This window comes from Mesorhizobium sp. B2-9-1, from assembly GCF_006439455.1.
GTDB lineage: Bacteria > Pseudomonadota > Alphaproteobacteria > Rhizobiales > Rhizobiaceae > Mesorhizobium.
On the sequence record NZ_VFTP01000002.1, the window covers coordinates 170538 to 226759 of the forward strand.

General features: G+C 64.2%; 52 protein-coding genes, 1 tRNA gene and 2 pseudogenes (2 of these 55 cut by a window edge). 30 read left to right on the top strand and 25 right to left on the bottom strand.

All coding sequences use genetic code 11. The features are described 5' to 3' along the window. Together FJW05_RS05025 and FJW05_RS05030 are read right to left on the bottom strand one after the other, a co-directional pair. On the bottom strand, window positions 1–615 hold the 5' portion of the coding sequence (locus FJW05_RS05025) for a WD40 repeat domain-containing protein (protein WP_140628718.1). The gene continues 360 nt to the left of window position 1, outside the view; the window shows 615 of its 975 coding nt (coding positions 1–615); its start codon is at window positions 613–615; the stop codon falls past the left edge of the window. A 274-nt stretch (window positions 616–889) separates the two neighbouring features. Further along, on the bottom strand, window positions 890–1921 hold the full coding sequence (locus tag FJW05_RS05030) for a GTP-binding protein (protein WP_140628721.1): 1032 nt from the start codon (window positions 1919–1921) through the stop codon (window positions 890–892). Between the two features lie 372 nt (window positions 1922–2293). Between FJW05_RS05030 and FJW05_RS05035 the strand changes: the two genes are divergently transcribed. Beyond that, window positions 2294–2767, top strand: a complete 474-nt coding sequence (locus tag FJW05_RS05035; protein ID WP_140629717.1) for a MarR family transcriptional regulator — start codon at window positions 2294–2296, stop codon at window positions 2765–2767. Window positions 2768–2987: 220 nt separating this feature from the next. Here the strand turns inward: FJW05_RS05035 and FJW05_RS05040 are convergent, their stop codons facing one another. Next, window positions 2988–3848: an AraC family transcriptional regulator gene (locus FJW05_RS05040; protein WP_140628724.1), complete on the bottom strand. Its 861-nt coding sequence runs from the start codon at window positions 3846–3848 to the stop codon at window positions 2988–2990. 44 nt (window positions 3849–3892) lie between these two features. On the opposite strand from FJW05_RS05040, the gene FJW05_RS05045 reads away from it, so the two are divergent. The 5 genes from FJW05_RS05045 (at window position 3893) to FJW05_RS05065 (ending at window position 8324) form a co-directional block, all read left to right on the top strand. Further along, window positions 3893–4300 (top strand): DUF2000 family protein, encoded by a 408-nt coding sequence (locus tag FJW05_RS05045; protein ID WP_140628727.1) that lies wholly within the window; start codon window positions 3893–3895, stop codon window positions 4298–4300. Between the two features lie 492 nt (window positions 4301–4792). Continuing rightward, window positions 4793–5677, top strand: coding sequence for a DMT family transporter (locus FJW05_RS05050; protein WP_181164869.1), 885 nt, complete (start codon window positions 4793–4795; stop codon window positions 5675–5677). A gap of 66 nt (window positions 5678–5743) precedes the next feature. Beyond that, window positions 5744–6766, top strand: a complete 1023-nt coding sequence (locus FJW05_RS05055) for a LacI family DNA-binding transcriptional regulator (protein ID WP_095769389.1) — start codon at window positions 5744–5746, stop codon at window positions 6764–6766. Further along, the gene (locus FJW05_RS05060; RefSeq protein ID WP_140628733.1) at window positions 6763–7746 is read left to right on the top strand and encodes a 2-hydroxyacid dehydrogenase; all 984 of its coding nucleotides are present in this window, start codon (window positions 6763–6765) and stop codon (window positions 7744–7746) included. Before FJW05_RS05055 ends, FJW05_RS05060 begins: the two co-directional genes overlap by 4 nt. 191 nt (window positions 7747–7937) lie before the next feature. After that, the gene (locus FJW05_RS05065; RefSeq protein WP_140628736.1) at window positions 7938–8324 is read left to right on the top strand and encodes a hypothetical protein; all 387 of its coding nucleotides are present in this window, start codon (window positions 7938–7940) and stop codon (window positions 8322–8324) included. An 18-nt stretch (window positions 8325–8342) separates the two neighbouring features. Here FJW05_RS05065 and FJW05_RS05070 read toward each other — a convergent pair whose 3' ends face one another. Next, the gene (locus tag FJW05_RS05070; protein WP_140628739.1) at window positions 8343–9116 is read right to left on the bottom strand and encodes a gamma-glutamyl-gamma-aminobutyrate hydrolase family protein; all 774 of its coding nucleotides are present in this window, start codon (window positions 9114–9116) and stop codon (window positions 8343–8345) included. Between the two features lie 267 nt (window positions 9117–9383). Between FJW05_RS05070 and FJW05_RS05075 the strand changes: the two genes are divergently transcribed. Both FJW05_RS05075 and FJW05_RS05080 read left to right on the top strand, forming a co-directional pair. After that, window positions 9384–10493: a TRAP transporter substrate-binding protein gene (locus tag FJW05_RS05075; protein WP_095769385.1), complete on the top strand. Its 1110-nt coding sequence runs from the start codon at window positions 9384–9386 to the stop codon at window positions 10491–10493. A gap of 109 nt (window positions 10494–10602) precedes the next feature. Further along, the gene (locus FJW05_RS05080; protein WP_140545860.1) at window positions 10603–10857 is read left to right on the top strand and encodes a hypothetical protein; all 255 of its coding nucleotides are present in this window, start codon (window positions 10603–10605) and stop codon (window positions 10855–10857) included. Window positions 10858–10874: 17 nt separating this feature from the next. Here the strand turns inward: FJW05_RS05080 and FJW05_RS05085 are convergent. The 4 genes and pseudogenes from FJW05_RS05085 to FJW05_RS05100 form a co-directional block, all read right to left on the bottom strand. Beyond that, a pseudogene (locus FJW05_RS05085) lies at window positions 10875–11902 on the bottom strand (zinc-dependent alcohol dehydrogenase family protein). A 13-nt stretch (window positions 11903–11915) separates the two neighbouring features. Beyond that, complete coding sequence (locus FJW05_RS05090) at window positions 11916–13646, bottom strand: TRAP transporter large permease subunit (RefSeq protein ID WP_140629719.1); 1731 nt, start codon at window positions 13644–13646, stop codon at window positions 11916–11918. Then, on the bottom strand, window positions 13646–14251 hold the full coding sequence (locus FJW05_RS05095; RefSeq protein WP_140628742.1) for a TRAP transporter small permease subunit: 606 nt from the start codon (window positions 14249–14251) through the stop codon (window positions 13646–13648). The genes FJW05_RS05090 and FJW05_RS05095 overlap by 1 nt, the downstream gene beginning before the upstream one ends. A 186-nt stretch (window positions 14252–14437) precedes the next feature. Next, window positions 14438–15343 (bottom strand): branched-chain amino acid ABC transporter permease, encoded by a 906-nt coding sequence (locus tag FJW05_RS05100; protein WP_140628745.1) that lies wholly within the window; start codon window positions 15341–15343, stop codon window positions 14438–14440. Window positions 15344–15436: 93 nt separating this feature from the next. On the opposite strand from FJW05_RS05100, the gene FJW05_RS05105 reads away from it, so the two are divergent. The 10 genes from FJW05_RS05105 to FJW05_RS05150 all read left to right on the top strand — a co-directional run bounded on the left by FJW05_RS05105 (window position 15437) and on the right by FJW05_RS05150 (window position 27713). Beyond that, the gene (locus FJW05_RS05105) at window positions 15437–16045 is read left to right on the top strand and encodes a CGNR zinc finger domain-containing protein (protein ID WP_140545865.1); all 609 of its coding nucleotides are present in this window, start codon (window positions 15437–15439) and stop codon (window positions 16043–16045) included. Beyond that, window positions 16038–16568 (top strand): hypothetical protein, encoded by a 531-nt coding sequence (locus tag FJW05_RS05110; RefSeq protein WP_140545866.1) that lies wholly within the window; start codon window positions 16038–16040, stop codon window positions 16566–16568. Before FJW05_RS05105 ends, FJW05_RS05110 begins: the two co-directional genes overlap by 8 nt. Window positions 16569–16775: 207 nt before the next feature. Next, a complete protein-coding gene (locus tag FJW05_RS05115) occupies window positions 16776–20249 on the top strand; it encodes an indolepyruvate ferredoxin oxidoreductase family protein (protein WP_140628748.1) in 3474 nt (1157 codons plus the stop codon). Window positions 20250–20398: 149 nt separating this feature from the next. Beyond that, a complete protein-coding gene (locus FJW05_RS05120) occupies window positions 20399–22714 on the top strand; it encodes an EAL domain-containing protein (protein WP_140545868.1) in 2316 nt (771 codons plus the stop codon). A gap of 249 nt (window positions 22715–22963) precedes the next feature. Then, entirely contained in the window at window positions 22964–23911 is a 948-nt protein-coding gene (locus FJW05_RS05125; protein ID WP_246673218.1) for a hypothetical protein, read from the top strand. Window positions 23912–24005: 94 nt separating this feature from the next. Next, complete coding sequence (locus FJW05_RS05130; protein WP_023729728.1) at window positions 24006–24155, top strand: DUF3096 domain-containing protein; 150 nt, start codon at window positions 24006–24008, stop codon at window positions 24153–24155. A gap of 149 nt (window positions 24156–24304) precedes the next feature. Beyond that, window positions 24305–24529, top strand: a complete 225-nt coding sequence (locus tag FJW05_RS05135) for an aa3-type cytochrome c oxidase subunit IV (RefSeq protein ID WP_140628751.1) — start codon at window positions 24305–24307, stop codon at window positions 24527–24529. 85 nt (window positions 24530–24614) lie between these two features. After that, complete coding sequence (locus tag FJW05_RS05140) at window positions 24615–25895, top strand: Re/Si-specific NAD(P)(+) transhydrogenase subunit alpha (protein WP_140628754.1); 1281 nt, start codon at window positions 24615–24617, stop codon at window positions 25893–25895. Continuing rightward, complete coding sequence (locus FJW05_RS05145; protein WP_140545871.1) at window positions 25895–26314, top strand: NAD(P) transhydrogenase subunit alpha; 420 nt, start codon at window positions 25895–25897, stop codon at window positions 26312–26314. The genes FJW05_RS05140 and FJW05_RS05145 overlap by 1 nt, the downstream gene beginning before the upstream one ends. A gap of 1 nt (window position 26315) precedes the next feature. Beyond that, window positions 26316–27713: an NAD(P)(+) transhydrogenase (Re/Si-specific) subunit beta gene (locus FJW05_RS05150; protein WP_140628757.1), complete on the top strand. Its 1398-nt coding sequence runs from the start codon at window positions 26316–26318 to the stop codon at window positions 27711–27713. Window positions 27714–27786: 73 nt separating this feature from the next. On the opposite strand, the gene gyrB is transcribed toward FJW05_RS05150, so the two are convergent. After that, window positions 27787–30258 (bottom strand): DNA topoisomerase (ATP-hydrolyzing) subunit B, encoded by a 2472-nt coding sequence (gene gyrB, locus FJW05_RS05155; RefSeq protein WP_140628760.1) that lies wholly within the window; start codon window positions 30256–30258, stop codon window positions 27787–27789. Between the two features lie 273 nt (window positions 30259–30531). Here gyrB and FJW05_RS05160 point away from each other — a divergent pair. Continuing rightward, window positions 30532–31902 (top strand): annotated as a pseudogene (locus tag FJW05_RS05160) (cytochrome P450). A 7-nt stretch (window positions 31903–31909) separates the two neighbouring features. Here the strand turns inward: FJW05_RS05160 and FJW05_RS05165 are convergent. From FJW05_RS05165 to FJW05_RS05190, 6 genes are all read right to left on the bottom strand, one after another. Next, on the bottom strand, window positions 31910–32893 hold the full coding sequence (locus tag FJW05_RS05165) for a complex I NDUFA9 subunit family protein (protein WP_140628763.1): 984 nt from the start codon (window positions 32891–32893) through the stop codon (window positions 31910–31912). Window positions 32894–33270: 377 nt separating this feature from the next. Further along, complete coding sequence (locus tag FJW05_RS05170; protein ID WP_140628766.1) at window positions 33271–34272, bottom strand: Ldh family oxidoreductase; 1002 nt, start codon at window positions 34270–34272, stop codon at window positions 33271–33273. A 133-nt stretch (window positions 34273–34405) separates the two neighbouring features. Then, window positions 34406–35215 carry an ABC transporter permease gene (locus FJW05_RS05175; RefSeq protein ID WP_140546718.1) on the bottom strand — a complete coding sequence of 270 codons (810 nt, stop codon included), beginning with the start codon at window positions 35213–35215 and terminating at the stop codon, window positions 34406–34408. Next, the gene (locus FJW05_RS05180) at window positions 35215–35925 is read right to left on the bottom strand and encodes an ABC transporter permease subunit (RefSeq protein ID WP_181164852.1); all 711 of its coding nucleotides are present in this window, start codon (window positions 35923–35925) and stop codon (window positions 35215–35217) included. The genes FJW05_RS05175 and FJW05_RS05180 overlap by 1 nt, the downstream gene beginning before the upstream one ends. Window positions 35926–36074: 149 nt before the next feature. Continuing rightward, window positions 36075–36872 (bottom strand): transporter substrate-binding domain-containing protein, encoded by a 798-nt coding sequence (locus tag FJW05_RS05185; protein ID WP_140546720.1) that lies wholly within the window; start codon window positions 36870–36872, stop codon window positions 36075–36077. A gap of 57 nt (window positions 36873–36929) precedes the next feature. After that, window positions 36930–37745: an ABC transporter ATP-binding protein gene (locus FJW05_RS05190; protein ID WP_140546721.1), complete on the bottom strand. Its 816-nt coding sequence runs from the start codon at window positions 37743–37745 to the stop codon at window positions 36930–36932. A gap of 211 nt (window positions 37746–37956) precedes the next feature. Here FJW05_RS05190 and FJW05_RS05195 point away from each other — a divergent pair, with 211 nt between their 5' ends. The 4 genes from FJW05_RS05195 (at window position 37957) to FJW05_RS05210 (ending at window position 41950) form a co-directional block, all read left to right on the top strand. Further along, a complete protein-coding gene (locus FJW05_RS05195; protein WP_140628772.1) occupies window positions 37957–38829 on the top strand; it encodes a dimethylarginine dimethylaminohydrolase family protein in 873 nt (290 codons plus the stop codon). Next, a complete protein-coding gene (locus FJW05_RS05200) occupies window positions 38799–39467 on the top strand; it encodes a TetR family transcriptional regulator C-terminal domain-containing protein (protein WP_140628775.1) in 669 nt (222 codons plus the stop codon). Before FJW05_RS05195 ends, FJW05_RS05200 begins: the two co-directional genes overlap by 31 nt. Next, the gene (locus tag FJW05_RS05205) at window positions 39464–41044 is read left to right on the top strand and encodes a 5-guanidino-2-oxopentanoate decarboxylase (RefSeq protein ID WP_140628778.1); all 1581 of its coding nucleotides are present in this window, start codon (window positions 39464–39466) and stop codon (window positions 41042–41044) included. Before FJW05_RS05200 ends, FJW05_RS05205 begins: the two co-directional genes overlap by 4 nt. Window positions 41045–41242: 198 nt before the next feature. Continuing rightward, window positions 41243–41950, top strand: coding sequence for an SDR family NAD(P)-dependent oxidoreductase (locus FJW05_RS05210; protein WP_140628781.1), 708 nt, complete (start codon window positions 41243–41245; stop codon window positions 41948–41950). A 39-nt stretch (window positions 41951–41989) separates the two neighbouring features. Here FJW05_RS05210 and FJW05_RS05215 read toward each other — a convergent pair whose 3' ends face one another. From FJW05_RS05215 to aroA, 5 genes are all read right to left on the bottom strand, one after another. Next, window positions 41990–42268: a hypothetical protein gene (locus FJW05_RS05215; protein WP_140628785.1), complete on the bottom strand. Its 279-nt coding sequence runs from the start codon at window positions 42266–42268 to the stop codon at window positions 41990–41992. Between the two features lie 97 nt (window positions 42269–42365). After that, window positions 42366–43193, bottom strand: coding sequence for an MOSC N-terminal beta barrel domain-containing protein (locus tag FJW05_RS05220; protein ID WP_140628789.1), 828 nt, complete (start codon window positions 43191–43193; stop codon window positions 42366–42368). A 157-nt stretch (window positions 43194–43350) separates the two neighbouring features. Further along, window positions 43351–45048, bottom strand: a complete 1698-nt coding sequence (gene rpsA, locus FJW05_RS05225) for a 30S ribosomal protein S1 (protein ID WP_095769359.1) — start codon at window positions 45046–45048, stop codon at window positions 43351–43353. A gap of 194 nt (window positions 45049–45242) precedes the next feature. Beyond that, on the bottom strand, window positions 45243–45893 hold the full coding sequence (cmk, locus tag FJW05_RS05230; protein WP_140628793.1) for a (d)CMP kinase: 651 nt from the start codon (window positions 45891–45893) through the stop codon (window positions 45243–45245). Between the two features lie 127 nt (window positions 45894–46020). Next, complete coding sequence (gene aroA, locus FJW05_RS05235) at window positions 46021–47379, bottom strand: 3-phosphoshikimate 1-carboxyvinyltransferase (RefSeq protein ID WP_140628796.1); 1359 nt, start codon at window positions 47377–47379, stop codon at window positions 46021–46023. A gap of 196 nt (window positions 47380–47575) precedes the next feature. Between aroA and FJW05_RS05240 the strand changes: the two genes are divergently transcribed. Next, complete coding sequence (locus FJW05_RS05240; protein ID WP_140545272.1) at window positions 47576–47971, top strand: TIGR02300 family protein; 396 nt, start codon at window positions 47576–47578, stop codon at window positions 47969–47971. 164 nt (window positions 47972–48135) lie between these two features. Then, window positions 48136–48211, top strand: a tRNA-Ala gene (locus FJW05_RS05245). Window positions 48212–48267: 56 nt separating this feature from the next. Here the strand turns inward: FJW05_RS05245 and FJW05_RS05250 are convergent. Then, on the bottom strand, window positions 48268–48768 hold the full coding sequence (locus FJW05_RS05250) for a DUF6496 domain-containing protein (protein WP_140628799.1): 501 nt from the start codon (window positions 48766–48768) through the stop codon (window positions 48268–48270). Between the two features lie 63 nt (window positions 48769–48831). Then, window positions 48832–49290: a YbhB/YbcL family Raf kinase inhibitor-like protein gene (locus tag FJW05_RS05255; RefSeq protein ID WP_140628802.1), complete on the bottom strand. Its 459-nt coding sequence runs from the start codon at window positions 49288–49290 to the stop codon at window positions 48832–48834. Window positions 49291–49884: 594 nt separating this feature from the next. On the opposite strand from FJW05_RS05255, the gene FJW05_RS05260 reads away from it, so the two are divergent. Then, window positions 49885–50145, top strand: a complete 261-nt coding sequence (locus tag FJW05_RS05260) for a hypothetical protein (RefSeq protein ID WP_140628804.1) — start codon at window positions 49885–49887, stop codon at window positions 50143–50145. Between the two features lie 19 nt (window positions 50146–50164). Here the strand turns inward: FJW05_RS05260 and FJW05_RS05265 are convergent, their stop codons facing one another. Beyond that, window positions 50165–50608: a hypothetical protein gene (locus FJW05_RS05265; protein ID WP_140628807.1), complete on the bottom strand. Its 444-nt coding sequence runs from the start codon at window positions 50606–50608 to the stop codon at window positions 50165–50167. A 69-nt stretch (window positions 50609–50677) separates the two neighbouring features. Here FJW05_RS05265 and FJW05_RS05270 point away from each other — a divergent pair, with 69 nt between their 5' ends. From FJW05_RS05270 to FJW05_RS05280, 3 genes are read left to right on the top strand one after another with little or no spacing between them, the layout of a single operon-like run. After that, window positions 50678–51229 carry a MaoC family dehydratase gene (locus FJW05_RS05270; RefSeq protein ID WP_140628810.1) on the top strand — a complete coding sequence of 184 codons (552 nt, stop codon included), beginning with the start codon at window positions 50678–50680 and terminating at the stop codon, window positions 51227–51229. Between the two features lie 3 nt (window positions 51230–51232). Then, entirely contained in the window at window positions 51233–52393 is a 1161-nt protein-coding gene (locus FJW05_RS05275) for a CaiB/BaiF CoA-transferase family protein (protein WP_140628813.1), read from the top strand. A gap of 20 nt (window positions 52394–52413) precedes the next feature. After that, window positions 52414–53541, top strand: a complete 1128-nt coding sequence (locus FJW05_RS05280) for an extracellular solute-binding protein (RefSeq protein ID WP_181164871.1) — start codon at window positions 52414–52416, stop codon at window positions 53539–53541. A gap of 40 nt (window positions 53542–53581) precedes the next feature. On the opposite strand, the gene FJW05_RS05285 is transcribed toward FJW05_RS05280, so the two are convergent. Both FJW05_RS05285 and FJW05_RS05290 read right to left on the bottom strand, forming a co-directional pair. Further along, the gene (locus tag FJW05_RS05285; protein ID WP_140628819.1) at window positions 53582–54418 is read right to left on the bottom strand and encodes an amidohydrolase; all 837 of its coding nucleotides are present in this window, start codon (window positions 54416–54418) and stop codon (window positions 53582–53584) included. A 167-nt stretch (window positions 54419–54585) separates the two neighbouring features. Beyond that, on the bottom strand, window positions 54586–55374 hold the full coding sequence (locus FJW05_RS05290; protein WP_095769349.1) for an IclR family transcriptional regulator: 789 nt from the start codon (window positions 55372–55374) through the stop codon (window positions 54586–54588). 165 nt (window positions 55375–55539) lie between these two features. On the opposite strand from FJW05_RS05290, the gene FJW05_RS05295 reads away from it, so the two are divergent. Next, window positions 55540–56222, top strand: the 5' portion of a protein-coding gene (locus FJW05_RS05295; RefSeq protein ID WP_140628822.1) for a sugar ABC transporter substrate-binding protein. 634 nt of this gene lie beyond the right edge of the window; 683 of the gene's 1317 nt are visible here — the first part of the coding sequence; the start codon lies at window positions 55540–55542; its stop codon lies beyond the right edge, outside the window.

Below are 56222 nucleotides of genomic sequence, written 5' to 3' on the forward strand. Positions count from 1 at the left end.
GCCGGGATAGCCGCTCATGCGCATGTGCTTGCCGTCGGCGAGCTTCCAGCCATGCAGCGCGTTCTCCTGCATGGTGGTGACCAGAAAGGCGCCGTCCGGTGAAAAGGTGATGCCGGTATGGGCGCCTGCCCATTCGAGCTCCACCGGCTTGCCCTCGGCGGCCGGGAAATGCAGCGTCGCGCCATTGTAGCGGGCGATGCCGAAACGCATGCCCTTGGGCGAGAAGGCCAGCCCCTCCACCGAACGCGGATGGGCAAATTCTTTGATCTTGCCGTCGGCGAAACGCACGAAGGCGGTCTTGCCCGAGGCATAGGCGATCGCACCCTGCGGTCCGGCGCTGACGCTGGTGATCCACTTTTTGCCGGCGCTGGCCAGCTCGTTCACCTCGCCGTCGGCCTTCACGGCAAACACCTTGCCGTCCTCGCCGCCGGTGATCAGCCGGTCGTTGGCCGCGTCATGGAAGGCGGCAAGCAGGCCGTCATTGGCCCGCACGGTCTTGTGCCCGTTATCCAACCGGTGGATTGAACCGTCAGCGAGTGCGAAATGCGGCACGTCGTTCAGGAAGACGGCGGCGACGCAATGGCCTTCGAGATCAAGCGGGGCGACTGTGGGCATGAGGACTTAATCCATTTGAGATTCCTGCCCTTCCCATAAGCGGTTGGGCTAAGGGCCTCAACCCGCTTCGAATTGCGATAAAGGAAGGGCGCCGGCATTGCGACTTTCCCTTCTCCCCTTGTGGGAGAAGGTGGCCGAGCGAAGCTCGGTCGGATGAGGGGTGTTCCAGGGAAAGCCAGCGTCTCGCTCCGCTGGAACACCCCTCATCCGTCTCGGCGCTGCGCGCCGATCCACCTTCTCCCACAAGGGTGGAGGAAGGAAGAAGGCGCGGAAATCAAGCCGCTTGGCAGGCTTCAAAACTCTTCCTGAGCCGATCGGCGTCGAGATCGCGGCCGATGAAGACCAGCCGGCTTTCGTGTTTTTCGCCATCCTTCCAGGCGCGCTGGTGGTCGCCTTCGAGGATCATGTGCACGCCCTGCAGCACATAGCGATCCTCGTCGCCCTTCAGCGCGATGATGCCCTTCAGCCGCAGGATGTTCGGTCCTTCCATCTGGGTCACCTTCTCGATCCAGGGGAAGAATTTCTTGGGATCCATCTCGCCGCCGCGCAGCGACACCGACTTCACCGTCACGTCATGGATGTCGGAAGCATGGTCGTGATGGTGATGATCGTGACCGTCGTGATCATGATCATGATCACGATCATGGTCGTGCGCGTCGAGGAAATGCGGATCGTTCTCCAACGCCCGCGACAGGTCGAAGGCGCCGCGGTCGAGCACTTCGTCAAGCGCCACGCCGGAACGCTGCGTGCGATGGATCCTGGCCGCCGGATTGATGGCGCGGATCGTCGCCTCGACCTTTTCAAGCTCATCAGGCGTGACGAGGTCGGTCTTGTTCAGCACTACCACGTCGGCGAAGGCGATCTGGTCCTCGGCTTCCTTGGAATCTTTCAGGCGCAGCGGCAGGTGCTTGGCGTCGACCAGCGCCACCACCGCATCGAGCTTGGTCTTGGTGCGCACGTCGTCGTCCATGAAGAAGGTCTGCGCCACCGGCACCGGGTCGGCGAGGCCGGTGGTCTCGACGACGATGGCGTCGAAGCGGCCCGGGCGTTTCATCAGGCCTTCGACGACGCGGATCAGGTCGCCGCGCACCGTGCAGCAGACACAGCCATTGTTCATCTCGTAGATTTCCTCGTCGGATTCGACGATCAGGTCGTTGTCGATGCCTATCTCGCCGAATTCGTTGACGATGACGGCGTAACGCTTGCCGTGGCTCTCCGACAGGATGCGGTTGAGCAGTGTCGTCTTGCCCGCGCCGAGATAGCCGGTGAGAACGGTTACGGGGATTTGCGTCTGTGCATCGCTCATGGATTGCCTCGAAAATCTGGGATTGTCGGCCTGATATAGGATGGGTGTCGCGCTTTTGCACGCGCCAAACCGATGGGCCAGGCCGGTCCTCCAAGCGAAACGGCGCCAAGCACGGGTCGGCGGCGGCCGAGGCAGGCCCGACGGAGAAGCCGCAGGAGCGCCCAAGGGCCTTCGCCAGCGTCCGCTGTGAATCTCGCCGGTGCAAAAGTCGTTTGTCATCTAACTGAAATAAACATCTGGCATCACCTGCGCGGGCACCGCAATGCTTGCCGGCAAAGCGTTCTGCAAGCCGGACTCTTTAAATCGTCATTTGCCAGCCGTCGGACAGCCTATATGCTTGTCCGCGCCGGTTCGGCCGAAGAGGGAACGACCATGGCCAAGGCGGACAAGACAGCGACAATGAGCCGGCTCCATTCGGCGGCAAGGCTGGCGCGCACAGCGCTCGCCGCGCGGCTTCTGGCGCACGGCTTCTATGCCGGCCAGGACCAGATCATGCTGGCGCTCGACCGCGAGGACGGCCAGACCCCCGGCAATCTTGCCGGCCGGCTCGGCGTGCGCCCGCCGACCATCACCAAGACCATCAACCGTCTGCAGGCGCAGGGTTTCCTGGAAAAGCGCGCCTCCAACGCCGATGCCCGCCAGGCCCATATCTTCCTCACCGAATCCGGCCGCGAAACCATCCGCGCCATCGAGAAGTCGGTCAAGAAGACCGAGAAGCAGGCGCTGAAGGGCCTCGACAAGAAGGACCAGAAGGCGCTGTTCAAGTTGCTGGCCCGCATCGAGGCGAATCTGTCGAACGAAGATCTGGTGGTGATGGATGACGACGCGGAGTTGGATGAAGCGTGACGCGTGAGCGTCATCGCTCAACCGCGAGACGTTCCCATTAACGAGCGACGCGAAGCGTCGTCTCGAGCTAAGCGCGACGCGTAGCGTCGTCGCTCCACGCACCGGCTTAGCATTGCAAGCGCGACGCGTAAGCGTCGTCGCTTCACGCAAGCATCGGCGGCTTAGCGGAAAGGCGACGACGCTGCGCATCGCGCCCGGGCGACGACGCTGCGCGTCGCGCTTACGCGTCGCGCACCAGCGCCGCCCAGCGCCCCGGCGTCATGCCGAACGCCTTCTTGAAATGGCGGTTGAAATGGCTCTGGTCGCTGAAGCCGGCGCCGGCGGCGATTTCCGCCAGCGACTCGCCCTCGGCGATCATGCGCCGCGCCTTTTGCAGCCGGCGCATCAACAGGAAGCGATGCGGGCTGGTCGAATAGGTCGCGCGAAAATGGCGCGACAGCGCGTAGCGGTCGAGGCCGGTGACGGCTTCCAGCTCATCGGAGCGCACCGCCCGATCGGCATTCTCCTCGAGATAGTCGCGGGCAAGCGCGGCGGCGCGCCATGCGGTCTTGCCGGTTGACTTTGCCGGCTGCCCGGCGTGGCGTTTCAGCTGTTGCGCCAGCTGCGCGACGAAATCCGCCACGAACAGGTCGCCGAGTGCCTCGTCCAGCGGTGCCAGTGCCGACAACAACGTGTCGCGCAAGCATGGATCGTCGACTACGGCGTCGGGAACGAATGGCAGCGGCTCGCCATCGAGGCAGTCGAGCAGCAGGGACGGCTCCATATACAGGATCCTGTAGCGCAGGCCGTCTTGCGTGCCGGCGCCGCCATCGTGCAATTCGTCCGGATGCAGCACGATCGCCTGGCCGGGCAGGCTGTGTTGCAGCGCGCCGCGATAATGGAAGCGCTGCACGCCGTTCAACGTCACGCCGATGGCATAGGTGTCGTGCCGGTGCAGCTCGAAGGCGTTGCCATGGAAGCGCGCCTCGATGCGTTCGAGACCCGAGCCGCCCGGAGCCGAAACGATGCGATCGCCGTTGGCCGCATCCGCGCACGAACGTTCAAGACCTTCCTTCGCGTCTTCGCTTAGAGCCTGCGCCATCGCCTGTCCCGCCCGTCACGGGCCGTCTCGGAGTCTCAATCTTGGTGTTCGATACGAAAATTGCAATTGTTCTCAGAGAGGACCTGCCGGCGTGGCAGAAGCTCAACGTCACTGCGTTCCTGACGAGCGGCATCGTCGCGCAGTTCCCCGAAATCATCGGCGAGGCTTACCGTGATCGTGCCGGCAACCTCTACAATCCGATGTCGGCCCAGCCGGTCATCGTCTTGTCGGCCGATGCGGCGACGCTGGGTACGATTCACCGCCGGGCATTGGAACGCGGCGTGACGACATCCGCCTATGTCGAGGAGATGTTTTCGACCGGGCACGACGTCGCCAACCGCGCCGTCTTCGCTGAATTCGCCCCGGACGACGCCAAGGTCGTCGGGATCGCCATGCGCGGCGAGAAAAAGCTCGTCGACAAGATCACCAAGGGCGCCCGCATGCATGGCTGAATGGGTGGCAAGCGCCTTCGCCCCGAAGGACCAATTGCGGACGTTTGGGGTTGGCCTGAACGCCCACACGTCGTCATTCTATGGCGGAGCAAGGAGCGAAGCGACGCGCGCAGACCATAGAATCCGTTACCTGTAAGCGTTGCTGCGGTGCAGAATTCTGCTCCGCTGCACTCCACGTCGAAGGCCAAGGAATGGATCCTCGGGTCTGCGCTCCGCTTCGCGTCGCTCCGCCCGTGGATGACGACGTCGCGGAGGCGTCGGCAATCGCTCGACGATCGGCCTGAACGCTATCAGGACGAGGGGCGTTCAAGCCAATCGCCGACGGCGATGCGCCCTAAGCCTGTCCGAAGCGCTTGTTGGGCCAGTCGCTTTTGGCTTGCTGGCAAGGGCCGATTGCCGCAGAAGGGTAGCGTCTATCTTCCTTTCGGCCCGACCTTGAGCATTCCCAAAAACAACGACGACAGCGCAACGCCGCCCGCGGCGATGCTTCTGATGCTGTGCGTCTATGTCTGCTTCACCTTTCTCGATACCTCCAGCAAATATCTGGTGCTGGCCGGCGTCTCGGCGCTGATCGTCGCCTGGGCCCGCTTCACCGTGCATGTCCTGCTGGTCGGCATCTTCCTGCGCGGCTGGCGCGAGCCGGTTCGCTTCCGCGCCAACAACCTGCCGGCGCACCTCTTGCGCGGCGTCCTTTTGTTCGGCTCGACCATGTTCAATATCCTGGCGCTGCGCACGCTGCAGTTGGCCGAGACAACGTCGATCTATTTCTTCGGCCCGATGGTCATCACAGCGCTTGCCGGCCCGCTGCTCGGCGAATGGGCCGGCTGGCGGCGCTGGCTGGCGATTCTCACCGGCTTCGTCGGCGTGCTCATCATCACCAGGCCTGGCATCGGCGTGTTCGGCATCGGTCATCTCTTCGCGCTGGGCTCGATGCTGTCGAACAGTTTTTACGTCATCATGACGCGGCGCATGTCGTCGACGGAGACCTCGGAGAGCCTGATCCTCTTTTCGGCGCTGGCGCCCGCCGTGCTGCTCCTGCCGCTGCTGCCTTTCTCGCTGTCATTGCCGCAGGATAGCTGGCACTGGGTCATCCTGTTGATGCTCGGCGTCTTCGGCGCCGGCGGCCACTATTTGCTGGTCCGGGCCTATCGTCTGGCGACCACGACGCAGCTCGCGCCCTATCCCTATTCGCAGATGGTGTGGATGATCATCTCCGGCTGGCTGATCTTCCACCAGTTCCCCGACCGCTGGACGCTGCTAGGCGCCGCCATCATCGTTGCCAGCGGGCTCTACATCATCCATCGCGAGCACCGGCTTCGCGTCCGCAACTCCGCCTCGCTCGACACCGAGGCCGAGGCGCTGGCGAAAAAACTTTGATTTGCGCCGAATCCGGTGGCATAAGGCCGTTTTAAAAAATTTAAAGACCCTGGGGAGCGAAGGGCACTGGCACAGAAGATCAAGCTTTCGACGATCGCGGATGCGCTCGGCGTCTCCACGGCAACGGTGTCGCTGGCGCTGCGCGACAGCCCGCTGGTCGCCGGCACGACGCGCGAGCGCATCAAGGAGCACGCCCGCGCCATCGGCTATATCTACAACCGCCGCGCCGCCTCGCTGCGCACCTCGCGCTCCGGCATCGTCGGCGTCGTCGTGCACGACATCATGAACCCGTTCTTCGCCGAGATACTGCGCTCGATCGAAAGCGAGCTCGACCGCAGCCGCCAAACCTTCATCCTGTCAAACCACTACGACCAGCTGGAAAAGCAGCGCACCTTCATCGACACGCTGCTGCAGCTCGGCGCCGACGGCGTCATCATGTCGCCGGCCATCGGCACGCCGGCCGAGGACATCATCATGGCCGAGGAAAACGGCCTGCCGGCAGTGCTGATCGCGCGCACCGTTGCCGGCGCCGATGTGCCGGTGTTCCGCGGCGACGATGCCTATGGCACGGCGCTCGCCACCAATCATCTGATCTCGCTCGGCCACAAGCGCATCGCCATGGTCGGCGGCACCGACCAGACCTCGACCGGCCGCGACCGCTACCAGGGCTATCTCAACGCGATGGAGGCGGCCGGCCTGGAGGTGAAGCCGTCCTGGCGCATTCCCGGGCCGCGCACCAAGCAGGCGGGTTTCGAGGCCTCGGGACAATTTCTGGCGCTGAAGGACAGGCCCACCGCTGCCTGCTGCTGGAACGATCTGGTCGCGATCGGGTTGATGAACGGCATCGCGCGCGCCGGCCTCGTGCCGGGCGTCGACATCTCGGTCACCGGCTATGACGATCTCGAGGAGGCGGCAATCGCGACACCGGCCCTGACCACGGTCTGGAACGGCCAGCGCGAGGTCGGCCGCCGCGCCGCCAGCGCCCTGCTCGACAAATTGAACGGACAGGCAGTGCGGCCCTCGCAGGAGCTGATCAAGCCGGAACTGCATGTGCGGCAGTCGACCGGCAAGCCGGTGGAGCGTGCATGAGCAAGGCCGAAGGAAAATTGCCGGTCGCCATCCTTGTGCCGGGCGATTTCAACGGCCATGCCCTCGGCCGCATCGACGAGGCGTTCAAGTGTGTGCGGATCGAACGCGCCGATCCCTCTTTGGTTACGGACGAGATCCGCGCCACGGTGCGCGGCATCGCCTCCTATGCAGGCATCGAGGCGGCGATGATCGATGCGCTGCCCAATCTTGAGATCATCGCCAGCTTCGGCGTCGGCTATGATTCTGTCGACGCCGCTCACGCGGCCAAGCGCGGCGTCATGGTCACCAACACGCCCGATGTCTTGACCGAGGAGGTCGCCGACACCGCCATCGGCCTTCTGATCAACACCGTGCGCGAGCTCTACGCCGCCGAGAAATGGCTGCGCGACGGCGACTGGGTGACGAAGGGCAATTATCGCCTGAGCCGGCTTACATTGTGCGGCCGCCGCGTCGGTATCTTCGGCATGGGCCGCATCGGCCGGGCGGTCGCCCGTCGCCTTGAAGCCTTTGGCCTGCCGATCGCCTATCACAACCGCCGCAAGGTCGAAGGCCTGGCTTACGAATATCATGCCACTTTGAAGGGGCTTGCCGAAGCCGTCGACACGCTGATCTGCATTGCCCCGGGCGGCGCCTCCACCGAGAAAGCGGTCAATGCCGAGGTCTTGTCGGCGCTGGGTTCGAACGGCGTCTTCGTCAATATCGGCCGCGGCTCGACGGTGGATGAGGCAGCGCTCACCACCGCCCTCGAAAGCGGCGCCATCGCTGCCGCTGGGCTCGACGTCTTTGCCGACGAGCCGAACGTGCCGCAGTCCCTGCTCGACGCTCCCAACGCCTCGCTTCTGCCGCATGTCGGCTCGGCGTCGGTTCACACCCGCCGCGCCATGGCCGATCTGTGCGTCGACAATCTCGTCGCCTGGTTCACCGAGCGCCGGCCGCTGACGCCGGTGCCGGAGACGCTCAACGTCAAGGCGCGCGCCTGAGGCGTTTCACCGTTTCAGGGAAACGGCGAATTCACGGAAACGGCAAACCGCCTGCCTCTTTGCTTTGGTGCAATTCCGGACGGAAAGCCGTCGTGGAAATTGCTCCAATCCGCACGCGTCGCCACATTTATTAACGCCCACTTAACCCTTTGGAATCATTCTGCATACTTGGTTATGTGCGGAGAGGCAGGGTGAAGCTATTCGCTGGCTTGGTAGCATCGGTAGCGTTGTTCGGGGGCGTTCAGTTCCTGCATGGCGGCAACGGCCAGAGCGAGGTCACCGAAGTCATCCCGACAAACGCTTACCGGCTGACCGCCAATGGCGATGAAGCGGCCTGCGCCATCCACCGCGGCGCCGAAGTCTCGGAGGGCCTGTCGTTGCTTTCCGTCGCCCCGAGCTGCCGCAAGCTGATGCCTGGCATCGAGCACGCGAAATTCTGGCGCGAGCAGGCGGATGGCTCGGTCGCTTTCAGTGAGGACGGCGTCGATCCGATCGTCACCTTCGGCGTTGCCGATGGCGACGGCTACGAATCCTACGCGCCGGCCGCGCCGCTTCTGGCGCTGAGCACGAGCGAATAGCCGCGGAACTGTCCAGGCTTATTCTGCCGCGGCGCGGGCACCTGTTTTCGCGGCCGCATGCAGGCGCACCGCATCGCCGAACGCGCGAAAAATCTTGGCGGAATTGCTGTCCGACTTCACCCAGTATTCGGGGTGCCATTGCACGCCGACGGCGAAGGCGCGGGCATCCTTGACCGAGACCGCTTCGATCGTGCCGTCGGCGGCCAAGGCCTCGACCTGGAGTCTGGAGCCAAGCCGGTCGATTCCCTGGCGATGCAGCGAATTCACCTTGATTTCGCCGGCGCCGAACACGCCGGCAAGGCAGCTTCCGGGCTTGATCGAGATCGTCTGGTGGATACCGAAGCGCTCGTCCTGATTGTCGCTCACCGGCGCGCGGTGGTCGAGCGAGCCATCGCGCTCCTGGATCTCGGTGCCCAGCGTGCCGCCGAGCGCAACGTTCAGCTCCTGGATGCCGCGGCAGATGGCAAGCAACGGCACGCCGCGCTCGATCGCCTTGCGGATCAGCGGCAGCGTGGTTGCGTCGCGCGCCGGATCGTAGGGGCCGTTGGCCTCGCTGGGATCGCCGCCATAGAGCGAGGGATGCACGTTGGACTTCGAGCCCGTCACCATGACGCCGTCGACCGACGACAGCAATTCGTCGAGATCGAGCCGGTCGCCGAAGGACGGCACCAGCAGCGGAAACACGCCGGCGCCTGCTACCGCCGCTTCCAGATACTGCTGAGGTGCCGCGTGCCAGGTGTAGTTGTCGAACTGGCGGACGTCGGATGACACTGCGACGAGCGGCTGCTGCATTTTGGGTTTGGCTTCCTTCGAGAGCTAAGGAGTTAATCTGCCTACAAAATAGGCGATCTGAAGGCAGTTTGCCATGGTAAGTTTCGCTGCCTTGCATGGGCCAGCGGCAGGCTCGTTAGACTATAGTTGCACGCGGCGCCGGAATGGCGGCAACCCTTGCCCGCAACGCTGGACTCGACTCTTTGCCTGTGTATGTTTCTTCCCCAACCGATGCGGGCAACGAGGATGCCCTGACGTCGGTCAGCTGATCCCAAGGGAGGAAACTTAATGGATCGTCGTTCTTTCATTCGTAAGGCCGGTGCGTCCGGTGTCGGTGCTGCAGCTGCGGCCGCAGCGCTTGCCACGCCGGCAATAGCCCAGTCCAATCCGAAAGTGACGTGGAGACTGGCATCGTCCTTCCCGAAATCGCTCGACACGATCTATGGCGGCGCGGAAGTCTTCTCAAAAATGCTGTCGGAGGCGACCGACGGCAATTTCCAGGTCCAGGTCTTCGCCTCCGGTGAGCTCGTGCCCGGCCTGCAGGCTGCGGACGCCACCACCGCCGGCACGGTCGAGGCCTGCCATACGGTCGCATACTATTACTGGGGCAAGGACCCGACCTGGGCGCTCGGTGCCGCAGTGCCCTTCTCGCTCAACGCGCGCGGTATGAATGCCTGGCACTATCATGGCGGCGGCATCGACCTGTTCAACGAGTTCCTCGCCACGCAAGGGCTGTTCGGCCTGCCGGGCGGCAATACCGGCGTTCAGATGGGCGGCTGGTTCCGCAAGCAGATCAACACGGTGGCCGATCTCTCGGGCCTCAAGATGCGCATCGGCGGCTTTGCCGGCAAAGTTGTGCAGAAGCTCGGCGTCGTGCCGCAGCAGATCGCCGGCGGCGACATCTATCCGGCGCTGGAGAAGGGCACCATCGACGCGGCCGAATGGGTCGGCCCCTATGACGACGAGAAGCTCGGCTTCTATAAGGTCGCGCCCTACTACTACTATCCCGGCTGGTGGGAAGGCGGCCCGACCGTGCATCTGATGTTCAACAAGGCCAAATACGAAGAGCTTTCGCCGGCCTACAAGTCGCTGGTGCATACCGCCGCGCAAGCGGCGGATGCCAACATGCTGCAGAAGTACGACTATCTCAATCCGGCGGCGGTGAAGCGGCTGGTGTCGAACGGTGCCAAGCTGGCGCCGTTCAGCCAGGAGATCATGGCCGCCTGCTTCGAGAAGGCAAATGAAGTATACGCCGAGATGGAATCCAACAACGCGCCGTTCAAGAAGATCTGGGAATCGATCAAGGCGTTCCGCAAGGAGCACTATCTCTGGGCCCAGGTCGCCGAATACAACTACGACACCTTCATGATGGTGCAGCAGCGCAACGGCAAGCTGTAGGCGGTCCTGGCGCACCTTACTCAAGAACCTCGGTCTATCGACCGAGGTTCTTCCCATCTCAAGCTGTTTGGAGCACTAGGACAACACCGGCTGGCAAGCGTGGGACGTTATGGCGATAAGCTGCTACATCAAGATCATCGGCGACGACCCGAGAGTCGGAGCTGGCGTGCTGCCTGTTTTTACCTTTGGTGAAGTACCGAGAGAGGGTGAATTTGTTGGTTTTTCACGTGACGGCAAGCGCGACGACCGGGGCGCGCTGAGTCAGGATTTGTACCGCGTAAAGCGCGTGATCCATACTGCTGCCACCGAGCTCAACTCGGCGATGATTATTCTCGACGTTGTCTTCGAGCAGCCCGTCGACTAAAGCACCGCAATCCGCGCTTAACCGCGGCCCGGCACCACCAGCACCTTGACCTCGCCCGGCGCCGGAGGGCCGGCGATCACCTGCGGCGCTTCCTGCAGGCTGACCTGCCTCGTGATCAGCCGGTCGACCTCGATCGCGCCGGAGGCGATCAGCTGAGCCGCCCGGCCATGCGTGAACGGGTTGAGGAAGGAGCCGAGCACCTTCAGTTCGCGAAACAAGAGATCGAACGGCTCGATTTCCACCTTCATGCCTTGCGGCGCGACGCCGACGATCACCACCGTGCCGCCCGCCTTTGCCATGCTCATCGACTGCTCCACCGTGTCGCGGACGCCGGCGCATTCCAGCACCACGTCGACGCCGCCGGGCGCCAGGCCGTTCGGCCCGGCGACGGCCGCGATCGGGTCGCCGGCGCTTGGGTCGATCGTCGCGGTCGCGCCGAGTTCCTCGGCGAGCGCGCGACGCGAAGCCTGCCGGGTCGACAGAATGATAGTCGCCGCGCCCGCGAGCTTGGCCAGCTGCACGACGAGCAGGCCGATGACGCCGCCGCCCAGCACCACGACGGAAGCCCCCGGCCGGATCGCGCCCAGGTCGACGCCGTGCAGGCAGCAGGCGAGCGGCTCGCAGAAGGCGCCATGCGTCGGCTTGAGGTTTGCGGGCAGCCGGAAGGCTTGGCTTTGCGGCATCAGCACATAGTCGGCGAAGCCGCCGTCGCGGTGGATGCCGATGGCGCGCAGATTGCTGCAGAGATTGACGCGGCCGGCATGGCAATGGGCGCAGCGCCCGCAGGCAATGTTCGGATCGCCGGTGACGCGGTCGCCGATGGCAATGCCGGACACCGCCTCGCCGACAGCTTCGACGATGCCGGAGAATTCATGGCCGAGCGTCACCGGCGGCGTGCAGGGAAACTCGCCATGGAAGAGGTGCGGTCGGTGCCGCAGACGCCGCAGGCCTCGATGCGCACCAGAACGTCCTCAGGCCCGGCAACGGGTTTTGCGACCTCGCGCAACCCGATCTTACCTGCCGCTTCCAGCCGCACGGCTCTCATGACGCGGTTCACCTCAGTTGAATTTGGGTGGTTGCGAAAGGTCGGGCGTGCCGGGTGCCGCCGGAGCGCCACCATTGGCCGGCGCAGCTCCATTGTTGTTCGCCGGGGGCGTGCCGAGCGGCGACAGCGAAGGCATGTCGGGCAGCCTGAGGTCCATGGTGCTGGGCTCCACCGCGGCGCCCTTGTAGCGCATGACCATCTGCGGGAAGGCGATGGTCAGCGCGATCATGATCACCTGGATCAGGACGAACGGCACAGCGCCCCAATAGATCTGCCCGGTGCTGATCGGCGCAATCTGCTTGCCGGTGATCCTGTCGAGGTAGGGCACTCGGGCCGCGACCGAGCGCAGGTAGAACAGCGCGAAGCCGAAGGGCGGATGCATGAAGCTGGTCTGCATGTTGACGCCGAGCAGCACGCCGAACCAGATCAGGTCGATGCCGAGCTTGTCGGCGGCCGGCGCCAGCAGCGGCACGATGATGAAGGCGAGCTCGAAAAAATCGAGGAAGAAGGCAAGCACGAAGACCAGGATGTTGACGCCGATCAGGAAGCCGGTCTCGCCGCCGGGCAGCGAGGTCAGCAAGTGCTCGACCCAGATATGGCCGTTGACGCCATAGAAGGTCAGCGAAAAGACGCGCGCGCCGATCAGGATGAACAGCACGAAGGCGGAAAGCCGGGTCGTCGAGGCCAGCGCCTGGTTGATGACGTCCATCGTCAGGCGGCCCTTCATTGCCGCCATGATGAGCGCGCCGACGGCGCCCATGGCGCCGCCTTCGGTCGGCGTGGCGATGCCGAGGAAGATCGTGCCCAGCACCAGGAAGATCAGCGCCAGCGGCGGGATCAGCACGATCACCACCTGCTGCGCCAGCTTCGACATCATGTTGATACGGAGCCGCTGATCGAGGATGGCGACGACATAGATGACGATGACGCCGACGGCGAAGCCGAGGATGTCGGCATTGTCGCCGTGGGTCGGCGCAAGGTAGCGATAGGCCGCGTAGGAAATCGCGCCCGTCACCACAAGTGCCGCCAGCAGAGATATCACGCCGTGGCCGAGCGTACGCGCCTCGAGCGGCAGTGCCGGCATCGAGTTCGGCCGGACGATCGACATGATCAGGATGTAGAGCATGTAGATGCCGGTGAGCACGAGGCCGGGGATCAACGCGCCGGCATACATGTCGCCGACCGAGCGTCCCAGCTGGTCGGCCAGCACGATCAGCACCAGCGACGGCGGGATGATCTGCGCCAGCGTGCCGGAGGCGGCGATAACGCCCGAGGCCACGCGCCGGTCGTAGCCGTAGCGCAACATGATCGGCAGCGAGATCAGGCCCATGGCGATGACCGAAGCGGCCACCACGCCGGTCGTTGCGGCAAGCAGCGCGCCGACGAAGATCACCGCATAGGCAAGGCCGCCGCGGATCGGCCCGAACAGCTGTCCGATCGTGTCGAGCAGGTCCTCGGCCATGCCGGAGCGCTCCAGCACGATACCCATGAAGGTGAAGAACGGTATCGCCAACAGCGTGTCGTTGGACATCACCCTGGTGCCGTAGAAATTGTCGGGAAGCGCATGCAGCAGCGGCCAGGCAAGGTTGATCGACCCGCCGGAATAGGGCGACAGCACGACACCGATGAAGAAGAACATCAGCCCGTTGGCGGCGAGTGAGAAGGCTACGGGGTAGCCGATCAACAGGAAGAGGACCAGCGAGGCGAACATGATCGGCGCCATGTTCTGCGCGATGAATTCGATCACGAGCGCACCTCGCCCGCGAGCGCCTTGGCTTCCTCGGCCAGCGCCTTGGCCTCGAGCTCGGCCTGCTCATGGGCCGAGATGAAAGGAGTGGGATCGTCCATGTCGCCGCGCATGATGGCGATCTTCTTGATGATTTCGGAAACCCCTTGCAGCGCGAGCAGGAAGAAGCCGACCAGCAGGATGGCCTTGGCCGGCCACACGATCAGGCCGCCGGCATTGGTCGACATCTCGCCGCTGCGGAAGGAAAGCGACACGTAAGGCACGAAATAGATCACCATCAGCACCACGAACGGCATCAGGAAAAAGAGATGGCCGAAAAGGTCGATCCAGTGCTGCACGCGGCGCGGGAACATGCCGTAGACGATGTCGATGCGGATATGGTCGTTCTGTTTCAGCGTGTAGGCGGCGGCCAGCATGAATGCGGCGCCGAACAGGTACCACTGCAACTCCAGCCAGGCGTTGGAGGAGATGTCGAACACCTTGCGGATGACGGCATTGCCGGCGCTCACCAGGATCGCGAGCAGGATCAGCCACGAGACCCAGCGGCCGATGAACTCGTTGATGCGGTCGATCGTCCTGGATAGAGCGAGCAGCCCTGCCATGCACAGTCCTCCCTGGTACCGACAGCGCGCCCGATTCCCCCTCCGGTGTCGCGCCGCTTGGCCTAACGATATGCAGTGCGTGGTCCGGCAGGTCAACATGACAAAGCGACGGCAAACAGATCGGGAGCCGCGCAGAGGCGGAATGGCGCCGCATGACGCCACGTCATGCAACCAAAGTCTGGGAGCTCAGGCGATCTTGGCCTGGTCGCGCCCGGCGCCGATCAGCACCAGCATCGCGACGAGGAAGAGATAGATCCAGGCGTCGCGCCATTCGAGCGGGAAATAGCCGGCCCAAAGCGATTCCGCCATGCCGAAGGCCGCGGCGCCAAGCGCCGCCTTGAGCGGCGACAGATAGCCGCCGACCGCCGTCACGAACAGGATCTTGAGGCCGTAGACCAGCCCGGTGCCGAAGCTGACATTGCCGTAATAGAGACCGGCAAGCACGCCGGCCAGGGCGGCGCAAAAGCCGCTGAACAGCACGGCGCGGCGGAACACGGCGGTGACGTCGATGCCGCACATTGCCGCCGCTTTCGGGTCGTCGGAGACGGCGCGCCAGGCGCGGCCGAAATGCGAATGCGAGAATAGCCAGGCCGCCAGCGCCACCACCGCGATGATACTAGCGCAATCGAGCAGCTGGATGACGGTGAGCGTCACCTTGAAGCCGTCACCCTGGGCAAAGATGACGGGGTTGGCGAGCATCGGCGGCAGCCACAGGTCATGCGTGTCGGCGGCGATGCGGCTCGCTTCCGACAGGAAGATGAGAATGCCGAGCGTCGTCACCACGATGGCATTGGGCGAGCGGTCGGCGAGCCTCTCGAAAACGCTGCGCGACAGGACATGGCTGATCAGCGCGGCATAAAGCACGGCGGCGGCGACGCCGAGCATTACCGCGGCGGCCAGCGTCAGCCACAGCGCCTGATAGCCGAAGGCGGCGGTCAGGATCATCGTCTGGCCGCAGAAGGCGAACAGCGCGCCGTAAGCCAGGTTGGTACGATGCAGGATGCCGTTGGTCAGCACATAGCCGAAGGCAAGCAGCGCATAGAGCGCGCCCGAATGCAGCCCGTTCAGCACCTGCTGGAAGAAATAGAGCATGCGATATCCTACAGGTCGTATGACGCGACCCCGCCGGACCGTTGCACTCGGAATCTAACTTGTCAAATGCGTTTTATCGGTTAGATTTTTGTCATGACGGTTTCCTGGACCCCGCACCGCTTCACCGGCGGCATCCTTGCGCTCGACACGGCGAACACCGTCGTGCTGCGCAACGATCCGCAAAAGTCCTTTGACCGTTTTGACGACCCGGCCGAGATCGCCCGCTTCGCCGAGGCGGCGAGCGGCTTTCGGGCGGCCGAGCTCGGCGGCCGGAGGCTGCAGGCGCCGGAGCCGGGCGAGATAAAGCCGGCCGTCGTCTCGATTCGTGAAGCGACCGACCGCCTGTTTCGCCATGCCGTATCGAACGGCGCGATCGCGACCAGCCATTTGCCGGATTTCCTCACGGCCTGCGCCGGCGGGCTGTCCGGCAGCGCGACCGAGATCGGGGTGCCGGGCCAGCCTTTCGGCGATCCGCAAACGCCGATTGCCTTCGAGGCGGCTTTGGCCGTCTCGGCGCTGTCGCTGCTGCGCGACGAAACGGTGGCGAGGCTGAGGATCTGTCCCAATTGCAGTTGGCTGTTCGTCGACCGCAGCCGCAACGCCAGCCGCCTCTGGTGCGACATGGCGGTTTGCGGCAACCGCCAGAAGGCAAACCGCTATTACCGCCGCCGTACAGGGGCGAGGGAGGTCAGCAATGCTTAGGAAATTGTCGCGTTCGGCTCTGGTCGGCGCCGCCTTGATCGCTGCATTCGCCCTTGGCGCCTGCCGCGACACCGGCAAGGAGCAACTCTTCGCCATCTCCGGCAAGCTGTTCGAGTTCAATTACCGGCTGGCCATCGCCACCTATGTCATCACCCTGAAGCCGCTGCGCCCGATGGTCGACGGCCAGGTCGCGGTGGTGAGCTTCCAGAACCCGGCCGGCGGCGAGCCGCTCGTCGTCAACCAGAAGATCTGGCCGAAGCTGCCCCATATCACGCTCACCAGTCCGCCGCTCTCCTGCGTGGTCAAGGACAAGCCTTACAAAGTCTCGATCCGCATCCAGGATGCGAGCGGCACATTGCTGCAAAGCATCGACACCACCATGACCTCGTCAGAGGATCAGACCATGCTGCCGGACCGGCCGCTGGTGATCGGGCCGAAATACGAGCTCAACCCGGACCTTGCCGGCCATCCCGACGGCAGGCTGCCTGACGAGCAGAAGCCGGATTGCTCGAAAGCGACCTGAAACGCCCAGCGCTCACGAAATTTTTGTTCTTCGCGAGGCGGTTAGCGCGGTCTTGCATGCGCCGTCGGCCACTCGCCAGACCGTTTGTTGCGTGTTATCTGGCTGCTGCGATTTTGTTTGACCTCTCCGCCAAGGGAAGAAAGACTGCGGCGTCCCACTCCGACGTTGGCTGCCTGATTTGCGCCGCCTCCGCAGAGGAAATACCTGATGACGCTGCACGACGTCGCGCTCGACGACAAGTTCGACCTTGGCAAGGAGCGCGTCTTCCTGTCCGGCGCGCAGGCGGTCGTGCGCATGCTTCTGATGCAGCGCGAGCGCGACCGCCGCGCGGGCCTCAACACGGCGGGCTTCGTCTCCGGCTATCGCGGCTCGCCTTTGGGCGGCCTCGACATGCAGCTCTGGCGGGCCAAGAAGCAGCTTGCGGCTGCCGACATCGTCTTCCAGCCCGGCCTCAACGAGGAACTCGCCGCCACCGCCTGCTGGGGTTCTCAGCAGACCGAATTGCTAGGCGAGGGCACGCATGACGGCGTCTTTTCGGTCTGGTACGGCAAGGGGCCGGGCGTCGACCGTTCCGGCGACGTCTTCCGCCACGCCAATCTTGCCGGCTCGTCCAAGCATGGCGGCGTGCTTGCCCTGATGGGCGATGACCACATGGCCGAATCCTCGACCAACGCGCATGCCACCGAATTTCTGTTCGTCGACACCATGGTGCCGATCCTCAACCCGGCCGGCGTCCAGGAGATCATCGACTACGGTCTCTACGGCTTTGCCATGTCGCGCTTCGCCGGCACCTGGGCGGCGATCAAATGCGTCAAGGACAACATCGAATCGACGGCCTCGGTCGACGCCTCGATCGAGCGTCTGGGCATCGTCATTCCCGAATTCGACATGCCGCCGGGCGGCCTCAACATCCGCCACGAGATCGACATGCTCGGCCAGGAAGAGCGGCTGCACGAGTACAAGCGCGCCGCCGCTTCCGCCTTCATCCAGGCCAATAGTCTCAACCGCATCGTCTATTCCGGCGGCCGCAACCCCAAGCTCGGCGTCATCACCATCGGCAAGAGCTATCTCGATGTCAGCCAGGCGCTGGAGGATATCGGCATCGACGAACAGGCCGCCAACCGCATCGGCATCCGCCTGTTCAAGGTCGGCTGCCCGTGGCCGCTCGATTTCCAGCACATCGCCGAGTTCGCCCGCGGCCTCGACACTATCGTCGTCGTCGAGGAAAAGCGCTCTTTGATCGAGGTGCAGCTGCGCGAGAACCTCTACGGCACCGCCACGCAGCCGGTGATCGTCGGCAAGAAGGACGAGCGCGGCGACTGGCTGTTTCCGGCCAAGGGCGCGCTCGATCCGAACGAGATCGCCATCGCGCTCGGCGAACGAATTCTGCGCACCATCGGTCCGTCGGAAGAGATCGCAGCGCGGCTGGCGAAGCTGCGCCAGTTCCAGGCGATGCTCGCCGACACCGTCGATATCGGCTCGCGCACGCCTTTCTTCTGCTCCGGCTGCCCGCACAATTCCTCGACCAAGGTTCCGGACGGCTCGATCGCCGCCGCCGGCATCGGCTGTCATTTCATGGCGCTGTGGATGGACAGGAATACGGTCGGCTTCACCGCCATGGGCGGCGAGGGCGCGCAATGGGTCGGACAGGCGCCGTTCTCGAAGCGCGACCACATCTTCCAGAATCTGGGCGACGGCACCTACAACCATTCCGGCGTGCTGGCGATCCGCTTCGCGCTCTCCTCCGGCGCCAACATCACCTACAAGATACTCTACAACGACGCCGTCGCCATGACCGGAGGCCAGCCGCATGAGGGCGGCCTGACTGTCGACATGGTCGCGAGACAAGTGCGCGCCGAGGGTGTCGAGCGCATCGCCGTCGTCACCGACGAGCCCGACAAATATGCCGGCAAGGCCGATTTCCCGGCCGGCGTCAGCATCCATCACCGTGACGACCTCGATCTCGTCCAGCGCGAGTTGCGTGGGCTCAAAGGCGTTTCCGTTCTCATCTACGATCAGACCTGCGCCGCCGAGAAACGCCGGCGCCGCAAGCGCGGCACCTTCCCCGATCCGGACAAGCGCGTCTTTATCAACGAACTGGTCTGCGAAGGCTGCGGCGATTGCGGCGTGCAGTCGAACTGCGTCTCGATCCAGCCGGTCGAGACCGAATACGGCCGCAAGCGCCGGATCGACCAGTCGAGCTGCAACAAGGATTTCTCCTGCCTCAACGGCTTTTGCCCGTCCTTCGTCACCGTGCATGGCGGCAAGATCAGGAAGGCCGAAGGCATTGCCGGCAAGGCCGATCCTCTCGACGGCGTGCCCGCGCCGGCTGAATTCCACATGGACACCCAGGGCTGGGCGGCGATCATCGACGGGGTCGGCGGCACCGGCGTCGTCACCGTCGGCGCGGTGCTCGGCATGGCCGCGCATCTCGAAGGCAAGGGCTGCGGCATGATCGACATGGCCGGCCTCGCCCAGAAGGGCGGCTCGGTCTTCACCCATGTCCGCATCGCCCCGACGCCCGAGGACATCCACGCCATCCGCGTTTCGGCCGGCAAGGCCGACCTTGTGCTCGGCTGCGATCTTGTCGTCTCCGGCGCCAAGAAGGTGCTGGGCGCGGTGCGCGAGGGCCACACGATCTTCCTCGCCAACACCGCCGAGATCATGCCCGGCGAATTCACCCGGTCGGCCGACTTCTCGCTGCCGATCGAGCGGCTGAAGAAGGCGATCCGGGCGGCTGCCGGCGACGACAAGGCGCATTTCTTCGACGCCACCCGCACGGCGACGGCCTTGTTCGGCAATTCGCTGGGCGCCAACATGTTCATGCTCGGCTTCGCCTTCCAGCACGGCGGGCTGCCGCTTTCCGCCGAAGCCGTTGAAAAGGCGATAGAATTGAACGGCGAAGCGGTGCCGATGAACATCGCGGCTTTCCGCTGGGGCCGCCGCGCCGCGCATCAGCCCGATTTCGTGCGCGGCCTGGTCGGCCAGACGGGCAAGCCGGCTTCCCGACCTGCCGAGACGCTGGACGATGTCATCGCCCGCCGTGTCGCCTTCCTTACCGCCTATCAGAACGCCGCCTATGCCAAGCGTTACTCCGACCGCGTGGCAAAGTTGCGCGCAGCCGAGGCCAAGGCCGTGCCAGGCTCGACCGCGGTGACCGAGGCCGTCGCCAGGAACCTCTTCAAGCTGATGGCGATCAAGGACGAATATGAGGTGGCGCGGCTTTACACCGACGGCACTTTCGCCGCCGACCTCGCCAAGCAGTTCCAGAGCTACGACAAGCTCGAGTTCCATCTCGCGCCGCCGATCCTCGGGCGGCGCGGCAATGACGGCAAGCCCCGCAAATCGAGCTTCGGCCCGTGGATGATGAAAGGCTTTCGGCTGCTGGCGGCGATGAAGGGCCTGCGTGGAACCGCCTTCGACCTTTTCGGCTACACGGCCGAGCGGCGCATCGAGCGGCAGTCGCTGAGAGCATACGAGGCCGACCTCGACCTGATCGCGGGCGCGCTGGCGCCGGGCAGGGTGGAAGCTGCGACAGCTCTGGCCTCCGTGCCGGCGCTTATCCGCGGCTACGGCCATGTCCGGCAGGCCAGCGCCGACAAGGCGGCGGGCGAGCGCTCGCGCTTGGTCGAGCGTTTGAAGCAAGCCCCCGCCGAGCCTGCGCTTCGGGCGGCGGAATGATCGCGCCGGCGCGTTGACGCCGCGCCAAACCCCTGAATTTCCCAGTCTCTCCCGCGTGTCGCAACTCCGTGCAACCGTGGCCGGGCGCCGTTCTAAGCCTTTCTTAAGGCAGGTGTGTCATGACAAAGGCGTAGTGTTGGGCCAACGGCATGGGTAGAACAAAGACCGAGAACATCCCGGCGGATGTTTACATACAGTTTGTGCGGTCGTTGTTCGACAACGCCCACATGCTGGTGATCGGTGGCGTTTGCTACTGGATTCTCGGATTCATGATCTATTGGCGGACGCACAATCCGCTTTTTGTGGGCTTTTCTTTCGGCCTGCTCTCCATCAGCCTTTTCCGTTACTTCGGCATTCGCGCCTTTCTGAAGGCGGGTGGCACTATAGCGAATGTCGAAGAGGCCAAGCGGTGGGAGCGCATTTATATCCTCAAGGGCAGCCTGCAGGGCCTGGGCCTGGGTTCGCTGTGCTTCATATCGATCTACGTTTACCCCGATCCCTTTGCCGAGCTGGCCGCGACGTCGCTGACGATCGCGACCCTGGTCACGGTTGTCGGCCGCAACTACGGCTCCCCGCAGATGGTGCGGATTTTCTCCGTGACGTTCATTGGACCGGCGGCGCTCGGGCTTCTGCTGCGCATGGATTTCCCGTCGGTCCTGCTCGGCCTGATGATCATCCCGCTGACATTCATCACCATCAACAGCGCCGACCATGTCCGCAACGTGCTCTTCTCCGCCGTCATCGGCCACAAGCAGGCCAGGAATCTGACGCGCCGGTTCGATCGCGCGCTCAACACCATGTCGCATGGCCTGGTCATGCTGGGACCCGACGGGCGTGTCGTGGTGGCCAATGCCGAAGCCGCCCACCTGATGTCGCTGAAATCGGGCGATGCCTTGCTTGGACGCTCGATCCACGGTCTTTTGATGCGCGGCGTCGCCGGCGGCATGCTGGCGCCGAAAGACTGCCGCTACATCGAGGCGCAGCTGACGCGTGCCTTGCGCGAAGGCCGCGACCGCAAGGTGCTCGTTTCGCTGGCCAATGGCCAGCACTATGAATTCTCCGCTCGCGAAGGCAGCCAGGAACTGGGCGTCATCACCTTCGAGGACGTGACGGCCCGCGTCGAGGCGGAGGAAAAGATACGCTTCATGGCGCGCTACGACAATTTGACCGGGCTGCCGAACCGCGCCTATTTCCACGAGCTGGTCGGCGAGGCGATGGCCTCCGGCGACCAGGACCGGCTGTGCGGCCTCGCGGTGCTCGATCTCGACGACTTCAAGAGCGTCAACGACACGCTCGGCCATCCGGTCGGCGACGGGCTGATCTATGCCGTAGCCGAGCGCCTCGCGGCGGTCGCCGGACCGGGCATCACCGTCAGCCGCTTCGGCGGCGACGAGTTCATGATCTTCTTCGACCGTGTCGAGGACGAGAGCCATCTCAGCACCCTGCTCGACCAGATTTTCGCGGACCTGCAGGGCGAGGTGGACGTCGCCGGCCACGGGTTGCGCATCCAGACCAGCGGCGGCGCGGTGCTTTCCAGGGTCAAGGACACCGATGCGGACGCCATGATCGTCAAGGCGGACCTTGCCCTCTACAAGGCCAAGGAACTCGGCAAGAACAGCTGGCGGCTGTTCGAGGCGGCCATGGATGCGGCCTTCCGCAATCGCCAGCTGATGAAAGCCGACCTGCGCAATGCCGTGCAGGCCAGGGAATTGCGCGTCGTCTACCAGCCGATCGTGGCTGTCAGCACCATGCGCATCGCCAGCTGCGAAGCGCTCTGCCGCTGGGATCATCCCGACCTCGGCCCGATCTCACCCAGCGTCTTCATCCCGCTCGCCGAGGAGATGGGCATCGTTTCCGACATCAGCACTTTCGTGCTGGAGGCCGCGTGCGCCGAATGCGCCAAATGGCCGGCGCAGACCAGTGTGTCGGTCAATCTATCGGCCAAGGACTTCCGCAATCGCGATATCGTCCAGAAGGTCAGCGACGCCTTGGCCAAGTCGGGCCTTGCGGCGCATCGGCTCGAAATCGAGGTCACCGAGACCGCATTGCTGGACGACAAGTCGCTGACGCGCGAGTCGATCGAGGAACTGAAGGCGCTCGGCGCGCGCATCGCGCTTGACGATTTCGGCACCGGCTACTCCAGTCTGAGCTATCTCCACAAGCTGCCGCTCGACAAGATCAAGATCGATCGCTCGTTCCTGGTCGATGTGAACCAGAACCGGCAGTCGCTCGATCTTCTGAAGGGCATCGTCAGCTTGTCCCGGACGTTGGGTCTTTCGGTCACCATCGAAGGGGTCGAGACCTTCGAGCAGCTGAAGACGCTAGTTCATTTGGTCAAGCCGGACTTCGTGCAGGGCTTTCTCTTCGGCGCCGCGCTCAGCGCGTCGGGCATCGAGACGATGTCGAGCGTCACATGGCCGTTTGCCGCGGATCTGCACATCGCCGGCAAAAGGACAGCCAGCTAAGAAGCAATTCCAGGAAAAGTGCGAAGCGGTTTTCCGTCTGGAATTGCGTCAAGCAAAGAACAATTCCAGGAAAAGTGCGAGGTGGTCTTCCGTCTGGAATTGCACTGAAATGGAAAGCAATTCCAGAAGAAATGGAGACCGGTTTGCTACGCCGGAGCTGATATGCGTCTCCTGAAACGATAGCCGCTCCGGCGTAGTATAATTCTGTGATGTCTGACGCTTCCAAGCTCTGAATCCGGATTTACCTTGATGGCCGCCGTCAGGTCGGATCAGACAGCTGCTGGCTGCGGTATTTGCCTTTCGCGTGCAAGATCGATGAAGCGATCGCAGCTATTAAGGTTAACAGACGGTAAATCAGCGATCTTGCATTTTCAGCTTGTGTCTCATTTCAACTCGAATAGCTTGTTCACAGGCGGAATTCGAGGACGGACAATAATGGAAGCTGCGGCTAAGGACGCGTCGGCTGGCGCCAGCTCAAAGGCTGACTCCCTGCTCAACCGAACGATGATGCAGCTCCTGGAGCATGTCGAATATCGCCTCATCACCGGGGGCGAGGATCTGGAAGCGATCTACCGGCTGCGCTATCAGTCCTACCTCAAATCAGGCATGTGCGGTCCGATCGCCAGCGGGATGTTCGAGGATCGCTGGGATAATCTTCCCAATTCCTACCGCTTCGGCGTCTATTGTTACGGCGAATTGGTCAGCACATTGCGCTTTCACTATATTTCCAGTGAACAGCCATACTCGCCTTCGGTGGACGCCTATCCGGAAGTGTTGCTCCCGCGCCTCGCTCGGGGGGAAACCTTCATCGACGGCACCCGCTTCGCAACCGATCCCGATGCCGCGCCGGCGCCTGGCGTTCTGCCTTTCCTGACGCTCAGGATCGCCATGGTGGCCTCCAACTACTTTGGCCAGGACTCGGTTTTGACCCCGGTCAAGGTCGAGCATTCTCATTTCTATGCCCGGTTCTTCAATGCCGTGCAGAGGAGCGAAGCCAAGCAGTTCCCGGGCGTTCTCGCTCCGATCGCGCTGTTCGAAATCCCTGCCGGCGAGAATATGCGCCGCACGCTCGAACGGTTCCCGTTCTACAATTCGACGCCGATGGAGCAGCGGATGATGTTCGGCAATCCGGCCATCAACCGGCTGACGCCCCTCACCATTCTGCCGACGGCGAAATACTATCGCACTGCGGCCTGAACGCAGGCCATGAACCTTTCACCGGCTGCGCCGTTATCAACGTCGCAGCCCGGTCTGCCCAGGCGATCGCGCCTGTCATAGGAAAGGATCCCGCATGACCATCCACTCGCTCGCGCTGACGCCGCTGATCTCGCTGATCGCCGGCGTGCTGATCCTGGTGATGCCTCGGCTCCTCAACTACATCGTCGCGCTTTACCTGATCGTTGTCGGCCTGCTCGGCCTTTTCCCCCACCTCGCGGGCTGAAATCCCGCGCCGGCCGCGGCGACATAGCGCGGCATTCGATTTCAACTTTCGTTTGAGGCAGTTGTCGCGGACTGTGCGGCAATAGCGCCATTGCTCTTGGTTCGGCTTTTCGCTATGTGCCTCGAAGGCATTTTCGAAGGGGTACTTCCATGGCTGATCACACGCCGACCGGTCCTGTCGAGCTGGGCGCGCAGATGGACTATGCCGAGCACGACCGTACCTACAAAGGCTTCCTAGGTCTTGCCAAATACGGCTCGCTGTTCTGTGCCGCCATCCTTATTGCAATGGCCTTCGGCTTCTTCGTCGGCGGCTTCTTCTCGGCGACCATCCTGTTCATCCTGATTGTGGCCGTCGGCACTCTCATTCTGCGGTAGACTTCCCAAGCCCATTGCCCTCGACGTCGCCGGACGTCCGGCCGACGCCTTGCGCAGTCAAGGTTCCAGCCGAAAGGATCATCCGGTGGGACAAATCGTATTCATCCCTCGCGAGATTGACCCGAACGAGCCGCGCGTCGCGGCCTCGCCGGAGACGGTCAAGCGCCTGGCGGGTCTCGGCTTCGACGTGATCGTCGAGAAGGGTGCCGGCCTCGGCTCCCGCATTCCCGACCAGGATTTCACTGCTGCCGGCGGCACGCTCGGAACGGCGGCCGACGCCAAAAAGGCCGATGTGGTGCTGAAAGTGCGCCGGCCGACGGACGCTGAGCTCAAGGGCTACAAGCCGGGCGCCGCCGTCATCGCCATCATGGATCCTTACGGCAACGATGCCGCTGTCGCCGCGATGGCCAAGGCCGGCATCACCGCTTTTTCGATGGAGTTCATGCCGCGCATCACCCGCGCGCAGTCGATGGACGTGCTTTCCTCGCAGGCCAACCTCGCCGGCTACCAGGCGGTGATCGACGCGGCCGCCGAATATGACCGCGCGCTGCCGATGATGATGACGGCGGCGGGCACAGTGCCGGCGGCGAAAGCCTTCGTCATGGGCGTCGGCGTCGCCGGCCTGCAGGCCATCGCCACCGCGCGTCGGCTGGGCGCCATCGTCACCGCTACAGACGTACGTCCAGCGGTGAAGGAGCAGGTGCAATCGCTCGGCGCCAAGTTCCTGGCGGTCGAGGACGAGGAGTTCAAGGCGGCCGAGACGGCCGGCGGCTACGCCAAGGAAATGTCGAAGGAATACCAAGCCAAGCAGGCGGCGCTGACGGCTGAGCACATCGCCAAGCAGGACATCGTCATCACCACCGCGCTGATCCCCGGCCGGCCGGCGCCGAAGCTCATCTCGGCCGCCATGGTTGCTTCGATGAAGCCCGGCTCGGTGATCGTCGACCTCGCGGTCGAGCGCGGCGGCAATGTCGAAGGTGCGGCGCCCGGCAAGGTCGTGACGACGGAAAACGGCGTCAAGATCGTCGGCCATCTCAACGTGCCCGGTCGTGTTGCTGCGTCCGCCTCGCTGCTCTACGCCAAGAACCTCTACGCCTTCCTCGAGACGATGGTCGACAAGGCGGCGAAACAGCTCGCCATCAAGCGCGACGACGAGTTGGTCAAGGCGACGATGCTGACCGATGGCGGCAAGGTCGTGCATCCTGCCTTCGCCAAGGCGGCCGAGGCGCCGCGCACCGAGCCGGCGGCCATTCCCGCGACGATCATGGTCGCTGACGCATCGCCAAAACCTGCCGCAAAGAAGGCCGCGACGAAGAAACCCGCCGCAGCCAAGTCGCCCTCGTCCAAGTCTGAAGGGACCGCCTGATGGAACAGCTGCAGAAAGCCCTCGACCAGCTCGATCAGGCGACCGCCGCCGTCCGCCTTGCGGTGCAGGATCTCGCCAACGCGCCGGCCGGCGAGGCTGCCGGCAACGCCGCGCATGCGCTGTCGGGCGGCGCCATCGATCCCTTCGTCTTCCGTTTCGCCATCTTCGTGTTGGCGATCTTCGTCGGCTATTATGTCGTCTGGTCGGTGACGCCGGCGCTGCACACGCCACTGATGGCCGTCACCAACGCCATCTCCTCGGTCATCGTCGTCGGCGCGCTGCTTGCCGTCGGCATCGCCGCTTCCGGCCTGGCCGCGGGCTTCGGCTTCGTCGCGCTGGTGCTGGTCTCGGTCAATATCTTCGGCGGCTTCCTCGTCACCCAGCGCATGCTCGCCATGTACAAGAAGAAGGAAAAGTGACGTGAACGCCAACTTCGCTTCCTTCCTCTATCTTGTCTCCGGCATCCTGTTCATCCTGGCGCTGCGCGGCCTGTCGCACCCGACCACCAGCCGCCAGGGCAATCTTTACGGCATGATCGGCATGGGCATCGCCATAGCCACAACGCTGGCGCTGGCGCTGCCTTCGGCCGGCCGCTTCGGCCTTATCGTGCTCGGTCTCGCCATTGGCGGCGGCATCGGCGCGGTTACCGCGCGCCGCATCGCCATGACCTCGATGCCGCAGCTGGTCGCCGCCTTCCACAGCCTCGTCGGCTTCGCCGCCGTCATGGTGGCGGCTGCTGCCATCTACGCGCCGGAAAGTTTTGGCATCGGCACGGCGGGCGACATCCACGCCCAAGCGCTTGTCGAGATGAGCCTGGGCGTCGCCATCGGCGCCATCACCTTCACCGGCTCGGTCATCGCCTTCCTGAAGCTCGACGGCCGCATGTCCGGAAAGCCGATCATGATCGGCGGCCGCCACCTGATCAACATCGCGCTCGGTATCGCGCTGGTGGTGCTGATCGTGCTGCTCGTCACCACCGAATCCAAGCTCGTCTTCTGGCTGATCGTCGCCGCCTCGCTGGTGCTCGGCGTGCTCTTGATCATCCCGATCGGCGGCGCCGACATGCCGGTCGTGGTGTCGATGCTGAATTCCTATTCCGGCTGGGCGGCGGCGGCTCTCGGCTTCACCCTCGGCAATCTGGCGCTGATCATCACCGGCGCGCTGGTGGGCTCGTCGGGCGCCATCCTGTCCTACATCATGTGCAAGGGCATGAACCGGAGCTTCATCTCCGTCATCCTCGGCGGCTTCGGCGGCGAGACCGCTCAAGCCGCCGACGACGGCATCGAGCGCACCGTCAAGCAGGGCTCGGCCGACGACGCCGCCTATCTGATGATGAACGCCCAGAAAGTCATCATCGTGCCCGGTTACGGCATGGCGGTCGCCCAGGCGCAGCACGCGCTGCGCGAGATGGCCGACAAGCTCAAGGCCGCCGGCGTCGAGGTCAAATACGCCATCCATCCGGTCGCCGGCCGCATGCCCGGCCACATGAACGTGCTTCTAGCCGAAGCCAACGTGCCCTATGACGAAGTGTTCGAGCTGGAGGACATCAACTCCGAATTCGCGCAGGCCGACGTCGCCTATGTCATCGGCGCCAACGACGTCACCAACCCGTCCGCGCGCGACGACAAGTCCTCGCCGATCTACGGCATGCCGATCCTCGACGTCGACAAGGCGCGCACCTGCCTGTTCGTCAAGCGCTCGCTCGGTTCCGGCTATGCCGGCATCGACAACACGCTGTTCTACAAGGACGGCACCATGATGCTCTTGGGCGACGCCAAGAAGATGACCGAGGAAATCGTCAAGGCGTTTGATCACTGAGCCTCATGGCAGGCATCAAAAAGAAAGGTCCGACAGCTGCCGGGCCTTTCTCTTTGAACCTGTAAAGGCGCGCTCAAATATCCAGATTGGCCACCGACAGCGCATTGTCCTGGATGAACTCGCGGCGTGGTTCCACCTCGTCGCCCATCAGCCGCGAGAACAGCGAATCCGCGTCGGTCGCGTCGTTGACCTTGACCTGCAGCAGCGAGCGCACATTCGGGTCCAGCGTGGTTTCCCAAAGCTGCTCGGCATTCATCTCGCCGAGGCCCTTGTAGCGCTGCATGGTGAGGCCCTTGCGACCTGAAGCGAACACTGCGTTGAGCAGCGCCAGCGGCCCCGAGAGGAGTTCCGAGGTCTCTTTCCGACGCAAGGCAGGCTGCTCGCCATAGACTTCCGCCAGGCGCGCTGCGTAGCGGTCGAGCTGGCGCGCATCGGCCGAATTGATCAGCCCGGCGTCGAGCTGGACCACATCCTTCACGCCGCGCACGGTGCGCTCGAACACATAGCCGCCCGAACCGTCATTGGAGGTCGACAGCCTGCCGGTCCAGCCGCGCTCGGTCTCCTCGGCGATCATGTCGAGCCGCCCGGCGACGCGCTCGGCCATTGCGTTGGCGCGGCCGAGATCGGCAAGCACGTCGGGATTGAGCGCGCCGGCGATCGCCGCCTGCTCGACGACGCTGCGGTTATAGCGCGTGTGCAGCCCGTTGATCAGCTGGCGCACCGAAAGCGCGTCGTCGACCGAGGCGCGCAGGTCCTGTCCTGTCCGTACCTCGCCGGAGGCCAGCACCAGCGAGGCCTCATCCAGTCCGGACCCGATCAGATATTCCTCATAGGCGCTTTCGTCCTTGAGATATTGCGAGCTCTTGCCCCGCGTCACTTTGTAGAGCGGCGGCTGGGCGATGTAGAGATGGCCGCGCTCGATCAGCTCCGGCATCTGCCGGAAGAAGAAGGTGAGCAACAGCGTGCGGATGTGGGCGCCGTCGACGTCGGCGTCCGTCATCAGGATGATCTTGTGGTAGCGCAGCTTGTCGGCGTTGAACTCGTCCTTGCCGATCGAGGTGCCGAGCGCGGTGATCAGCGTGCCGATCATGTCGGAAGAGAGCATGCGGTCGAAGCGCGCCCGTTCGACATTGAGGATCTTGCCGCGCAGCGGCAGGATCGCCTGGTTCTGGCGCGAGCGCCCGCCCTTGGCCGAGCCGCCGGCCGAGTCGCCCTCGACGATGAAGATTTCCGACTTCGCCGGATCGCGCTCCTGGCAGTCGGCGAGCTTGCCGGGCAGCGAGGTGACGCCGAGCGAGCTCTTGCGGGTGATGTCGCGCGCCTTGCGCGCGGCCTCGCGCGCGGCCGCCGCCTGGATCACCTTCTCGACCACCACCCTGCCTTCGCTCGGATGCTCTTCCAGCCAGGTGCCCAGCGCCTCGTTGACCAGGCTCTCCACCACCGGTCGGACCTCGGACGAAACCAGCTTGTCCTTGGTCTGCGAGGAGAATTTCGGATCCGGCACCTTGACCGAGAGCACCGCGGTCAGACCCTCGCGGCAGTCGTCGCCGGTCAGCGAGACTTTTTCCTTCTTGGTCTGGCCGGACGATTCGCCATAGCCGGTGATCTGCCTGGTCAGCGCCGCGCGGAAGCCCGCCAGGTGCGTGCCGCCGTCGCGTTGCGGGATGTTGTTGGTGAAGGCCAGCACGTTCTCGTGGTAGCTGTCGTTCCACCACATCGCGACTTCCACGGTGATGCCGTCGCGCTCGGCGCGGATGGCGATCGGCGTTTCGATCAGCGGCTTCTTGACCCGGTCGAGATATTTGACGAACTCTTCCAGGCCGCCGTCGTAATGCAGCTCGTGGCGCACCAGGTCGGCATGACGCGCGTCGGTGAGCACGATGCGCACGCCGGAATTGAGGAAGGCGAGCTCGCGCAGCCGGTGTTCCAGAGTGCCATAGTCGAATTCGACCATGGTGAAGGTCTCGGCCGACGGGAAGAAGGTGATCTCGCTGCCGCTGCGGCCCTCGTAGGTGCCGGGCTGTTTGTTCTGCTCATATGTGCCCGTCACCTTCAACGGCGCGTCGGCATTGCCATGCGTGAAGCTCATCTCGAAGATTTCGCCGTTGCGGCGGATCTTGAGCTTGAGCCATGCGGAAAGCGCGTTGACCACCGAGACGCCGACGCCGTGCAGACCGCCGGAAACCTTGTAGGAGTTCTGGTCGAATTTGCCGCCGGCATGCAGCTGCGTCATGATCACTTCGGCCGCCGAAACACCCTCGCTGGAGTGGATGTCGGTCGGAATGCCGCGGCCATTGTCGATCACGGTGACGGAACCGTCGGGGTTGAGCGTCACCGAGACGAGGTCGGCGTGACCCGCCAGCGCCTCGTCGATGGCGTTGTCCACCACCTCATAGACCATGTGATGCAGGCCCGAGCCGTCATCGGTGTCGCCGATATACATGCCTGGACGCTTGCGCACGGCATCCAACCCCTTCAAAACCTTGATGGAATCGGCGCCGTACTCGGCTTCCACGCCAATGGCGCTTTCGGTCTGGTCGCTCATGAATACCTGTCTGATTGATGTCGATGATCCGGCACGGGAAAGTCACCCCGAATCGCGCCGTTTTGATGTCCTAGATATAGGCGCAAACGGCTGGTTTTCCAAGGTTTGCGGCCATTTTGCCGGCTTGGCGAGAAGCCTTTCATTCACCCCGAGCCGACGGACCGGCAAGCTGGCTGAGCGCGAGCCGCATTCGGGTACGGTCGCGGACCTGCTCGGCCAGATGGACGCCCGCTTCGTCGGGCACTACATTCGGCTGTCAGCGGAGCATGCTACATGGACACCAAGCCCGCCCCTTTCGTGCCGCCGGCGCCGACGCCGCGCACAACGCCGCCTTCGACGCGGTAGATGATGCGCATCATCTACCGCAATCCGCTCGAATTGTGGGGCGAGCACACCTACAACGAGCCTTGGATTTCGGTCACCGGCGTCGGCGGGCCGCTGGTGGTCGCCAATGATCCGGGCCTCATCCGCCATGTGCTGGTCGACAACGCCAGGAACTACAAGATGGCGACCGTGCGCCAGCTGGTGCTGCGGCCGATCCTGCGCGACGGGCTGCTGACCGCAGAGGGCGAGGTCTGGAAGCGCTCGCGCAAGGCGATGGCGCCGGTGTTCACGCCGCGCCACATCTTCGGCTTCGCCGAGCCGATGCTGAGACACACGTTGGAGTTCGTCACCCGCTACGAGGCCGGCGGCACGACCGATGTCGCCCACGACATGACGCTGCTCACCTATGACATTCTGGCCGAGACGCTGTTCTCCGGCGAGATCGCCGGCGAGCCCGGCAGCTTCGCCAAGGAGATCGATCGCCTGTTCGAGACGATGGGCCGCGTCGATCCGCTCGACCTGCTGCGCGCGCCGGAATGGCTGCCGCGCTTCACCCGCATCCGCGGCCGCAAGACCATGGCCTATTTCCGCAACATCGTCGCCGGCACGGTGAGGATGCGCGAGGAGCGGATGAAGCGCGATCCCGATGGCGTGCCGCAGGATTTTCTCACGCTTCTGCTGCGCGCCGAGGGGCCGGACGGGCTGACCCGCGCCGAAGTCGAGGACAACATCATCACCTTCATCGGCGCCGGCCATGAGACGACCGCGCGGGCGCTGGGCTGGACGATCTATTGCCTCGCCGGGGCGCCCTGGGAACGCGACAAGGTCGAGCAGGAGATCGACGCCGTGCTGGCGCGCGAACCCGATCCGACCAAGTGGCTGGATGCCATGCCGCTCACCCGCGCCGCTTTCGAGGAGGCGCTCAGGCTCTATCCGCCTGCGCCCTCGATCAACCGCGAGCCGATCGAACCGGAGACCTGGAACGGCTTATACATTCCGAAATACGCCGCCGTGCTGGTGATGCCTTGGGTGGTGCACCGCCACCGCAAGCTGTGGGACAGGCCGGACGCCTTCCTGCCGGAGCGTTTCCATCCCGAAAACCGCGACAGGATCGACCGCTTCCAGTACCTGCCCTTCGGCGCCGGGCCGCGCGTCTGCATCGGCGCAAGCTTCGCCATGCAGGAGGCGATCATCGCCCTGGCGATCCTGTTGTCGCGCTTCCGCTTCGACGCGACATCGCAGACCCGGCCTTGGCCGGTGCAGAAACTCACCACGCAGCCGCAGGGCGGCCTGCCGATGCAGGTCTCTCGCCGCGCCTAGAGTTTCGCTATCGGTCGGCGATCGGCCGGCGCTGCTGGAACTGTCCGGCGGCGCGGAAGCGCCAGAGATAGCTGGGCAGGATGGTGGCGATCGCCTGCGGCTGGATGCCGAGGCCGGCAAGCGTCCTGGCGGCGCTGACGGCTTCGTCCGAGACGACATTGTGCTCGCGCAGCTGCAGCACCTGGTCCTTGGTCAGGAGCGGATTGGGCAGCAGCTGCAGGATCGACGCCTGGATGTTCGCCACCCACCACGGCACCGGCACCAGCAACCGCCGGCGGTCGATGACCGCGAGCAGCTCTTCCATGCATTCCTTGAAGGTCAGCACCTGCGGGCCGCCGAGCTCGTAGATCTCGCCGCCCTTGACCTTGCCGTCGACCGAGCGTGCGATCGCTTCGGCGACGTCGCCGACATAGACCGGCTGGTATTTCGTTTGCCCGCCGCCGATCAGCGGCAGCACGGGCGATAGGCGCGCCATGCCGGCGAAGCGGTTGAAGAAGCGGTCCTCCGGTCCGAAATTGATCGACGGCCGGAAGATGACGGCATCCTCAATCGTCTCGAACACCGCCTTTTCGCCCAGCGCCTTGGTGCGGGCGTAGTTGGACGGCGAATTGAGATCGGCGCCGAGCGCCGAGATCTGCGTGAGGCCTGCGCCGACCGAGCGTGCGGCCTCGGCGACGGCGCGCGCGCCGAAATCGTGCACGGCGCCGAATTTCTGGCGGCCGGTCTCATGCAGGATGGCGACCAGGTTGACGACATGGTCGGCGCCTTGCACGGCGCGGTCGACCGACCAGCGCACGCGCACATTGGCCTGAACGGGCTGAATCTGGCCGACATTGCCGAGCGGCTGCACATGGCCGGCAAGGTCGGGCCGCCGGCAGGCGACCCGGATGCGGTAGCCGCGCTTGGCGAGCGCCCGCACGACATGGCGACCGACGAAGCCCGAGCCGCCGAAGACGACGACGAGCTTGGGGGTCTGCAGGATTTCGGTCATGACTTGGCTCCGCGCGCAATGCTTGGCTGAAGCCGTTTCTTAATCCGTTTCTCGCCAAAGGCAAAGAGCGACCGGAGGTCGCCATCGCGTTGTTTTTGGACTTGCCCAGAACGCCCCTCCTGCCACGTTGACGAAGGCAGAAAACCCCGCCGAAGCGGGGTTTCCCGGGCAGTGTCCACGCCGAAGCAGGGTTCAACGAGGCGGCCTGACCTGAGACGGCATCAAGGTGGCGTGAAGCAAGCACGCCCGCCCCGGCCTGAACGCTCGGCGCGGCGCCGCCAGCCGCGTGCCTGACGAAGCCAATCGGCGGCTCGCGGCGTGGGGTGCCGGACATGGGTCGTGCAGCGTCTAAAAAAGGTTCAATCGCGCAGGGAAAATCAGGCCGAATAACGCTCGGCGAATTCCGAAATGCGCTGCACCACTGCCCTGGACGTGGTGATGCCGCGCGCCTTTGCCTTCTCGGCGGCTTCGGCGCGGGAGCGGCCGGGTATATGCACGCCATAGCGCCGCCGCAACCGGTCGAGCTGGTCCTTCATGCGCCGCTCGAAATCCGGGTCGAGCAGCTTTGGCTCGATGGCCAGAACGAAAAGGCCGGTGCCGGGGCTCTCCGCCCCATCGGTGAACCAGGGCGCGTCGAGCGACCAGTTGGCGCCGGAAATGCCCGCGGCCAGCACCTCGACCATTAAAGCGATGTTGGCGCCGCGCTGGCCGCCAAAGGCAAGCATGGCGCCCTTCATCGCCGCCGCCGGATCGGTGGTCGGGTTGCCGCTGGCATCCAGCGCCCAGCCTTCGGGGATTTTCTTGCCGTCCTCGGCCGCCTTGCGGATGTTGACGAAGGCAGTCGCGCTCGACGACTGATCGATGATCAGCGGCGGCCCGTCGGCGGCGGGCGACGCAAAGGACATCGGATTGGTACAATAGACCGGCTTGACCGAGCCTGAGCCGGCAAGCACCGCCGGTCCGTTGGTGGCGGCGAAGGAAACCAGCCCCTGTTCGGCCAGCCGTCCGGTGAAATAGCCGAGTGCGCCGCATGTGTAGGCGTTCTTCTGCGAGAAGATCGAGACGCCGAACAGTTTTGCCGCCTTGACCAGGTCGTCGATGGTGCGGTCGAAGCCGGTATGGGCAAGTCCGCCGCGCGCATCCGAAAGATAGACGGCGAGCGCCGGCCGCGTGATCGCCGGATCGGCGTTGCCGTCGATGCGGCCGGCTTCGAGCGCTTCCAGATAGTCGATGAAATGCGACAGCCCCACCGTCGACAGGCCTTCGGCTTCCGCGGCGATGATCGAGGCGGTGAGCGACTGCGCCGCCTCCTCATTGGCACCGGCGCCGAGCGCCGCCATCCGGCATAGGCCTGTAGCCTGGGCGAGGGTGAGTTGCATCGTGGCCGTCCTAAGTGAGTAGGGGAATAAGGGAGTAGGGGAGTAGGGGAAAATTATGGAGCGAGTAGCGACTGGGGGTGGAAATGTGAATGCGGATCGTGGCTGAACACTCCCCTACTCCCCTACTCCCCTACTATCCGATCTTGACCGGAATCCGTGCCTCGATCCGACTGAAGACGAAGACCAGGATACCGGTGATCGTCATATAGATCAGCGCCAGCAGCAGCAAAGGCTCGTAGGTCAGATAGGTGTCCTGGCGCACCTTGGAGGAGACGGCGAAGATGTCGATGACGCTGATCGTCGCCACCAGCGGGGTCGATTTCAACTGCAGCACGGTCTCGCCGGTCAGCGTCGGCAGCGCACGATAGAAGGCCTGCGGCAACCATATGCGCCGGAAGATTTTCCAGCGGCTCATGCCGAACGCGCGGGCTGCCTCCAACTGTCCGCGCGGCACACCGGCGAATGCGCCGCGCATCACTTCACCCTCGTAGCCGGCGAATGAGAAGGTCAGCGCCACCACGCCATACGGCCAGGCCTGCCTGAGATACGGCCAAAGCCACGATTCGCGGATCCATGGATATTGCGGAAAGATCGAGCCGAGGCCGTAATAGAGCAGCCAGAGCTGCAGGAGCAGCGGCGTTCCCCGGATGATGGTGCAGAAGACCTTCGCCGGCGCCGAGAACCAGATCGGTCCGCCTGCCTGGGCGAGCCCGAGCGGCACGGCCAGCGCAAAGCCCAGCGCGCAGGTGACGGCGAGGATCCAAAGCGCCCGCCAGATGCCCATCAGGCCCATTTCCCAATATTGCGGCAGCCAGTCCCAGCGCATGAAGACGGCGGCGCAGAGAACCAGCGCCAGCCCGATCAGGATCAGCACGATGCGGTGCGGCTTGAGCCAGATCGAGGCGCGCGCCGCCATGTGGATCGCGGAGGCTTCGGCGGACATCAGCGCGCCTCTCTGACGGAGGGCATGCCGCGCCGCGACCAGGCCTCGACGCGGCCGATGATCAGGTTGGAGAACAGCGAGAGCGCGAGATAGAGCGCGCCGGCCGCAAGATAGAAAAGAAGGTAGGCCTTGGTCACGCCGGCCGCCTGGCGCGTCGCCAGCGTCAGTTCGAAGAAGCCGACGACAGCAAGCAGCGCTGTGTCCTTGGTGGCGATGAGCCACAGGTTCGCCAGGCCGGGGATGGCGAAGGGCAGCATGGCCGGCACAGTGATGCGTCGCAGCATCAGGCCCGGCGACATGCCGTAGGCGCGGGCGGCCTCGATCTGGCCTTGCGGGATGGCGAGGATGGCGCCGCGGATGACTTCGGTCGAATAGGCGCCCTGGACGAAACCCAGCACGAAAATGCCGGCCGCGAGTCCGCTGATGTCGACACGGCTGTAGCCGATCGCCGTCAGCACTTGGTTGATGAGGTCGGTGCCGGCGTAATAAAGCAGCAGGATCAGCACCAGTTCCGGCACGGCGCGCACGACCGTCGTGTAGACCGCGAGCAGATCGCGCGTCACCGGGCCGCCATAGAGCTTGCCGAACGCGCCGGCGGTGCCGATCATGAGGCCGAGGCAGGTCGCGCCTATGGCGATCTCGACCGAATGCAGCAGACCGACCAGCAACGTGCCGCCCCAGCCGGGCGCCACGGGCGACAGGAGTTCCATGATGCCGGCCGCGGAGGCCGGAAGAAAGGCGTCGATCAGCTTCGCCCCCGGATTGCTGGCGAGCCGCCGACGGTCAGGTCAGCGGCGGGCATGCGTGGCAAGATCGGGCATGGCGCGGACGCCATGCCCTCACTCATATGCGAGAGGGCTCAGTTCGACTGCGTGGCGCCGCCATAGATGTCGAAGTCGAAATATTTTTTCGAGATCTCGTCGTACTTGCCGTTGGCGCGGATCGCCTTGATGCCGGCGTTGAACTTTTCCTTGAGCGCGGTGTCTTCCTTGCGGATACCGGCGCCGACACCTGGGCCAAGCACTTCGTCGTCGGGCGCCACCATGCCCTTCAGGTCGCAGCAGGCCTTGCCCTGGTCCGACTTCAGGAATTCGCCGAGCGCGATCGAGTCGGCCTGCACCGCGTCGATGCGACCGGCGGCCAGATCCTGGTTGGCTTCATCCTGGGTCTGGTATTCCTTGATTTCCTGCGCGCCGGTGAAATGCTTCTTGGCGTACACGGCATGCACGGTCGAGACCTGGACGCCGATCACCTTGCCCTTGAGATCGTCCGGCGTGGCGCCGAACTTCTGGTCCTTCGGCCCGATGATCGCGGTCGGGGTGTTGTAGTACTTGTCCGAGAAGTCGATCGTCTTCTTGCGCTCGTCGGTGATCGACATGGAAGAGACGATGGCGTCGATCTTCTTGGTCGTCAGCGCCGGGATGATGCCGTCCCAGGCCACCGGCGTGATCACGCAGTCGAGTTTCTCTTCGGCGCAGACGGCGTCGACGAAGTCGATCTCCCAGCCCACCCATTTGCCGCTGGCGTCGGGCGAGGTGAAGGGCGGGTAGGGTTCGGCGGCGACGCCGATCTTGACCTGCTCGGCCTTGGCCACTCCGCCCATCGCCGCGACGCCGAGAAGCAGCGCGGCGGCAAATGTCTTGAGAACAGTCTTCATGTCAGGACTCCCAGTTTGTTGTTGTTCCCGGTTTTTCGCTCCGCTTGATGCCGGCACCTAGCCGACATTGCGGAGGAATTGCTTGAGCCTTTCGGATTTGGGCGCGCCGAACAGCTGTTCCGGCGGACCTTCTTCCTCGACCAGCCCGTTGTAGAGATAGACGACATGCGTCGCGACCTCGCGGGCGAACTTCATTTCATGCGTCACCAGCACCATGGTGCGTCCCTCGCGCGCCAGATCGCCGATGACCTTCAGCACCTCGCCGACCAGCTCGGGATCGAGCGCGGAAGTCGGTTCGTCGAACAGCATGACGCGCGGATTGATCGCCAGCGCGCGGGCGATCGCGGCTCGCTGCTGCTGGCCGCCGGACAGGAAAGCCGGATAGACGTCGCGCTTTTCCGCCAGCCCGACGCGGGCGAGCAGCTTCTCGGCCTGGGCGATCGCTTCGCTGCGCTTGACGCCAAGCACATGCACCGGAACCTCGATGACATTCTCGATCAGCGTCATGTGGCTCCACAGGTTGAAATTCTGGAAAACCATGCCGAGCCTCGAGCGAATGCGCTCGATCTGCCTGCGGTCGGCCGGAACGGTGTGGCCGTGGCTGTCGGCCTTGAGCTTGATCTCCTCGCCATTGACCCGGATGATGCCGCTCGTGGGATTCTCCAGGCAGTTGATGCAGCGTAAGAGCGTCGACTTGCCGGAACCGGAGCCGCCGATGATGGCGACCACCTCGCCGTCGCGCGCCGACAGCGAAACCCCCTTCAGCACGTGCAGCTGGCCGAACTTCTTGTGCAGGTTTTCGACATGGATGGCTTCGGCGGCGCCGTTCTGCGCCTCACCGGATTGGACTACGGCAACTCCTGCAGCGCTCACCGGGTGGCCTCTATCTGGCCGACGGCAGTTCGTCGAACGTCTATCCGGCTAATCAACATACGCTGCACTGACCCGCTCCAGGCTTCAGCATGGACCCGACAGCGCGAGCCCGTCAATCCCGCTCATTACGGCACTTGCGGCCTTGTTGCGCAAGTGTATAAATAGCCCTTCATGAAATTTTCACGGTTTTTTTCATCTTAAAAGGGCATCGATGAGCGCTTTCGGATCACAGTCCATGGCGGCGCCGCTGCGGCGCGTGCTGATGCGGTCGGCGGCCAACGCCATGCGTGATGCCGACAGGGCGGCCTGGCACTATGGCCCGGGATTCAACCCGGCGAAGGCCGCTTCGCAGCATTCGCTCCTTGCCGAGCTGGTGGCGGCTTCCGGCGCCGAGATCGAATGGATCGAGGACACGGCCGACGGCCTTTCGGATTCGGTGTTCACGCATGACCCGTCGCTGATGACCGACCGCGGCGCCCTGATCCTGTCCATGGGCAAGCCACTGCGCGCCCGGGAGCCCTCGCTGCATGAGGAAACTTATAAGAGGCTGGGCATTCCGGTCCTCGGTCGTGTCGAGGCGCCTGGTCAGGTCGAAGGCGGTGACTGCGTATGGGTGGATGCCCGCACGCTGGCGATCGGGCGCGGTGTGCGCTCCAACCAGGAAGGCATCCAGCAGGTTTCCAACCTGCTGACGCCGCTGGGCATTTCCGTCTACGGCTTCGATTTGCCGCTGTGGCAGGGCGAAGAGGCGTGCCTGCATCTGATGTCGGTGATCAGCCCGCTGGCCGACGACCTGGCCCTGGTCTATTCGCCGCTTCTGCCGGCCACGTTCTATCAGATGCTGAAGGCGCGCGGCATCCGGCTGGTCGAAGGCGACGCCGAAGAGTTCGCCGCTTCCAACGGCCTCAGCCTGAACGTGCTGCCGACCAGCCCGCACAAGGTCATCGCCGTTGCTGGTTTTCCCAAGACCAAGGCCGCGATGGAAGCCGCCGGCTGCACGGTCGAGACATTCGAGGCGGATGCGCTCTGCATCGCCTGCGAAGGCGGGCCGACATGCCTGACGCGGCCGATCCTGCGCCAATGAATGCGCGCCGCAAGTTCCGCCGCGAGGGCGAGGAGCGGCGGCGGCAGGATCTGATCGATGCGACCCTGGACAGCGTGGCGGAATATGGCCTTCAGGGCGCCACCTTGCGCACCATCGCCTTGCGCGCCGGCGTCACCGCCGGGCTGATCCGGCACTATTTCCCCGGCAAGGAAGAATTGCTGCAGGAAGCCTATGCGGCGCTGGTCGGCCGCATGACCGAGCAGGCGAAAGCGGCATTGGTCATGGAAGACGCCTCGCCTCGCCAACGCCTCGCGGCTTTCGTCACCGCCAACCTCAACGCGCCGATCGTCGACCGGCGGGTGTTTTCGCTCTGGGCAACCTTCCTTGGCCGCGCCAATGCGGATCCGGCGCTCGCCCGTGCCCATCGCGAAGGCTACCTCGGCTTTCGCGACGAGGTGGAAGCGGTCGTTGCCGAAGTGCTTGCCGCCGAGCAGCGCAAGCCGGACGCAGGCGAGCTGCGCCGTCATGCCATCGCGATCAACGCGATCATCGACGGGCTCTGGATCGAAGGCTGCCTGGCGGCAGAGATGTTCTCGCCTGGCGAATTGGCGGCGATAGGCGTCAACGCCATAGAGGCCGAGCTCGGCTTGACGCCACAAAAGGGAGGAAACCAATGACCACCATCGGCGAGGCGCTGATCAAATTGCTCGAAGCGCATGGCGTCGACACCGTTTTCGGTATTCCGGGTGTGCATACGGTCGAGCTCTATCGCGGCCTGGCGCGCTCGAAGATCCGTCATGTCACGCCGCGCCACGAGCAGGGCGCCGGCTTCATGGCCGACGGTTATGCGCGCGCCGGCGGCCGTCCCGGCGTCGCCTTCGTCATCACCGGGCCGGGCCTCACCAACACCATCACAGCCATGGGACAGGCGCGCGCCGATTCGGTGCCGATGCTGGTCATCTCCGGTGTCAACGCCACCGATACGCTGGGAAAAGGGCTGGGCTTCCTGCATGAGCTGCCCGACCAGCGCGGCATGATGGAGAAGGTGGCGCTGTTTTCCGAGCGCATCACCGAGGCCGAGCAATTGCCTGGCGCGCTCGCCCGCGCCTTCGCCGTCTTCTCCTCCTCACGCCCGGGTCCAGTCCATATCGAGATCCCCACCGACGTCATGGTCAAGCCCGCCGATGGTGTTGCGGCCGTCCTTAGCAATACCGCGCCACCCGCTCCGGAGTTGGCGGCGATGGCCGAGGCGGCAAGGCTTTGCAGGGCAGCACGCCGTCCACTGATCGTTTCGGGCGGCGGCGCCAAGAAGGCCGATGCGGCGCTGCGGCGTCTGGCCGAGATGCTCGGCGCCCCCGTGGTCGAGACCGCCAATGCGCGGGGCCTGCTGCACGGCCATCCGCTATGCGTGCCGGCGAGCCCCAGCCTCAAGGCCGTGCGTGCGTTGATGGCGGACGCCGATCTGGTGATTGCCGCCGGCACCGAATTCGGCCCGACCGATTATGACGGTTATGGCGACGGCGGCTTCGTGCTGCCGAAGAACCTGATCCGCATCGATATCGGCGCCGACCAGATCGCGCGCCGGCCGGTGACGGTCGGCATCCAGGCGGATTGCTCGGAAGCGATCGACGCCCTGCTCGCGGCGATCGGGCCTGGCCATGCCGCGGCAAGCGAAGGCGGGGCTCGTGCGGCCGCCACACGCGCGGCAGCACTGTCCGAATTGAAGCCTGATTATCTGGCGCAGGTGCGCGCCGTGGAGGCGATCCGCGACGCGCTGCCGGGCGCCATCATCGTCGGCGATTCGACCCAGCCGATCTATGCCGCCAACCTCTATTACGACCACGACCGTCCCGGCGGCTGGTTCAACGCCGCGACCGGCTTCGGCGCGTTGGGCTACGGCCCGCCGGCGGCGATCGGCGCAGCACTTGCGGTGCCGGAGGCGCCGGTGGTGTGCCTCACCGGCGATGGCGGCTTCCAGTTCACCTTGCCGGAGATCGGCGCCGCGCTTGACGCCCAAGCGCCGGTGATCTTCGTCGTCTGGAACAATCGCGGCTATCGCGAGATCGAAACTTCGATGCTCGATGTCGGCGTCGAGCCGGTCGGCGTGTCGCCGGCGCCGCCCGATTTCTGCAAGCTCGCCGAGGCCTACGGCATCGAGGCCGAGCGGCTGGCCGGGGCCGGCGGCCTTGCCGTGGCGCTGAAGCGCGCGCGGGCGGCCGGCAAGCCGCGCGTCATCGAAATCGCCGTCGACTGAAAGACCGGCACGTCTGCCGGCTGGCCCTTCCGGCGCCGGCAAACCGATGCCGGCCGCCACGGTCCGACGCATGCAAAGACGCTGCGCCTGCCATGTCGATATTTCAATTGAGTGACAACGCGAAAGGCGCGACGTTCCAGTCTGGGGCGGTACAACCAAAAGAAATAATCATAAGAAAATGACAGGAGCGGTCGAAGTATGACGGAAACGCTGAACGGCAGGCATGTCGTGGTGACGGGCGGCACTGGGGCACTCGGCGGCGCGGTTGTCGGCAGATTGCTGGAGCAGGGCGCGATCTGCCACGTGCCCAATGCCCACGCGGCGGCCCCGCCGCATTTTCCTTACGCGGCCCATGCCAGCGTGCATCTGGCGCATAATGTCGACCTATCGGATTCGGCCAAGGTCGAAGCTTTCTACCACCAGGTGCCCGAGCTCTGGGCCTCGATCCACCTTGCCGGCGGCTTCACCATGGCGCCGGTCGAAAAGATCGAGTCGGCCTCCTTCGCCGAGATGATGGACACCAACGCCCGTACGGCTTTCCTGTGCAGCCGCGCCGCGGTGCGCTCGATGCTGGAGTCCAATACGGCCGGCCGCATCGTCAATGTCGCCGCGCGCGCCGGTCTCGATCCGAGGCGCGGCTCCGGCATGGTCGCCTATGCCGCAAGCAAGGCGGCGGTCGCGGCGATGACTGTGGCCATGGCGGAGGAGTTGAAGGGCAAGGGCATCCTAGTCAACGCCGTGGCGCCCTCGACGCTCGACACGCCCGCCAACCGCGCCGACATGCCCGACGCCGATTTCGCCAAATGGGTCAGCCTGGAGGCCGCGGCGGAAGCGATCGCCTATCTCGCCTCGCCCGCCAACCTGGCGATGAGCGGCACGCTGGTGCCGCTCTACGGCCGCGCCTGAGGGGCGACCGCGGGGCGGCTCATCTACAGACGAGCTTGCCTATCTGCGGCTTGAACTTGCGCGGGCCCGGAATCTGTTCGGCGCTCGCGTCGTCGACGATAAATACATCGAGGGTGCGGCCGCCGCCCACCGGTAGTGGTCGTTTCCGATATGCTCGATCACGTCGATGGGGCCATGATTTTCCAGCCTGCGGGCAACATCGCCACTGTCGGTGATGGCGTCGATCTCGGCCTTGCGCTGCCGGTAGGGCGGCAATGCCGCCGCCGTCACCACTGTGCCGGCCAGCAGGAATGCTGCGACAAAACCGACTCGGGCCATAGGGGCTCCGAACCGTCTGGCTTCCTATAGCGGCCTTTCTCGACATTGGCGGGCATGACGACCGCCAACGCCTCTACTGCATTAGAAGAACCTGCGACTATGTCAGATTCGAGACGCCCGCCTCCACGACCTCGACCGCGTCGCCGATTGAGATTGTGCCCGTGTTGTTCGGTATCGCGTTCTGACCGAAGATGATGCCGCCCTTGGCGGAGCGGTGGAGTTTGCCAAGCGTCTGCAGCGGCTCGCGCGGGTCCGGCTGCTCGCCGCTGTGCGGGTCGCGGGTGGTGATGACACAGCGCGCGCAGGGCTTGGCGATGCGCAACTCGACCGAGCCTATGCGGATCGTCCTCCAGCTGTCTTCGGGCCATGCGCCTTCTGCGTCGATGACAATGTTGGGGCGAAACCGCGCCATCCCGATCGGCCTGGCTAAATGGCTGTTCAGATGGTCCAGCGACCCCGTCGTGGCGACCAGCAGCGGAAAACCGTCCGCAAAGCCGACATAATCTCCAGGCTCGCCGAATTCAGGGTCGACCGGCCGGTTTTGCGGATCGTCGAAATAGACGAGATCGACGGGCCGGCCAAGAATCGTGGCGAGATAAGCGCCAGCGGCTGGATCACACGACCGCGCGGCAACCATATCCTTCCAGATCTTGATCTGACGGAGTGCAGCACCTGGGCCTGGAACCTCGACGGCATGCGAACCATGCCTGTCATGTTTCAACAGTATGCCCGTATCGCGATGCTCGACGTCAATCGTTGTCATTGCCGGTATCTGGCGAATGGTGAGGAACTGTACGTCCTTGTCGACGATCATCCAGCGGCGGTCGCCTTCCAAGCCCATGGTCTCGATGTCAGCGCTCGGCACGGCATGGCCGCGCAGGCTCTTGACCGGATAACGATGGAGTTCGACGACCTTCATGCGCATGACCCTATTGCCCGGAGTGTGGAGTTGAAGGGATTGCACGGTCCCTGTCTTGTACCAGTGCCGCGAAATGAAAAACCCGCGAGCCTTGCGGCCCGCGGGTTCATTGTTCAAGCCGCGCGCGTGGCGCGGCTGCAGCTTACGCGGTGCGCGAAGCGGCTTAGTTGCCCTGCTTCTTCAGCGCGGCGCCCAGAATGTCGCCCAGCGAAGCGCCGGAGTCGGTCGAGCCGTACTGAGCGACCGCTTCCTTCTCCTCGGCGATTTCCAGCGCCTTGATCGAGACCTGCAGCTTGCGGGTCTTCTTGTCGAAGGCGATGACACGGGCATCGACCTTCTGGCCGACGGTGAAGCGCTCGGGGCGCTGCTCATCGCGGTCGCGCGAAAGGTCCGAACGCTTGATGAAGGTCTCGATGCCGCTGTCGACCAGCCGCACGTCCAGACCGCCATCCTTCACGCCGATGACCTCGCAGGTGACGACGGCGTTCTTGCGCAGCTCGCCGCTGCTGGCCGCTTCGCCGACCGTGTCGCGGGCCAGCTGCTTGATGCCGAGCGAGATGCGCTCCTTCTCGATGTCGACGTCGAGCACCTGCGCCTTGACCATGTCGCCGCGATTGTACTCTTCGATGACCTGCTCGCCCGGACGGGTCCAGTCGAGGTCGGAGAGATGCACCATGCCGTCCACGTCGCCTTCCAGGCCGATGAACAGGCCGAACTCGGTCTTGTTCTTGACCTCGCCCTCGACCTGGCTGCCGACCGGATGGCTCGAGGCGAAAGCCTGCCACGGGTTTTCCAGCGTCTGCTTGAGGCCGAGCGAGATGCGGCGCTTGGCCGGATCGACCTCGAGCACCACCACGTCGACTTCCTGCGTCGTCGACAGGATCTTGCCGGGGTGCACATTCTTCTTCGTCCACGACATTTCCGAAACGTGGATGAGGCCCTCGATGCCCGGCTCCAACTCGACGAACGCGCCGTAGTCGGTGATGTTGGTGACGGTGCCCTTGATCTTCTTGCCGATCGGGAACTTGGTGCCGATATCCGACCACGGATCCGACTCGAGCTGCTTCATGCCGAGCGAGATGCGGTGGGTTTCCTGGTTGATGCGGATGATCTGCACCTTGACCGTCTGGCCGATGTTGAGGATTTCGGTCGGATGGTTGACGCGGCGCCAGGCCATGTCGGTGACATGCAGCAAGCCGTCGATGCCGCCGAGGTCGACGAACGCACCGTAGTCGGTGATGTTCTTGACCACGCCTTCGACCACCTGGCCTTCCTCGAGGTTCTGCACGATTTCCGAGCGCTGTTCGGCGCGGCTCTCCTCGAGCACGGTGCGGCGCGACACCACGATGTTGCCGCGGCGGCGATCCATCTTGAGGATCTCGAAGGGCTGCGGGTTGTGCATCAGCGGGGTAACGTCGCGGATCGGGCGGATATCGACCTGGCTGCGCGGCAGGAACGCCACGGCGCCGTCGAGGTCGACGGTGAAGCCGCCCTTGACCTGGTTGAAGATGACGCCTTCGACGCGCTCACCCTTGGTGAACTTCTCTTCGAGACGCACCCAGCTCTCCTCGCGGCGAGCCTTCTCGCGCGACAGCATGGCTTCGCCAAGCGCGTTTTCGATGCGCTCGACATAGACCTCGACGGTGTCGCCGACCTTGAGGGAGGATTCCTTGCCCTTGGCGCCGAATTCCTTCAGCGGCACTCGGCCTTCGACCTTGAGGCCGACATCGATGATGGCCATGTCCTTTTCGATCGCGGTGATCGTGCCCCGGACAACCTGGCCCTCGCCGGAATGGCCGGCGGTGAATGATTCTTCGAGCATGCTCGCGAAATCGTCGCGAGACGGATTAGCTACTGACATTGTTTCTCCTGGAATACCCCGGTCTTCAAGCGGGGCGGGCGCCGTGGGTTAGCGTTGCGTGAGCCTGCCGGCGTTCCGGGCTGAAAGCCCTTGGCCGCTGTTCAGGCGGCAAGTCCGGCGCATGAAGAATGCTGGCAGGCTGGTTCGTGCCCGATATGGGTATTTTCGCCGCCAACGGCAATCGAAAAACCTGATCAGGCCTTGTTTCTTTCGGCAAGGACGTCGTCAACGATCGCCATCGCCGCCAGAAACGCGGCTTCTATAGCCATTTCGCTGGTATCAAGCAAGTGCGCGTCTGCCGCCGGCTTCAGCGGCGAGTCGGCGCGGCCCATGTCGCGCTCGTCGCGACGCTCGATATCGGCAAGGATGGTGGCGAGATCGGCGCTGCCGCCCATGCTCTCGATCTCGGCCAGCCGGCGTCTGGCGCGCACTTCGGCGCTTGCCGTGACATAGAGCTTGATGTCGGCATCGGGGCACACCACGGTGCCGATGTCGCGGCCGTCGAGCACAGCACCCGGCGGCGCCTTGGCGAAGGCCCGCTGCTTCTCCACCAGGATACGCCGTACGGTCGGAATGACCGCGACCTTCGATGCGGCCTCGCCCACCGCATGCGCGGCCAGCACGGTGCGGTCAAGGTTGGAGAGGTCCACCTGCCGAGCAGCGGTTTCGGCCGCCGAGACATTGTCGAGCGGCAGGCCGAGCTCGAGCAGCTTGTGGGCCACCGCGCGATAGGTGAGGCCGGTATCGAGCAGGTTCAGCCGGTAGTGGTCGGCGAGCCGGCGGGCGAGCGTGCCTTTGCCCGCGCCTGCCGGGCCGTCGATGGCGATGGTGAAGGTGTGGGTCATGGGCGGGCCAACCGAAGACGCGGGCGCCGCGATCCTTCGCGCCCCCCTCTGTCCTGCCGGACAGTCCGGCAGAACAGAGGGGGGCGCTGTCCCGCCAGCGTTTCAGTTTGGCCCAATCTCATCGACCTCACCCAATCTCCGCGCCCAACCCCTTCATCAGCCCCATGAATTCCGGAAAGCTCGTCGCGATCATGTTGGCGTCGTCGATGGTCACCGGCTTCTCCGTTGCCAGCCCCATCACCAGAAAACTCATGGCGATGCGGTGGTCGAGATGCGTCTTCACCGCCGTATCGGGGCCGTTGGGATGAGCGCCCAGTCCCTTGCCGCCCGGTCTGCCGCGCACGGCGAGCGAGGCCTCGCCCTCGGTGCAGTCGACGCCGTTGAGCTCCAGGCCCCTGGCCACCGCCGCCAGACGGTCGGATTCCTTGACCCGAAGTTCCTCCAGCCCCTGCATCAGCGTCTCGCCCTCGGCGAAGCTCGCGGCGACGGCCAGCACCGGATACTCGTCGATCATCGACGGCGCGCGCTCGGGCGGCACCGCCACGCCTTTCAGCTCCGACGAGCGCACGCGCAAGTCCGCCACGTCCTCGCCGCCGGCATTGCGCGGATTGAGGATATCGATCTTGCCGCCCATTTCCTGCAATGTCAGCAGCAGTCCGGTGCGGGTCGGGTTCATCAGCACGTTCTCGATGACGATGTCCGAACCCGGCACGATGAGCGCCGCAACCAGCGGGAAGCCGGCCGAGGACGGATCGCCCGGCACGGCGATCGTCTGTCCGGTGAGCTTGCCCTGGCCTTCGATGAAGATGTGCCGCACGCCGCGCTCATCCGTCTCGACGCTCAGGTTGGCACCGAAACCCTTCAGCATCTTTTCGGTATGGTCGCGCGTCATCACGGGTTCGATCACCGTGGTGATGCCGGGAGTGTTCAAGCCGGCAAGCAGCACCGCCGACTTCACCTGGGCGGATGCCATCGGTACGCGATAGGTGATGGGCGCTGCATGCTTCGGGCCGCGCAGCGTGATCGGCATGCGGTCGCCGGGAGCGGCCTTCAGCACCTGCACGCCCATCTGGCGCAGCGGGTCGAGCACGCGGCCCATCGGCCGGCCCGAAAGCGAGGCGTCGCCGATGAAGGTCGTCTCCATGTCATAGGTGCCGACGAGCCCCATGGTGAGGCGCGAGCCGGTGCCGGCATTGCCGAAGTCGAGCGGGCCTTCAGGCTGCAGCAACGCGCCGTTGCCGGTGCCGCGGATCACCCATTCGCCGCCGTTCTTTTCGATATGCGCGCCCATCGCCTTCATGGCGGCGCCCGTGCGCATCACGTCCTCGCCTTCGAGCAGGCCGGTGATGCGGGTTTCGCCGGAGGCAAGGCCGCCGAACATGAACGAGCGGTGCGAGATCGATTTGTCGCCCGGCACGCGCGCGGTGCCGGCAAGGGCAGGGGATTTGCGGGCCGTGGCCGGCTTAGCGGCGGCGGAGTGAGACATCCTTGTCTTCCAAATGAAATGCCGGCTGGCCGGCTCGGTTCGTCATGCTGCGGCGGTCTCGTATCACGGTGCGTTGCAATGGTCATCCCCTTGTGCGAGGCCTTCGAATACGAGCATTTTACAATGCCGGCTTTTGGCTTTGACAGCGCTCAAAACTGCGGTTATGGGGACCACTCTTTTATTGACGAGGCCTGCTGTGGCAAAAGCTGAACTTGGCACCAAGCGTGTCGACCCCGAAACGGGTCGGAAATTCTACGATCTCAACAAAGACCCGATCGTCTCGCCCTATACCGGCAAGAGCTATCCGCGCTCCTATTTCGAGGAAGGCAAGATTTCCGCCCTCGAGGAAGATGAGGAAGTCGCCGAAAAGGAAGTGGACGCCGACGAAGAGGAAGGCGCCGAAGTCGTGTCGCTCGAGGAGGCCGATGACGAGGCCAAGGGCGGCGGCGACGAACTTCCGGATCTTGGCGACGATGAAGAAGATGTCGATCTCGGCGACGATGAGGACGACACCTTCCTTGCCGACGAAGAGGAAGAGGACGATGACGTCGCCGATATGATCGGTGTCGGCGACGACGATGACGAAGTCTGATTGGATCGTTTGCCGGCCATTTTGGCCTGTGACGAAAAAGCGGCTTTTCAAGGCTTGATCTTGACCGAAGGCGGCGCTAGAAGCCGCCAGCACTAAACGACGGCGCGGTTCCCAATCGCGCCGGATCTCTTCGCCGGAAACGGCGCCGGCCGACTGCCGGGAGTGGGGCCATAGCTCAGTTGGGAGAGCGCTTGAATGGCATTCAAGAGGTCGTCGGTTCGATTCCGATTGGCTCCACCAAACAGTCACTTCCTGACCAATTGCACGAACGGAAAACCGCTCGCACTCGAATTGCTCTAACCGCGCTGGGCGCGGGTTCTGGCTGCTTTGCGCGCTGCCGCCGATCGTCCGGCGGCGCCTTTAGTCTGCGCGGCTTTCCTCGCCGCCGCCGACCGCTCTTCGGCTGTGCGGCCGGATGCGGCGCTCTTGGCCTGCTTCGACAGAGCCTTGTGAGAGGCGGTGCTCTTCGGCTCGCCCTCAAGCACCTTCGATACCGCCTTCGAGACCTTCGGCTGGCGCTTCGGCTTCCGTTCGCCCTGGCCTGCCTCGTAAGCATATTTGGCGCTCTTGCGCGTGCTGTCCTTCACATCGCCTTTTTTGGGGGGCGGCAGGTCGATGCCCGCGCGGCGCGCTTCCGAAAGACCGATGGCGATCGCCTGTTTGGTGGAGCGGGCGCCGTGCTTGCCTTTGCGGACTTTGTCGATTTCCGCGTGAACGAATTCACCGGCCTGCGTGCTTGCCGACTTGCCTTCGCGCTTGTCTTCGCGCGCCTTTTCGATGGTTTTCTTGTCCGGCATTGTTTTTCTCCTCGTTCGAACGGGGGCATGATCGAATGCCGACAGGATGCGTCAGATCGCGCATCAGCGGCTTTCATATGTGCCGACGAGATCGGTAGTGGCGATCATATGCGGCTCCGCCTGGGCCAGAAGATTGGCGATTCCCGGTTCTCCGCCGGTTTCCAGCGCCTCAACGTCGAGTGCTGAAAGGCGGAAGTGATAATGGTGAACGCCGTGCCCTTTTGGCGGCTGGGGACCGTCATAACGGGCATTGCCGAAGTCGTTCACGGCCTGGTGGAAAGTTTCCGGTCCAGCGGTGCCTTCGGGCAAGCGGTCTCGGCCGGCGGCAATGTCATAGACCGCCCAATGGCGAAACATGCCGCGCGGCGCGTCGGGATCCTCGACGACGAGCAGGAAGCTTCTGGTCCCGGCCGGCGCGTTCTTCCACCGCAGGGGAGGAGACAAATTGCCTCCGTTGCGGACATAGGGCTCGGGAATGGTCTGGCCGTTTTCAAAGGCTGGACTCTCAAGCGTGAAAGCCATGGCTGGAACTCCGTGCACTTATCGCGTTCTTCGCGAAGGAATTCACGAACGATCTTTGCTCGCATCGGCGGAGCGCGCTCGCTACTGGTTTCTTTTGGAACGCGGGGCGTTGGCGGGAGTTCCAGCATCATGCCCGCGACGGCGCGTCGATGGATGCCTGCAAGTCGAGATATCGTCGCTGGGAAAGCTGCTCCAACGGAAGCGAACTCAGGTCGTATCCGGCGAAACAAGCGCCGGAGGAAATCCCTATGCCGGTGGCGGCAACTAGGCTAAGGGCTTCCTGTCAGAGGGACGCTTATGAGAATTCCGGCTTTGGGTGGAAATCCGGCGCAGGGACGTGTTCGATCCGGGCTGCTTGCGCGACAAAACAATCTCTTGCCGATGCTTTGCATTGCGGTCGCGCTTGCTGCTTGTCAATCGACCCCAGACACACAGCCTGTTGCTGACCCGCAACCCGCTCCGGCCGCCGCTCCCGCTCCGGCCTCACCGAATTCGGCGGTACTGGATGAGGCGGCTGCGGTCGTTCCGCCCGGCAAGGGCGTTCCGGCCAGATACACTGCATTCTCCGGCATATGGGCGGGACAGCTCAACGGCATGTATGACGGCAAGCTGGCGGTCCTGACCGTGTCTTCGGGCGGGCAGGTGACGGTCAGCTACGCATGGGGCGATCTGGCCGACAACAAGCCGGGTGTCGCTGACGGCTCCGGCAGGATTTCCGGCAACACGTTGAAGCTCGGGCGCCTGCCGAACGGCGCCGACATCACCGCCACCATGGCGTCGCCGGGAATGCTCAACGTCACCTACGCGCTGGCGGGGCAGACCTATGCCGGTTCCTTCGCCCGGGTCAGCCAGTGAGCAAAGCCGGTCACTGAGGTCAAAGCGGGTTCTGCGCGATCCGCACGCTCATCTCCGATCTCGACGGCATGGGCCGGCATCGATCAGCCGGCCGCGCGTCTCGTAGCGGGCGAAGATCGAGATCCGGTCGGCATTCTGGTTGGCTGAACGAGCCGTCCGGCGTCGCCGACAGGAAGGCCGAGTTTGTCGACGTCGTCGGTCTCGGCAAGCTTCGGCACGGCAGCGTCGTCCCGTCCAAGGTGTAGACGCCGAGGCCGATATCGCGCGCCCTGAAACAGGGCGCCTCGCGATTGAAGGCTGCCGACAAAGCAAGACAGGCGCTTTGCATCGATCTTCCTGGCGTCGCCGGCGGCTTCTCCGCTGGTGTCGGCCTTGCGAAAATTTCGCCGATCGTCGCTTGCAAGGCAATCCCATATGTGAAAATATTATTCACAAAAGAAAACAGTGGGAGGAAAGCGACCATGCGTCTCGCCATCCGGCATCGCGCCCGGAACCGCCTTGCAGGCCGCGCCGGAAGCTCCCGGAGAGGATCATGAGCGCATTCTCGCCGACCGTCGGTGTCGCCTCGACGCATCCCGCCGACATGCCTGAGGCGCATGCCGAAATCCCTGTCTGGAATTCTGAAAACTGGTTCTACGAGGACTGGCAAGTCGGTCACAAAATCCGCTCGCTTCGCCGCACCGTCGCCGAGGGCGAAAGCCATATGTTCAATGCGCTAGTGTTGGACATCCATCCTTACGTGCAGGACCAGATGTTCGCCGAGAAGGAAGGCATCTTCGGCAAGCGGCTGGTGGCGGGCGCCTTCGTGTTTTCGGCCGGGCTCGGCCTGGTTGCCACCAACTGCATCAACGCCTTTTCCTATGGCTATGACAGACTGCGCTTCATCAAGCCGGTCTTCATCGGCGACACCATCTATTCGATCCGCACCAACCTCGACAAAAAGCCGCGCTACCAGGATATGGGCCTGATCCGCGCCAGCTACGAAGTCTTCAAGGGTGAAGGAGAGCTGGTGCTCTACTGCGAGCATCTGCAAACCGTGAAATACAAGAACCCGGCCGATTTCGTCGGCAAGACCGAGAAGTGAACCGTGGCCGCTGACAAAGAACTTCCACTAACCGGCCTCGTCGTCATCGACATGAGCCAGTTCCTGTCGGGACCCTACTGTTCGCTGCGCCTGCTCGACCTCGGCGCGCGCGTCATCAAGATCGAGCGGCCCGATGGCGGCGACCTGTCGCGCCGGCTCTATCTCAGCGACACCGAGATCGGCGGCGATTCCACCATTTTCCACGCCATCAACCGCGGCAAGGAGAGCCTTGCCGTCGACCTAAAGAACGAGGCCGACCTCGCCGCGCTGCGCGCGTTGATCGCCAAGGCCGACGTGCTCATCCAGAACTTCAGGCCGGGCGTCATCGAGCGGCTCGGCCTCGACCATGAGCATGTCAGCACGATCAACCCCCGGCTCGTCTATGCCTCGATCAGCGGCTATGGCGAGGAAGGGCCATGGGTGAAGCGCCCGGGGCAGGATCTGCTCGCCCAGGCTCGTTCCGGCGTGATGTGGCTGAACGGCGACGAGGAGCAGGGACCGGTGCCTTTCGGCCTGGCGATCGCCGACATGCTGGCGGGCGCCGCCTGCGCCCAAGGCATCCTCGCCAAGCTGGTGCGGCGCGGCATCACCGGCGAGGGCGGCCATGTCGAAACCAGCCTGCTTGAGGCGCTGATCGATTTCCAGTTCGAGGTGCTGACCACGCATCTCAACGACGGCCGCCGCCTGCCGAAGCGCCCGTCCTTCCGCAGCGCCCATGCCTATCTCTCGGCGCCATACGGCGTCTATCCGGCCAAGGACGGCTACCTGGCGATTGCCATGACGCCGATCCCGAAGATAGCCGACCTGCTCGAACTTCCCGAGCTAGACCCTTTCCGCGACAAGCCGGAGACCTGGTTCACCGCCCGCGACGAGATCAAGGCGATCATCGCCAGGCGCATTGCCGAGAAAACCATCGACGAATGGCTGGCCGTCCTCGAGCCCGCCGATGTCTGGTGCGCCAAAGTGCTGACCTGGCCGGAACTGATGCAGAGCGACGGCTTCAAGACGCTCGACATGCTGCAGACGGTGACCCGTGAGGACAATGTCTCGATCCTGACCACCCGCACACCTCTGCGCGTCGACGGCGCGCGCGCCAAGGTGGATCGCGCCGCCCCGCAAATCGGTGAGCACAGCGAAAAAATCCGCGCGGAGTTCGGGCTGTGAGCGGTGTTTCGTTGAAAGGCATGACCTGGAACCATCCGCGCGGCTACGACCCGATGGTGGCGTGCTCGGCGCTGTGGAAGGAAAAGACCGGCGTCTCGATCGAATGGGAAAAGCGCTCGCTGCAGGATTTCGAGTCTTTCCCGGTGGAAGAGCTCGCCCGCGCCTATGATTTGATCGTTATCGACCATCCGCATGTCGGCCAGATCACCGCCGAGAAGTGTCTGGCGCCGCTCGATGTGCCAGGGCGCGAGGCGGAACGCGAGGCGCTGGCTGCGGCAAGCGTCGGCCAGTCCTATCCGAGCTATACCTGGCAGGGCCGGCAATGGGCTTTCCCGATCGACGCCGCGACCCAGGTTCAGGCTTGGCGGCCCGATCTGATCGAAACCGCGCCGGCGATCTGGACCGAAGTGCTGGCGCTTGCCGAGCAGGGCCGCGTGCTCTTGCCGCTCAGGCCGCCGCATTCGCTGATGTGCTTCTACACGTTGGCCGCCGATCTCGGCCGGCCCTGCACGGTCGACGGTTCGGCCGACCTTGTCGATGGCGGGACCGGCGAAACCGCCTTCGAGATGCTGTGCGAGATCGCGGCGCTGGTCGATCCCGCATGCCTGACGATGGATCCGATCGCCGTCTTCGAGAAGATGGCCAAGCCCGGCTCGCGCATCGCCTGCGCGCCGCTGATCTATGGCTATGTTCCCTATGCGGTGGCGGGTTTCCGCCCGCACCGCCTCGCCTTCGCCGACATGCCGGTCGCCAGCGGCAACGGCCCGATCGGCTCGGCGCTCGGCGGCACCGGCATTGCCGTCTCCGCCTTTTCCGCCGCGCCCGAGGCGGCGATCGACTTCGCCTATTGGATCGCCAGCGGCGACGTGCAGCGCGGCCCTTATGCCGCCGCCGGCGGCCAGCCCGGCCATGCCGCAGCCTGGGAGGACGACGCCGTCAACGCCGCGACAGGCGACTTCTATCGCGCTACGCGGGCGACGCTCGAGGGCGCTTGGGTCCGCCCGCGCCATGACGGCTATATGGCCTTCCAGCAGCGGGCTTCGGACCGCATCAATGAAGGTCTTGCCGGCCGTCAGGAAGCAAGGCGCGTCGTCGCCGACATCAATCGCCTGTTCCGGGAGAGTTTCGCGCCGGCCGCCGCCGGCTAGATGTGCCGATCGCCGCCGCGACGCTCGGCGAGCTTGACGTCTATATCCGCCACAGCCGGCGTGCATTGCCCGAGAGCAGGCGGGTCCGCTCTGAATCGCTTGCACCGGCCAGCAGCGCATGCGTGGCGGCGACCCAGGTCGTCAGCCCGCCGCCCAGCGTGCAGACCGGCCAATCGCTGCCCCAGATCACCCGGTCCCAGCCGAAGCACCGGATCGTGTGCTCGACATAGGGCCGGAGCGTCTCGACCGTCCACGTCGCCGGATCGGCATAGGCGACGACGCCGGAGATCTTGGCCGTGACGTTGGGCCGTTGGGCGATTGCTTCGATATGCTCTCGCCACGGATGCTCGGCATTGCCCTTGATGTCGGGCACGCCGCAATGGTCGAGAACGAACTGGACGTCGGGGGCGAGGTCTGCGAGCGCCATTGCCTTCGGGATCTGATGTGGCAGCACCACAAGATCGAATGTCAGGCCGGTGTCGGCCAGCCGCTTGATGTTCTGGCGAAACAGCGCCCCTTCCGACAGGTCGTCGGGAACGACATGCAGCACGCGGCGGAAACCCTTGACGAACGGCTCGGCCTTGACCGTTTCCAAATAGGCTTCGAAACCGGCCTCCTCGGGCCGGCAGGAGGCTATCGCGCCCTTGAGTAGGCTACCCGCCTGGCCGGCGATCGACTTCACCCGCGCCGTCTCGGCGGCAATATCGGCGGGATCGACATCGACCTCCATATGCAACACGGCTTCAATGCCCGAGCGCCGCGCGTCGGCGGCATATTCGGCATAGGAGAAATCGCGGTTCAGCGCCGGCACGCCGGACAGCCACGGATAGCGAAGCGCGCCCTGGTCTATGAGGTGCAGATGCGTGTCGATGATCATGGCGGCGTATCCTCCGTGGCCTGGAGAATGATCCCGAAAAGTTGCAGACTTTTCGCATAAGATCATGCTCCAAAAAACAAAGCGTTGGAACGGGATGACCGGCTGCTTTGGGTTCATCCCGCGCTAGGGCACTATCTCGCCGAAAAATCGATCATTCAAATAAGAAATTACGACGATTGCGGCACATCTGACCCGGCGAGCTGCGAGAGCCTTGCCGCTGCGTCCTGCAGATGCCGGATCGTCAGCGTGATGTCCGGCGCCGTGGGCGCGTTGACCAAGGTGATGTAGGGAATGGTCAGCGCCGCGATGGCTCTGCCGTCCGGTCCCAGCACCGGCGTCGAAAGATTGTAGACGCCGGCGGTCTGCAGCGACGCCATCATCTCGTAACCGCGGTCGCGCACCTGGTCGAGGCGGGCGAAGAATTCCGGCGTCAGGTTGAGATGCTCGGTGCTCTGCAGATGCTCGGCAATCATCATCTTGCGCTCTTCGGGCGAGCGGAAGGCAAGCAGCACATGGCCGGAGCCGGTGTCGAACAGGCTGATATGCGAGCCGACGCGGATCGAGATGCCCCAATAGCGCGGCGCTTCCTGCTGCGCGATGACCACGGCGGCGCCGCGGTCGAACACCACCAACTGGTTGGCCTGCGACGAGGTTTCGGCCAGCTCCCGCATGATTGGCGTCGCATAGGATACCAGCCGGCGAACCGGCGCGTGCAATTGCGCGAGGCCGAAGAGCTTGAGCGTCAGCGAATAACGGTCGCCGTCGATCTTGGTGACATAGCCGCGCCGCACCAGACGGTCGAGCATCCGGTAGAACTCGTTCGGGCTGCGGTCGAGCCGCTTGGCGATCTCCGCCTGCGTCAGCCCTCCGTCCACGCTGGACAACAGCTCGAGAATATCCAGCCCCTTGTCCAGCGCCGGCGCGCGGTAGCGGTCCCCGTCTTCTTCCTCTGCCACCCGTCCCTCCAGTGAATTTCGATCTGCATATATGCATGAACTTCATTCCGCTGGAAGCACAATCGGCTTGACCCGGGAATGAAAATGCTATTTGCATATGAATGAAACTCAAGCGATCGGTCGCGCACTCGGCAGGCCGTCGCTGTGAGCCCATGGGAGGAGAGCATGACAAGACTGGTTCTAGGCATTTCCGCCGGCCTGGCTGGCCTGCTGCTGAGCGGCACTGCGTTTTCGGCCGATCTGCCCGGCAAATTTCCGGGCGTGACGATCGACGTGAAGCTGATCGGCGGCCAGCAATATGAAAAACTCTACGAGCGCATCCCCGAATGGGAGAAGGCGACCGGCGCCAAGGTCAACATCCTGACCAAGAAGAACGGCTTCGACATCGACAAGGAGCTGAAGTCCGACATCGCCTCGGGCAGCACCAACTGGTGCGTCGGCTGGAACCATTCGTCCTTCGCGCCGCAATATACCGGCCTTTACACCGACCTCAGCAAGCTCTTGCCGAAGGAAGAGATCGACGCTTTCGTGCCGTCGACAATCAAGGCCGCGACCATCGACGGCAAGCTCGAGATGCTGCCGCGCGCGCAGTTCGACGTCTCGGCGCTCTACTACCAGAAGAGCCTCTACGAGAACGCCGACAACAAGACCAAGTTCAAGGCCAAATACGGCTATGACCTTGCGCCGCCCGACACCTGGAAGGAAGTCACCGACCAGGCCGAGTTCTTCGCCAACCCGCCCAATTTCTACGGCACGCAATTCGCCGGCAAGGAAGAGGCGATCAACGGCCGCTTCTACGAGATGGTGGTCGCCGAGGGCGGCGAATATCTCGACAAGGACGGCAAGCC

What these genes read in the sequence shown, in the direction of transcription:
- rpsA (WP_095769359.1), bottom strand. Translation starts at nt 45,048, where the DNA reads ATGTCAGTAGCTAATCCGTCTCGCGACGATTTCGCGAGCATGCTCGAA.
- FJW05_RS05255 (WP_140628802.1), bottom strand. Translation starts at nt 49,290, where the DNA reads ATGGCTTTCACGCTTGAGAGTCCAGCCTTTGAAAACGGCCAGACCATT.
- FJW05_RS05120 (WP_140545868.1), top strand. Translation starts at nt 20,399, where the DNA reads ATGGGTAGAACAAAGACCGAGAACATCCCGGCGGATGTTTACATACAG.
- FJW05_RS05205 (WP_140628778.1), top strand. Translation starts at nt 39,464, where the DNA reads ATGACCACCATCGGCGAGGCGCTGATCAAATTGCTCGAAGCGCATGGC.
- FJW05_RS05185 (WP_140546720.1), bottom strand. Translation starts at nt 36,872, where the DNA reads ATGAAGACTGTTCTCAAGACATTTGCCGCCGCGCTGCTTCTCGGCGTC.
- FJW05_RS05105 (WP_140545865.1), top strand. Translation starts at nt 15,437, where the DNA reads ATGACGGTTTCCTGGACCCCGCACCGCTTCACCGGCGGCATCCTTGCG.
- FJW05_RS05125 (WP_246673218.1), top strand. Translation starts at nt 22,964, where the DNA reads ATGGCCGCCGTCAGGTCGGATCAGACAGCTGCTGGCTGCGGTATTTGC.
- FJW05_RS05115 (WP_140628748.1), top strand. Translation starts at nt 16,776, where the DNA reads ATGACGCTGCACGACGTCGCGCTCGACGACAAGTTCGACCTTGGCAAG.
- FJW05_RS05075 (WP_095769385.1), top strand. Translation starts at nt 9,384, where the DNA reads ATGGATCGTCGTTCTTTCATTCGTAAGGCCGGTGCGTCCGGTGTCGGT.
- FJW05_RS05265 (WP_140628807.1), bottom strand. Translation starts at nt 50,608, where the DNA reads ATGGTCGCTTTCCTCCCACTGTTTTCTTTTGTGAATAATATTTTCACA.
- FJW05_RS05145 (WP_140545871.1), top strand. Translation starts at nt 25,895, where the DNA reads ATGGAACAGCTGCAGAAAGCCCTCGACCAGCTCGATCAGGCGACCGCC.
- FJW05_RS05180 (WP_181164852.1), bottom strand. Translation starts at nt 35,925, where the DNA reads ATGGAACTCCTGTCGCCCGTGGCGCCCGGCTGGGGCGGCACGTTGCTG.
- FJW05_RS05050 (WP_181164869.1), top strand. Translation starts at nt 4,793, where the DNA reads ATGCTGTGCGTCTATGTCTGCTTCACCTTTCTCGATACCTCCAGCAAA.
- FJW05_RS05220 (WP_140628789.1), bottom strand. Translation starts at nt 43,193, where the DNA reads ATGCGCATGAAGGTCGTCGAACTCCATCGTTATCCGGTCAAGAGCCTG.
- FJW05_RS05195 (WP_140628772.1), top strand. Translation starts at nt 37,957, where the DNA reads ATGAGCGCTTTCGGATCACAGTCCATGGCGGCGCCGCTGCGGCGCGTG.
- FJW05_RS05270 (WP_140628810.1), top strand. Translation starts at nt 50,678, where the DNA reads ATGAGCGCATTCTCGCCGACCGTCGGTGTCGCCTCGACGCATCCCGCC.
- FJW05_RS05200 (WP_140628775.1), top strand. Translation starts at nt 38,799, where the DNA reads ATGCCTGACGCGGCCGATCCTGCGCCAATGAATGCGCGCCGCAAGTTC.
- FJW05_RS05035 (WP_140629717.1), top strand. Translation starts at nt 2,294, where the DNA reads ATGGCCAAGGCGGACAAGACAGCGACAATGAGCCGGCTCCATTCGGCG.
- FJW05_RS05070 (WP_140628739.1), bottom strand. Translation starts at nt 9,116, where the DNA reads ATGCAGCAGCCGCTCGTCGCAGTGTCATCCGACGTCCGCCAGTTCGAC.
- FJW05_RS05170 (WP_140628766.1), bottom strand. Translation starts at nt 34,272, where the DNA reads ATGCAACTCACCCTCGCCCAGGCTACAGGCCTATGCCGGATGGCGGCG.
- FJW05_RS05110 (WP_140545866.1), top strand. Translation starts at nt 16,038, where the DNA reads ATGCTTAGGAAATTGTCGCGTTCGGCTCTGGTCGGCGCCGCCTTGATC.
- FJW05_RS05215 (WP_140628785.1), bottom strand. Translation starts at nt 42,268, where the DNA reads ATGGCCCGAGTCGGTTTTGTCGCAGCATTCCTGCTGGCCGGCACAGTG.
- FJW05_RS05250 (WP_140628799.1), bottom strand. Translation starts at nt 48,768, where the DNA reads ATGCCGGACAAGAAAACCATCGAAAAGGCGCGCGAAGACAAGCGCGAA.
- FJW05_RS05285 (WP_140628819.1), bottom strand. Translation starts at nt 54,418, where the DNA reads ATGATCATCGACACGCATCTGCACCTCATAGACCAGGGCGCGCTTCGC.
- FJW05_RS05040 (WP_140628724.1), bottom strand. Translation starts at nt 3,848, where the DNA reads ATGGCGCAGGCTCTAAGCGAAGACGCGAAGGAAGGTCTTGAACGTTCG.
- FJW05_RS05100 (WP_140628745.1), bottom strand. Translation starts at nt 15,343, where the DNA reads ATGCTCTATTTCTTCCAGCAGGTGCTGAACGGGCTGCATTCGGGCGCG.
- FJW05_RS05030 (WP_140628721.1), bottom strand. Translation starts at nt 1,921, where the DNA reads ATGAGCGATGCACAGACGCAAATCCCCGTAACCGTTCTCACCGGCTAT.
- FJW05_RS05130 (WP_023729728.1), top strand. Translation starts at nt 24,006, where the DNA reads ATGACCATCCACTCGCTCGCGCTGACGCCGCTGATCTCGCTGATCGCC.
- FJW05_RS05080 (WP_140545860.1), top strand. Translation starts at nt 10,603, where the DNA reads ATGGCGATAAGCTGCTACATCAAGATCATCGGCGACGACCCGAGAGTC.
- FJW05_RS05280 (WP_181164871.1), top strand. Translation starts at nt 52,414, where the DNA reads ATGACCTGGAACCATCCGCGCGGCTACGACCCGATGGTGGCGTGCTCG.
- FJW05_RS05060 (WP_140628733.1), top strand. Translation starts at nt 6,763, where the DNA reads ATGAGCAAGGCCGAAGGAAAATTGCCGGTCGCCATCCTTGTGCCGGGC.
- gyrB (WP_140628760.1), bottom strand. Translation starts at nt 30,258, where the DNA reads ATGAGCGACCAGACCGAAAGCGCCATTGGCGTGGAAGCCGAGTACGGC.
- cmk (WP_140628793.1), bottom strand. Translation starts at nt 45,893, where the DNA reads ATGACCCACACCTTCACCATCGCCATCGACGGCCCGGCAGGCGCGGGC.
- FJW05_RS05135 (WP_140628751.1), top strand. Translation starts at nt 24,305, where the DNA reads ATGGCTGATCACACGCCGACCGGTCCTGTCGAGCTGGGCGCGCAGATG.
- FJW05_RS05210 (WP_140628781.1), top strand. Translation starts at nt 41,243, where the DNA reads ATGACGGAAACGCTGAACGGCAGGCATGTCGTGGTGACGGGCGGCACT.
- FJW05_RS05095 (WP_140628742.1), bottom strand. Translation starts at nt 14,251, where the DNA reads ATGGCAGGGCTGCTCGCTCTATCCAGGACGATCGACCGCATCAACGAG.
- FJW05_RS05260 (WP_140628804.1), top strand. Translation starts at nt 49,885, where the DNA reads ATGTATGACGGCAAGCTGGCGGTCCTGACCGTGTCTTCGGGCGGGCAG.
- FJW05_RS05165 (WP_140628763.1), bottom strand. Translation starts at nt 32,893, where the DNA reads ATGACCGAAATCCTGCAGACCCCCAAGCTCGTCGTCGTCTTCGGCGGC.
- FJW05_RS05175 (WP_140546718.1), bottom strand. Translation starts at nt 35,215, where the DNA reads ATGTCCGCCGAAGCCTCCGCGATCCACATGGCGGCGCGCGCCTCGATC.
- aroA (WP_140628796.1), bottom strand. Translation starts at nt 47,379, where the DNA reads ATGTCTCACTCCGCCGCCGCTAAGCCGGCCACGGCCCGCAAATCCCCT.